The sequence below is a fragment of the Rhizobium sp. R635 genome (genome assembly GCF_002211285.1).
In the GTDB taxonomy this organism is placed as follows: Bacteria; Pseudomonadota; Alphaproteobacteria; order Rhizobiales; family Rhizobiaceae; genus Rhizobium.
Genome location: NZ_LOKX01000012.1, coordinates 401110 through 448861, shown reverse-complemented (window position 1 = coordinate 448861; position 47752 = coordinate 401110). Strand labels below are relative to the sequence as shown.

General features: G+C 61.6%; 43 protein-coding genes and 2 pseudogenes (1 of these 45 cut by a window edge). 22 read left to right on the top strand and 23 right to left on the bottom strand.

The features are described 5' to 3' along the window. Positions 1–90 precede the first annotated feature (90 nt). Positions 91–842 (top strand): annotated as a pseudogene (locus ATY78_RS12845) (IS5 family transposase). Between the two features lie 14 nt (positions 843–856). On the opposite strand, the pseudogene ATY78_RS12840 reads toward ATY78_RS12845, so the two are convergent. Then, positions 857–1054 (bottom strand): annotated as a pseudogene (locus tag ATY78_RS12840) (EamA/RhaT family transporter); the annotation flags it as partial. A 73-nt stretch (positions 1055–1127) separates the two neighbouring features. On the opposite strand from ATY78_RS12840, the gene ATY78_RS12835 reads away from it, so the two are divergent. Beyond that, positions 1128–2057 carry a LysR family transcriptional regulator gene (locus ATY78_RS12835; protein WP_088682689.1) on the top strand — a complete coding sequence of 310 codons (930 nt, stop codon included), beginning with the start codon at positions 1128–1130 and terminating at the stop codon, positions 2055–2057. Between the two features lie 139 nt (positions 2058–2196). Here the strand turns inward: ATY78_RS12835 and ATY78_RS12830 are convergent, their stop codons facing one another. Next, positions 2197–2718, bottom strand: a complete 522-nt coding sequence (locus ATY78_RS12830; protein WP_088682688.1) for a DUF992 domain-containing protein — start codon at positions 2716–2718, stop codon at positions 2197–2199. A gap of 570 nt (positions 2719–3288) precedes the next feature. Between ATY78_RS12830 and ATY78_RS12825 the strand changes: the two genes are divergently transcribed. Beyond that, on the top strand, positions 3289–3534 hold the full coding sequence (locus tag ATY78_RS12825; RefSeq protein ID WP_088682687.1) for a hypothetical protein: 246 nt from the start codon (positions 3289–3291) through the stop codon (positions 3532–3534). Between the two features lie 16 nt (positions 3535–3550). After that, on the top strand, positions 3551–3916 hold the full coding sequence (locus ATY78_RS12820; protein ID WP_088682686.1) for a hypothetical protein: 366 nt from the start codon (positions 3551–3553) through the stop codon (positions 3914–3916). 153 nt (positions 3917–4069) lie between these two features. On the opposite strand, the gene ATY78_RS12815 is transcribed toward ATY78_RS12820, so the two are convergent. From ATY78_RS12815 to abc-f, 3 genes are all read right to left on the bottom strand, one after another. Then, positions 4070–4234: a DUF1328 domain-containing protein gene (locus ATY78_RS12815; RefSeq protein ID WP_003571841.1), complete on the bottom strand. Its 165-nt coding sequence runs from the start codon at positions 4232–4234 to the stop codon at positions 4070–4072. Positions 4235–4334: 100 nt separating this feature from the next. After that, entirely contained in the window at positions 4335–4925 is a 591-nt protein-coding gene (locus tag ATY78_RS12810) for a hypothetical protein (RefSeq protein WP_088682730.1), read from the bottom strand. A 199-nt stretch (positions 4926–5124) separates the two neighbouring features. Continuing rightward, complete coding sequence (abc-f, locus tag ATY78_RS12805) at positions 5125–6747, bottom strand: ribosomal protection-like ABC-F family protein (protein WP_088682685.1); 1623 nt, start codon at positions 6745–6747, stop codon at positions 5125–5127. 141 nt (positions 6748–6888) lie between these two features. Between abc-f and ATY78_RS12800 the strand changes: the two genes are divergently transcribed. Beyond that, positions 6889–7218, top strand: coding sequence for a DUF6665 family protein (locus tag ATY78_RS12800; protein WP_088682729.1), 330 nt, complete (start codon positions 6889–6891; stop codon positions 7216–7218). Positions 7219–7304: 86 nt separating this feature from the next. Continuing rightward, on the top strand, positions 7305–8171 hold the full coding sequence (locus tag ATY78_RS12795) for an aldose 1-epimerase family protein (protein WP_088682684.1): 867 nt from the start codon (positions 7305–7307) through the stop codon (positions 8169–8171). 41 nt (positions 8172–8212) lie between these two features. Here the strand turns inward: ATY78_RS12795 and uxuA are convergent, their stop codons facing one another. Together uxuA and ATY78_RS12785 are read right to left on the bottom strand one after the other, a co-directional pair. Beyond that, positions 8213–9400: a mannonate dehydratase gene (gene uxuA, locus ATY78_RS12790; protein ID WP_088682683.1), complete on the bottom strand. Its 1188-nt coding sequence runs from the start codon at positions 9398–9400 to the stop codon at positions 8213–8215. A 44-nt stretch (positions 9401–9444) separates the two neighbouring features. Continuing rightward, the gene (locus ATY78_RS12785) at positions 9445–10164 is read right to left on the bottom strand and encodes a GntR family transcriptional regulator (RefSeq protein ID WP_088682682.1); all 720 of its coding nucleotides are present in this window, start codon (positions 10162–10164) and stop codon (positions 9445–9447) included. A 308-nt stretch (positions 10165–10472) separates the two neighbouring features. Between ATY78_RS12785 and ATY78_RS12780 the strand changes: the two genes are divergently transcribed. Next, positions 10473–11747: an O-antigen ligase family protein gene (locus ATY78_RS12780; protein ID WP_088682681.1), complete on the top strand. Its 1275-nt coding sequence runs from the start codon at positions 10473–10475 to the stop codon at positions 11745–11747. A gap of 30 nt (positions 11748–11777) precedes the next feature. Here ATY78_RS12780 and ATY78_RS12775 read toward each other — a convergent pair whose 3' ends face one another. The 6 genes from ATY78_RS12775 to ATY78_RS12745 all read right to left on the bottom strand — a co-directional run bounded on the left by ATY78_RS12775 (position 11778) and on the right by ATY78_RS12745 (position 19470). Further along, positions 11778–13772: a nucleoside-diphosphate sugar epimerase/dehydratase gene (locus ATY78_RS12775; protein ID WP_088682680.1), complete on the bottom strand. Its 1995-nt coding sequence runs from the start codon at positions 13770–13772 to the stop codon at positions 11778–11780. Between the two features lie 123 nt (positions 13773–13895). Then, positions 13896–14462 carry a sugar transferase gene (locus tag ATY78_RS12770; protein WP_088682679.1) on the bottom strand — a complete coding sequence of 189 codons (567 nt, stop codon included), beginning with the start codon at positions 14460–14462 and terminating at the stop codon, positions 13896–13898. 364 nt (positions 14463–14826) lie between these two features. After that, complete coding sequence (gene repC, locus ATY78_RS12760; protein ID WP_088682677.1) at positions 14827–16119, bottom strand: plasmid replication protein RepC; 1293 nt, start codon at positions 16117–16119, stop codon at positions 14827–14829. A 149-nt stretch (positions 16120–16268) separates the two neighbouring features. After that, the gene (repB, locus tag ATY78_RS12755; protein WP_088682676.1) at positions 16269–17321 is read right to left on the bottom strand and encodes a plasmid partitioning protein RepB; all 1053 of its coding nucleotides are present in this window, start codon (positions 17319–17321) and stop codon (positions 16269–16271) included. Positions 17322–17363: 42 nt separating this feature from the next. After that, positions 17364–18578, bottom strand: a complete 1215-nt coding sequence (repA, locus tag ATY78_RS12750; protein ID WP_088682675.1) for a plasmid partitioning protein RepA — start codon at positions 18576–18578, stop codon at positions 17364–17366. A gap of 439 nt (positions 18579–19017) precedes the next feature. Continuing rightward, positions 19018–19470: a helix-turn-helix transcriptional regulator gene (locus ATY78_RS12745; RefSeq protein ID WP_088682674.1), complete on the bottom strand. Its 453-nt coding sequence runs from the start codon at positions 19468–19470 to the stop codon at positions 19018–19020. A 349-nt stretch (positions 19471–19819) separates the two neighbouring features. On the opposite strand from ATY78_RS12745, the gene ATY78_RS12740 reads away from it, so the two are divergent. The 6 genes from ATY78_RS12740 to scpA all read left to right on the top strand — a co-directional run bounded on the left by ATY78_RS12740 (position 19820) and on the right by scpA (position 26880). Beyond that, complete coding sequence (locus ATY78_RS12740) at positions 19820–21022, top strand: MFS transporter (protein ID WP_088682673.1); 1203 nt, start codon at positions 19820–19822, stop codon at positions 21020–21022. Between the two features lie 142 nt (positions 21023–21164). Continuing rightward, entirely contained in the window at positions 21165–21725 is a 561-nt protein-coding gene (gene msuE / locus ATY78_RS12735; protein ID WP_088682672.1) for an FMN reductase, read from the top strand. Between the two features lie 245 nt (positions 21726–21970). After that, complete coding sequence (locus ATY78_RS12730; protein ID WP_088682671.1) at positions 21971–22810, top strand: MetQ/NlpA family lipoprotein; 840 nt, start codon at positions 21971–21973, stop codon at positions 22808–22810. Between the two features lie 89 nt (positions 22811–22899). After that, positions 22900–23988, top strand: a complete 1089-nt coding sequence (locus ATY78_RS12725; RefSeq protein ID WP_088682670.1) for a methionine ABC transporter ATP-binding protein — start codon at positions 22900–22902, stop codon at positions 23986–23988. Further along, positions 23969–24622 (top strand): methionine ABC transporter permease, encoded by a 654-nt coding sequence (locus ATY78_RS12720; RefSeq protein WP_088682669.1) that lies wholly within the window; start codon positions 23969–23971, stop codon positions 24620–24622. The genes ATY78_RS12725 and ATY78_RS12720 overlap by 20 nt, the downstream gene beginning before the upstream one ends. Before the next feature lie 119 nt (positions 24623–24741). Next, positions 24742–26880: a methylmalonyl-CoA mutase gene (gene scpA / locus ATY78_RS12715; protein WP_088682728.1), complete on the top strand. Its 2139-nt coding sequence runs from the start codon at positions 24742–24744 to the stop codon at positions 26878–26880. Here scpA and ATY78_RS12710 read toward each other — a convergent pair whose 3' ends face one another. Then, positions 26881–28041, bottom strand: a complete 1161-nt coding sequence (locus ATY78_RS12710) for a fumarylacetoacetate hydrolase family protein (RefSeq protein ID WP_088682668.1) — start codon at positions 28039–28041, stop codon at positions 26881–26883. It lies immediately after the preceding gene. A gap of 358 nt (positions 28042–28399) precedes the next feature. On the opposite strand from ATY78_RS12710, the gene ATY78_RS12705 reads away from it, so the two are divergent. The 3 genes from ATY78_RS12705 to ATY78_RS12695 are packed head-to-tail and all read left to right on the top strand — an operon-like array spanning position 28400 to position 30928. Then, the gene (locus ATY78_RS12705; RefSeq protein ID WP_088682667.1) at positions 28400–29410 is read left to right on the top strand and encodes a Gfo/Idh/MocA family oxidoreductase; all 1011 of its coding nucleotides are present in this window, start codon (positions 28400–28402) and stop codon (positions 29408–29410) included. A 10-nt stretch (positions 29411–29420) separates the two neighbouring features. Next, on the top strand, positions 29421–30515 hold the full coding sequence (locus tag ATY78_RS12700; protein WP_088682666.1) for a Gfo/Idh/MocA family oxidoreductase: 1095 nt from the start codon (positions 29421–29423) through the stop codon (positions 30513–30515). Positions 30516–30532: 17 nt separating this feature from the next. Continuing rightward, on the top strand, positions 30533–30928 hold the full coding sequence (locus ATY78_RS12695; protein WP_088682665.1) for a VOC family protein: 396 nt from the start codon (positions 30533–30535) through the stop codon (positions 30926–30928). Positions 30929–30948: 20 nt separating this feature from the next. Here ATY78_RS12695 and ATY78_RS12690 read toward each other — a convergent pair whose 3' ends face one another. Next, a complete protein-coding gene (locus ATY78_RS12690) occupies positions 30949–31869 on the bottom strand; it encodes a helix-turn-helix domain-containing protein (protein ID WP_088682664.1) in 921 nt (306 codons plus the stop codon). 86 nt (positions 31870–31955) lie between these two features. Between ATY78_RS12690 and ATY78_RS12685 the strand changes: the two genes are divergently transcribed. The 5 genes from ATY78_RS12685 (at position 31956) to ATY78_RS12665 (ending at position 38148) form a co-directional block, all read left to right on the top strand. Further along, positions 31956–33230 carry an extracellular solute-binding protein gene (locus tag ATY78_RS12685; RefSeq protein WP_088682663.1) on the top strand — a complete coding sequence of 425 codons (1275 nt, stop codon included), beginning with the start codon at positions 31956–31958 and terminating at the stop codon, positions 33228–33230. 87 nt (positions 33231–33317) lie between these two features. Beyond that, positions 33318–34178 (top strand): sugar ABC transporter permease, encoded by an 861-nt coding sequence (locus ATY78_RS12680; protein ID WP_088682662.1) that lies wholly within the window; start codon positions 33318–33320, stop codon positions 34176–34178. After that, positions 34175–35011 (top strand): carbohydrate ABC transporter permease, encoded by an 837-nt coding sequence (locus ATY78_RS12675; protein ID WP_088682661.1) that lies wholly within the window; start codon positions 34175–34177, stop codon positions 35009–35011. Before ATY78_RS12680 ends, ATY78_RS12675 begins: the two co-directional genes overlap by 4 nt. Positions 35012–35024: 13 nt before the next feature. Beyond that, on the top strand, positions 35025–36107 hold the full coding sequence (gene ugpC, locus ATY78_RS12670) for a sn-glycerol-3-phosphate ABC transporter ATP-binding protein UgpC (protein WP_088682660.1): 1083 nt from the start codon (positions 35025–35027) through the stop codon (positions 36105–36107). A 37-nt stretch (positions 36108–36144) separates the two neighbouring features. After that, a complete protein-coding gene (locus ATY78_RS12665) occupies positions 36145–38148 on the top strand; it encodes an aldo/keto reductase (RefSeq protein WP_088682659.1) in 2004 nt (667 codons plus the stop codon). Between the two features lie 212 nt (positions 38149–38360). Here ATY78_RS12665 and cydX read toward each other — a convergent pair whose 3' ends face one another. The 7 genes from cydX to ATY78_RS12630 all read right to left on the bottom strand — a co-directional run bounded on the left by cydX (position 38361) and on the right by ATY78_RS12630 (position 46188). After that, complete coding sequence (gene cydX, locus ATY78_RS12660) at positions 38361–38483, bottom strand: cytochrome bd-I oxidase subunit CydX (protein ID WP_088682658.1); 123 nt, start codon at positions 38481–38483, stop codon at positions 38361–38363. Between the two features lie 12 nt (positions 38484–38495). Beyond that, positions 38496–39650, bottom strand: a complete 1155-nt coding sequence (gene cydB, locus ATY78_RS12655) for a cytochrome d ubiquinol oxidase subunit II (RefSeq protein WP_088682657.1) — start codon at positions 39648–39650, stop codon at positions 38496–38498. Positions 39651–39656: 6 nt separating this feature from the next. Next, positions 39657–41237, bottom strand: a complete 1581-nt coding sequence (locus ATY78_RS12650; protein ID WP_088682656.1) for a cytochrome ubiquinol oxidase subunit I — start codon at positions 41235–41237, stop codon at positions 39657–39659. A gap of 76 nt (positions 41238–41313) precedes the next feature. After that, a complete protein-coding gene (locus tag ATY78_RS12645; RefSeq protein ID WP_088682655.1) occupies positions 41314–43005 on the bottom strand; it encodes an ATP-binding cassette domain-containing protein in 1692 nt (563 codons plus the stop codon). Then, positions 43002–44732: a thiol reductant ABC exporter subunit CydD gene (gene cydD, locus ATY78_RS12640; protein WP_088682654.1), complete on the bottom strand. Its 1731-nt coding sequence runs from the start codon at positions 44730–44732 to the stop codon at positions 43002–43004. Before cydD ends, ATY78_RS12645 begins: the two co-directional genes overlap by 4 nt. 4 nt (positions 44733–44736) lie before the next feature. Further along, positions 44737–45315 (bottom strand): GbsR/MarR family transcriptional regulator, encoded by a 579-nt coding sequence (locus tag ATY78_RS12635; RefSeq protein ID WP_064806603.1) that lies wholly within the window; start codon positions 45313–45315, stop codon positions 44737–44739. 273 nt (positions 45316–45588) lie between these two features. Next, positions 45589–46188 (bottom strand): HupE/UreJ family protein, encoded by a 600-nt coding sequence (locus ATY78_RS12630; protein ID WP_088682653.1) that lies wholly within the window; start codon positions 46186–46188, stop codon positions 45589–45591. A gap of 306 nt (positions 46189–46494) precedes the next feature. On the opposite strand from ATY78_RS12630, the gene ATY78_RS12625 reads away from it, so the two are divergent. Further along, entirely contained in the window at positions 46495–47526 is a 1032-nt protein-coding gene (locus ATY78_RS12625; RefSeq protein ID WP_088682727.1) for a hydroxyacid dehydrogenase, read from the top strand. Between the two features lie 53 nt (positions 47527–47579). Here ATY78_RS12625 and ATY78_RS12620 read toward each other — a convergent pair whose 3' ends face one another. Continuing rightward, a protein-coding gene (locus ATY78_RS12620) for a Tim44 domain-containing protein (RefSeq protein WP_088682652.1) crosses the window boundary here: on the bottom strand, positions 47580–47752 show its end. Its footprint extends 835 nt past the window's final position; the window shows 173 of its 1008 coding nt (coding positions 836–1008); its start codon lies beyond the right edge, outside the window; the stop codon is at positions 47580–47582.

Genomic DNA, 47752 nt, shown 5'->3' with positions numbered 1-47752 from the left:
GGGCTAGGACCAATCGACATTCAGGATTCCCAAATCAGTTGATCACTGATTCATAGAGTACCCGTGTGACGCACGGAGGCCTTGATGGCGGTGAAGCGATACGAGTTGAACGAGTCGCAATGGTCGAGAATTGCGCCTTTGCTGCCTGGCAAGGCGGGCGATCCAGGCAGGACGGGAGCAGACAACCGGTTGTTTGTGAACGGCTGTTTGTGGGTGTTGCGCTCGGGGGCACATTGGCGGGACCTGCCGGAACGCTACGGCAAGTGGAAGACGGTCCATCGCCGGTTCAGTCGCTGGTGCCATGCCGGAGTCTGGGAGCGGGTTTTCGATGCGCTGACAGCTGAGCGGGACAATCAGTACCTGATGATCGACAGCACCATCGTGCGTGCCCATCAGCAGGCGGCCTCCGGAAAAGGGGGGCCAAGGATCAGGCGCTGGGGCGTTCCAGAGGTGGATTGACCACCAAGATTCATATGCTGGCCGATGCGCTCGGCAGACCATTGCGTTTCATCGTCACCGCCGGTCAGGCCGGAGATATTACCCAAGCTCCGGCTCTTTTGGAGGGGCAGGTCGGCAAGGCCGTACTCGGCGATAAAGCCTATGACAGCAATGCCTTGCGGGAAACGATCGCCGGCATGGGAGCCGAGGCGGTGATCCCCTCAAACCGCTCGCGTAAAATCATCATACCGCACGATGAAACCATCTACATTCAGCGGAACCGCATCGAACGCTGCTTCAACCGAATGAAGCACTTCCGTCGTTTCGCCACACGTTATGACCGCAGAACCATTCACTTCAAAGGCTGCGTATATCTCGTCGCAGCGATGATCTGGCTCAGATGAATGTCGATTCGTCCTAGGACGCCGGCCGCCACGTAACGCGCCGTCGCCAGTTCGATCGGCGTCAGCGGCCCGAGGCAGATGCGGATCACCACGAAGGAAGAAGCCCAGAAGAGGATCGTGATCACGATCGCCGCAAAGGCGATCAGATCGAAGCCGCCTTGCTGTTTTACCGAAACCGGTGTGCTTGCCGCCATGCTCATTTTCGCCTCCATCTATCCTTGCGACGAGGGATTAGACCTTCGATGCATGCTTGAAAAGCACCGCAATCGATGATCAAATGTGCGCATGGTTCACAGCTCGCCAGTGCTCCCGCCGCTCGATACGCTCGAGACCTTTGCCCGCGCCGCCCGGCTCGGATCGTTTTCGGCCGCGGCCGAGGAAAGCGGCATCACCCATGGCGCCGTATCGCGGCAGGTCTCGCGGCTCGAGCGCTGGATGGGTGTCCGGCTGTTTGCGCGCGAGGCTCGCGGCGTGCGCCTGACGCCGGAGGGCATGCGGTTTTTCGCCCGCGCCGAGGAAGCGCTTTCCCTGCTCGGCAATACCGGCGAGCGCTGGCTGCCTCGGCCCAACAAGGCAGTCGTGCGCCTCTCCGTGACGCCTTCGGTGGCATCATTGTGGCTGTTTCAGCGCCTGCCGAAGCTCGAAGGAAACGAGCTGCATGTCGAACTGACGCTCGAACATCGCCTGGCCGATTTCGGCGAAGGCACGGATCTCGCCATCCGTTGCGGCAAAGGGCCCTGGGCCGGCGTGCGCGCCCTGGCGATCTGGCGGGAGAAATCCTTTCCGATCGCCGCCCCGACATTGGCGAAACAGCTAAAGCAGCGTTCCGATGCCCTTTCACTGCTCGATCTGCCGATCCTTCACGATTCGAATATCGAAGGCTGGCGCCGCTGGCTCTCCCGCGAAGGCGTCGACTATACGCCGCGCGGCCAGGATCGGCGCTTCGAGGATTACAATCTGGTGATCGACGCCTGTGCGCAAGGGCTCGGCATCGCGCTCGCCCGGCCGCCGCTGTCGGATGCGGCGCTCGCCGCCGGGCGCGTCGTGGCGGTGTCGGAGCGCACGCTCGATCATCACGTGGCCTTTCACCTGATCCGCCCGGATGATGCGCTTCGGAGCCCTGCCATCGAATTTGCCAGCCGCTTCCTGCGCGAGGCCGGCCATGACGAGGAAACGATTGCGGCCTTCATTGCGCCGGGCCGCGCGAAAGCATAGACGGATCGGTTAGAGCTTTTGCGGGTTAGATTGAATCATTCTGTTGGCTCAAACGGACTTGGATGGTCGATCGGCCGGCGCGCGTCGTGATGGCGTGACGCTCCCGCCGCGTCGCGGCAGGAGCGCGTCAAAAGACCTGTCAGTTCGAGGGGGTCAGCGTCATCGATGCGCTGCCGGCGGCGACGTTGAGGCCGAGCTGGCCGGTGAGGCTGACCGTCTGCAGATGGATCGAGCCGGAAGTGCCGCCGACCAGGAGATTGGCGCCGACACCGGCGCCGACCGTCGCTTCGGCGCTGGCGCCGACATAGAGACCGGCGAGCGATCCGCGATGGTAGCCGGCTGTCGGCGCAAACACGGCCCAGATCAGGCGGCTGCGCGTGGTGAAGCCGAGATCGATGCCGAGTTTTCTGATTTCGCCGGTATAGTGATCGATAAGCTCGTTGCCGACGATCGACTGGAAGACGCAATCGGCTTCCTTGGACGAACCAAGCACGTAACCAGTGCCGCCGCCGATATCGCAGGTGAGATAGCCGATCTTCACGCCGTTGCGCAGATCCGGCTCTTCATATGTCCTGGTGACGGGATCCGCGGCGCCAGCCACATCAGCACCGACAAACGTCAACGATATCGCGGCAAAGGCTGTCGCAAGAGTTTTATTCATAAGTCTCTCCTTCTCAAATCGCGACGGGAGCAAAACACCCGGCTGCGGGCGCCGGATAACGGATGGGACCGCAAAACGATCCCAAATCGGCGCCGTTTTCGCGTCGCATGTCAGAGCGCGTGGGAAGCGCAAGCGACAAACACGCTTACGGTTCAGCTTCCAATGGGACATTTCGAAGGCACCATGCCGACGCTTGCGCCATTTCACAATCTTGTCAGGAATGGTTGCAGAAATGGCACGATCCAATCCGCCCCCGTAACCGCAGGGATGCCGGCTCATCCATCCGACACCAGCCCCTGCAATCGCATGAGGTTGCCACGTCGCATGTATAGCTGTAGTATTCGAAAGCTTTCTTTCTGCCGATATGCAGGAAGGGAGAAGCAATGGGCATTTTCCGGCATTGCCGCAGAATTTCTGCATGCTCCTTTGGCATTCTGTTTTCACTTTGACAGAAATGCCGCCTGAAATTCGAGACCAATATCCAGAAGATTGTTTTTGCCGGGGCCGGACAACAGCACGCCCGCCGATCTCTATTGGAGATGGCGGCGTATAGTTCATCGGGAGGGAAAAATGCGCATAACCACAACCATCATGCTGGCGGGGCTCCTGGCCGTATCCGCCTGTCAGTCCGGCACGACGTCACAGGCCGTCGCCGACAAGAATTCCGAATTCGGCTGCATTGCCGGCACGGTCGGCGGCGCGATCGTCGGCGGTTTGATCGGCAGCACGATCGGCGCCGGCACCGGCCAAGTCCTCGCCATCGGCGGCGGAATTGCCGGCGGCGGCTTCGTGGGCAACCGCCTGGCTTGCCGATAATGGGGAGGATAGAACAATGAAAATCGTGGTTTTGGTGACGGCAATCTTAGTAAGCCACTCTGCCGGCGCGCTCGCCCAGCAGTCAGGCTCCCCACAATCTACCTCAATGTATCAAGGGCAGATGGACCGGCTTGACGCCAATTCCAGCAAGACCGTCGATCGTTCCGAGTACGAAGCCTTCATGGGCACGGCCTTCGGAAATCTCGACAAGAACAAGGACGGCAGCCTGCAGACCGGTGAGACGGCCCAGATCCTGACCGTCGAGCAATTCACCATGACGGACGCCAACGGCGACGGCCGCATCAACAGGAGCGAATTCCTACAACGAGTAATGGCGGATTTCGCAACGGCCGATCACGATCGGGACGGCAATCTGCAATGAAAAAACCCGGCGAATGATTTCGCCGGGTTTCTATACTAAAGCGCGTCGCGATCTTTCAGATTCGCTCCTCGCGCTTTAGGTCTTTGTTTTACATATGTCGTTGTCGCAAAACCGCTGCACACTTTTGCGCGACATGCTCTAGATCCGTCGGCGCTATACTCTTCGCATGAAGCGCATGACGAGCGACACGACGAACAGCACCAGGAAAATGAAGAACAAAACCTGGGCAATCGAAGCTGAAGCCCCGGCGATGCCGCCAAATCCAAGGACGCCGGCAATCAAGGCCACAACGAGAAATACCAGAGCGTAATAAAGCATCGCGATCTCCTCTTACGTTGCTGCTGGCATAACGGAGACTGCGCACTTTTGGTTCCCTGCCCGTCTCACGGACGGCAGGAGGAACGCCGCATCGGCTTTTTCAGCCGAAATGAAAAACGCCGTTATACATCCGGTCGCCCTCGTTCGGCTCCGGAGGTTCGGCCGCTTCAAGATAAGCCTTGAGCGGTCCTGTCAGCACGAACCAGACGCTTGCGCCGAGCATGAAGAAGGACCCCACCGGATCGTCGATGCGGGCGACGAAGGGAAGGCAGGCGGATGCAAACAGGACGATCAACCGCACCGACCACTCCGCCTCGCGCTTGGTGACGGCACGCGCTCTCAGCGACTTGTATTCCCGCGCGCCATAGGCGCTGTTTCCAGTCTTCACCGCCGAAAACAGCTTTCGCGCGGAAGGCAGAGCCAGCATGATCAGCGCGGCGGCGCTGAGCGCGAAAGGCTTGCCGGCCATGACCTGTGCGCTCGCGATCAGAAGGAAGGAGAGCACGGCAAGATTCCACATCGGCTCCAGCAGCTCCGGCGGCTGGCGCGTGCGGACGTGCCAATTCCGCAACAAGCCTGCGGCGCCGTTCAATAACGGCTGATCGATGTAACGATTGATCCAGTCCATTTCGATGCGCCCGCCCTTCTTGCCCCAAGAAGGCCCCGCAACACCATGGAATTGGGTCATCATCGTGGCGAACGGCTGCAATACCGGCCGAAGTTGCTTCTCCCCACAAGAACTGGCCTTGGCCAACTCAATTCCTGCGCGACGTCCCAGACATGGCCCGACGGGTCCGGTGCGGCGGCCCCGGCCGCTCGGCGGCTATCGCCGACCAGCCCTATTGGTCGCTTCGACCGCAGCGGTTTCGACATGCCACCGGAAAAAACCGTCAGCTCCGCAGACCCGGCGCTTCATGGCCGGTGCGCGCCACATATTCCGTGTAGCCGCCGCCATATTGATGGATGCCGTCCGGCGTCAGCTCCAGCACGCGGTTGGAGAGTGCGGCCAGGAAATGCCGGTCGTGCGAGACGAACAGCATGGTGCCCTCATATTGCGCGAGCGCCTTGATGAGCATCTCCTTGGTGTCGAGGTCGAGATGGTTCGTCGGCTCGTCCAGCACGAGCAGGTTCGGCGGGTCGAAGAGCATCATCGCCATGACCAGCCGGGCCTTCTCGCCGCCGGAGAGCACCCGGCACCGTTTCTCGACATCGTCGCCGGAAAAGCCGAAACATCCGGCAAGCGCGCGCAAAGGCCCCTGCCCCGCCTGGGGAAATCGGTCTTCCAGCGATTGGAAAATGGTGCGCTCGCCGTCGAGAATATCCATGGCGTGCTGGGCGAAATAGCCCATCTTGACGCTGGCGCCGAGGGAGACACTGCCCTCGTCGGGCGCTGTGGTGCCCGTCACCAGCTTCAGCAGCGTCGATTTGCCCGCACCGTTGATGCCCATGATGCACCAGCGTTCCCTGCGCCGCACCATGAAATCCAGCCCTTCATAGATGCTTCGGCTGCCGTATTTCTTATGGACGTTCTTCAGGCTGACCACGTCTTCGCCCGAGCGGGGCGCCGGCTGGAATTCGAAGGCGACCGACTGCCGGCGCTTGGGCGGCTCCACCCGGTCGATCTTCTCCAGCTTCTTCACGCGGCTCTGCACCTGCGAAGCATGCGAAGCGCGCGCCTTGAACCGCTCGATGAACTTGATTTCCTTGGCGAGCATCGCCTGCTGGCGTTCGAACTGGGCCTGCTGCTGCTTTTCGTTCTGCGCCCGCTGCTGCTCGTAGAATTCATAGTCGCCGGAATAGGAGGTCAGCGAGCCGGCGTCGATTTCGAGGATCTTGTTGACGATGCGGTTCATGAACTCGCGGTCGTGCGAGGTCATCAGCAACGCACCCTCATAACCCTTCAGGAACTCCTCCAGCCAGATCAGGCTTTCGAGATCGAGATGGTTGCTCGGCTCGTCGAGCAGCATGACGTCCGGGCGCATCAGCAGGATGCGGGCAAGCGCCACGCGCATCTTCCAGCCGCCCGACAGCGCACCGACGTCGCCGTCCATCATCTCCTGACTGAAACTCAGGCCCGCAAGCACTTCGCGGGCGCGCCCGTCGAGCGCATAACCATCCAACTCCTCGTAACGCGCCTGCACCTCGCCGTAGCGCTCGATGATCTCCTCCATGTCGTCGACCCTCTCGGGGTCGACCATGGCGGCCTCCAGCTCCCGCAGCTCGGCGGCAACGATGCTGACCGGCCCGGCGCCGTTCATCACTTCGGCGACGGCGCTGTGGCCGGCCATTTCGCCGACGTCCTGGTTGAAGTAGCCGATCGTGACGCCCTTCTCGCAAGAGACCTGGCCCTCGTCGGGCTGCTCCTCGCCGTTGATCATCCGGAAGATCGTCGTCTTGCCGGCGCCGTTCGGGCCGACGAGACCGATCTTCTCGCCTTTGTTGAGGGCTGCGGAAGCCTCGATGAAGAGAATCCGGTGGCTGAGCTGCTTGCTGATATTCTCGATACGAATCATGATGTGCGCGGGGCCTGAAAAAAAGTTACGGCGCCCTTATCACGCGGGGAAACGGCGGGATAGGTCCGTTCCCTACCCTCTCGATCTCAAAGACCGGATTGGATAAGGTTGTTGCCTGCGCTGATCAAGGAATCCGTACCCATGAGCGTTCGCCCGCCGCAGTCTTTCAGGCAATCCCAGCAGGATAGGAACGGCTTCAACGTCCTCGAATACGAGTTGATGGCGGAACGCGCCGATGCGCTCGGACGTCACGGGCTGAAGGTGGAGGCGGCGCTTGCCGCCTTGAAAGCCTGGACCGGCGAGCGCCAAAGCGCGGAGGAACGCGAGAGGCTTCTCAATGACGCCTCCGACGCCGTCTGGGCGTTCTTCATCCAGCGGGAGATTTGCGGCTTTCGCAACAACCGCGACGCCATCCAGCGTTACGGCATCCCGAACGAAGTGATCGCGAGACTGGGCGCAATACGAAAATAACGGCTGGCGTGCATCTTCCACCTACAGATAGAAATCGCGGTGCAGGCAGCTGTGCTCGTACCGAACCAGCGAGAAAGGGAATTGCCATGCCAAGCACAATCCGGATCGGCAATCAGGATCTCACCGTCGACGTCTCTTCCCTCGGCGCGGAAATGCAGGCACTGACCACCAGCGACGGACGCTCCTGGTTATGGACGGGTGACGCGGCGTTTTGGACAGGGCGCTCGCCGATCCTGTTTCCGATCGTCGGCAAGGCGCCGGACGACAAGATCGCGATCGACGGCACGGTCTATCCAATGGCCCAGCACGGTTTTGCCCGGCGCAGCGAATTTGCCCTCGCAGCCTCCACGGCAACGATGTGCCGGTACGAGCTTGCCGCCTCGGCCACCACCCGGGCGGTCTATCCGTTCGACTTTCTGCTGGCCGTGGAACATGCGGTCGAGGGCCGCGCTTTGACCGTCGCCGCCGAGGTCAGCAACCGCGATCAGAAGGCGATACCGTTCGGATTGGGCTTCCATCCCGCCTTCGCCTGGCCGCTGCCTGGTGCTTCCGGGCGGCCCCACACCGTCATGCTCGACAATCAAGGCGAGCCCGGGCTCGTACGGCTGGAGGGCGGCCTCATTAATCCGACGCCACAGCCCTCTCCTTTCGACAAAGGCCGGCTGGTGCTGGATCATGCGATGTTCGAGCAGGACGCGATGATCTTCCCCGAGGGTGCGGGAGAAGGGCTGCGTTACGGCGTCGAGGGTGGACCGGCCCTGCGGTTCCGTTTCGAAAACCTGCCCAATCTTGCTTTGTGGACCAAGCCCGGCGCCCCCTTCCTCTGCGTCGAACCATGGCATGGAACGGCGGCCGAAGCTGGAGCGCCGAGCGAGCTGTCGCGGCGGCCGTATACAAGCATATTAGCGCCCGGCGCGACCGCGCGCTTCACCTGTACGGTCGAGATTTCGTAGCAGCAACGGTCGGCCGACGGAAAGCGCTGCGCTCTGCGCCCTCAGTTCGGCGGGGCGTCCAGTGCATGCAGGATACCGCGAAGCTCGGCAAGGCCGCGCATGCGGCCGATGGCGGGGTAACCGGGCGTGACTGTTTTGTCGAGATCGTCGAGCATGCGATGGCCATGGTCCGAGCGGAAGACGATCGTGTCTTCAGCGCTGCGGCGGCGGTCTTCGGCAACCAGTTCGTGGAGAACCGCGACCATGTCGACATCACCTTCCAGATGGGCGCTTTCATGGAAGGTTCGGCCGTCGCCCTCGCGCGTCGTTGCGCGCAGATGAGCGAAGTGGATGCGCGAGGCGAAGCGCCGGGCGATTGCCGGCAGGTCATTATCGGCACGCACGCCGAGACTGCCCGTGCAGTAACACATGCCGTTCGCCGCCGACGGCACCGCGTCGAAGAGGGCCGCATAGTCCTCGGCGGTCGAAGCAATGCGCGGCAGCCCGAACAGCGAACGCGGCGGATCGTCGGGATGCAGCGTCAGCTTGACGCCGCGCGCTTCGGCGGCTGGCGTCACTGCTTCGAGGAACTCGATCAGATGCCGGCGCAGCCTTACGGCATCGATGCCGGCATAGGCGACCAGCTTTTCCCGGAAGGCCGGAATGGTCAGAGGCTCCGTGGTGGAACCAGGCAGAGCCGAGGTGATGATACGGGTGATCTCGGCGATCTCCTCCTCCGACATCGTGTCGAAGACGATACGCGCCCTTTCGCGATCTTCCTTGGAGTATTGCTGCGCCGCATCCGGCCGTTCCAGAACGAAGAGGTCGAAAGCCGCGAAACGCTCGTGATCGAAGCGCATGGCGGTGGCGCCTGTCGGCGTCACGAAATCGAGTTCGGTGCGGGTCCAGTCGACGACAGGCATGAAATTATAGCAGACGATCGGAATGCCGCAGGCGGCGACCGCCTCGAGGCTGGCGATCCACGCCTCGATTTCGGCCTTCGCCTCCCCGCCCTTGCGCTTGACCGCGTCCGGAATCGGGATGCTTTCCACCACCGACCAGACGAGCGGCGAACGGCCGGCAGGCGTCGTCTCGATCAGAGACTGGCGCTCGCGCACTTCCTTCTCCGTCCAGGCCCTGCCGATCGGGACCTGATGCAGCGACGACACGATGTTGGTCGCGCCCGTCTGGCGGACATCATCCAGCGTCACCGGCGCTTCCGGCCCGAACCATCTCCAACCTTGCCTCATCCTTCTTCCTTCCTCGCCTTTTCGTTTCGTGTCTGGCCCTGCCGTCAGCAGAAATAATCGGGATAGCGCGAGCGCAATTCGTCGACGTCGGGGATGACGGCGCTCAAGTGATGGATCATCGCGTCGCGTGCGCCAGCGGCATCATGGGCGGTGAGCGCATCGCGGATGATCGTGTGTTCGTGCACCACATTGCCTGCGCGCCCAAGCGCCGGCAGCGTCAGCCGGCGTGCCCTGTCGATCTGCACCTTGACCGTCTTCAGAATAGTCCAAATGCCGGGATAGCCTGATACCTGCGCGATCGCTTCGTGGAAGGCCTCGTCTTCCTCGTGGAAGCTCAAGACATCGCCGGCCGCAGCATATGCCCGCTGGCGGGCGATGATGACGTCGAGACGGGCGATATCGGCAGGGGTGGCGATTTGAGCCGCCATCTCGACGGTCGTGCCTTCGAGCGCCTTGCGCACGACCACCGCTTCGGGGATCGCCGAGACCGGCACGCGTGATACGACAGTGCCCGACTGCGGAAAAATATCGACCAGTCCGCCTTCGGAAAGCCTGAGCAACGCCTCGCGCACCGGCGTGCGGCTGACGCCGAAATCCTCGGCGATCCGCTTTTCCTGCAGCAACATGCCGGGCGGCATGCGGAGCGACACGATGTCAGCGTGCAGGCGCTCGTAAATGGCGCCGGCCGCGGTAACGCGGCGCAGCCTGCCGCCGTCCTGCGACGTCGGGATCATGGGAACTTCAATGTCTGAGGCCGGCCGCATGAGGATACCAGGAACGTCGACACATTCTGGCATACTAGTATATCAGTTACAGCGCGTTGCCAAGACATGCGTCGATGGAACCGGAATTCGAACGAATGCTCGCACCTCAGGCGTGTTTTCTGCGTGAGTGAGCTTGCCCCGTTCCATGGCGTTGCAGCCCGTCATTGGCTAAGACCGACCTCATTCAGCTGTGCTGTTGCCGGAATACGACAGTGAAAAAAGCACGGGTTCAGCCCGCATTCACGGCTTGACAGCGGTGGCAACGGTCCTTAGCGAGGCTGGATCAGCGACACCTCAGGACCAGCAAAGTGAATTATTTCAGGCAACTCGTGATTGCGGTGCTTCATCCCGGGAATGGGGCGGGAAGCGCGCTTGACCGAACCAACGGCATTGCGGTCTTTTTCTTTGCAATTCTTCCGGGGCTCTCGCCGAATTTCAACTCTTTCATTCTGCTGGCGTCGATGCTGTCGGGCATCTACTGTCTGGCGACGGCTCGCTTTTCTTTGAACCTGTCGAAATCCGACCGCCTGGTCGCCATGTGCATGACGATCTACCCGGTGGTGATGATCGCCAGCATCTTCATCAATCCGCCTTACTCCGAAGTGCCCGACTGGATATTCAGGCTCCTGCCGTTCTTCTCGATCTGGTTGATTTTGCCGCGTATGCGCCAATCTCCGGATGGCCGCCTCGTGCCGCTCTTCATCCTCGGCGCGGGCATCGGCATGATCGTTACCTTTCTCTTCAGTCTGCTGCAGATCATATTTCTGCTGGACAGGGCGGAGGCTGGGACGTCAAATGCCGCACTCCTCGGAATCATAGGTCTTCTTTTCGGTGGCATCGCCCTTCTTAACGTTCAATCGCCGAAAAGCGTGGAGCAAAGAATTGCGATCCTCGGATATGCCGCCGGTCTAGGCTGCGTGCTGCTTTCCGGAACGCGCTCGGCCTGGCTGGCCATCCCCGTCCATCTCGTCATCCTTCTCTGGTATTTTCGCAAACACAGCTTCCATCTGAGTTTGCGCAGCCTCGCCATTACCGGCTCTTTGCTATTTGCCGGACTTATCGCGCTCGGCAGCGGCCAAATCCTCCACCGCATTCAGGCGCTGCAGGAAAATATGGCCTCGCTCGAAAGCAGCGAAGGCGAAGTCACGTCGCTCAGCGCACGGCTCGCTTTGTACGAAGGCGCCTTGTCGGCAATCGCTAAGGACCCGTTGACCGGTTATGGCCCACAAAACCGGATGGCTTCGGTTTTGGCGGAGCTGCCCGAGAGCATAAGGCCGCAGCTGCCCTTCTCGCATGTCCACAATGGGTTTCTGACCGCGGGAATCGACGCCGGCGTTGTCGGCATCGCGGCGCTTTCGCTGCTGCTGCTGGCGCCCGTGATCGGCGCGTGGAAAAAGGAACCTGGCCCAGGCCGGGATCTAGCGCTGGCGATCGCTCTCCTGCTCTTCAGCAGCTACGTCATAACAGGCAGCTTTGGCATCATGTTCAACCAAAAGGCATTGGATCCGATCTTCGCCTATATGGTCGCCCTCATTTGTGCGGATCGCGGCAGCACACGCTTTGAGCCCGTCGTTCGAAACTGATTTCCGCCACCCTGAGGATCTGGCAGAACCTCAGGCCGCCGTGTTGGTTTCTGCCCCAGTGAAAGCCAGGTCCGACACCTCACCCGTCGACGAATAGCCGGAGACGAGTTCCGCCAAGGCGGCGCGCGCCGCAATCATATCGTTTCGATCCAATGACGCATTGAGTGAGCTGAGCCTCTTCGAGAGCTCAGGCCAGGACAGAAAATCCTCGCGCGCCTTCATGATCCGAGGGTGTTCGGTTGTCTCGGGGTTATCCCCGATCAGCAGTTCTTCATAGAGCTTCTCGCCGGGCCTGAGGCCGGTGACGGAAAGCTCGATATCCCCTTCGGGATTATCCTCGTGACGCACGGTCAGGCCGGAAAGCTCCACCATCTTGCGGGCAAGATCCGCAATGCGGACGGGCTCTCCCATATCGAGCAGGAAAACATCCCCGCCCTCGGCCATGGCGCCTGCCTGTATGACAAGCTGCGAGGCCTCCGAAATGGTCATGAAGTAGCGGGTTATGTCAGGATGCGTCAGCGTCACCGGGCCGCCGTCCTTGATCTGCTGGCGGAAAAGCGGCACGACGGATCCGGAAGAGCCGAGGACGTTTCCGAAGCGGACCATGGAGAAATTCGTCCGCGTTCCTTCGGCGGCCGGCTCTGCCGCAAGCGCCTGCAGAACCATCTCCGCGAGCCTCTTGCTGGCGCCCATCACATTTGTCGGACGCACGGCCTTGTCGGTGCTGATCAGCACAAAATTCGACACGCCGCATTTGTCAGCCGCGCGTGCGGTGATCAGCGTACCCATGACATTGTTCTTGATGCCTTCCACGGCATTGTGTTCGACAAGAGGCACATGCTTATAAGCGGCGGCATGATAGAGCGTCTGAGGCCGCCAGTTCTGAATGATATGTTCCATGCGATCCTGGTCGCGGACGGAACAGAGAATCGGAACGATCTGCAGGCTTGCATATTTGTACAGCTCGGCCAGCTTCAGCAATTCGGCATGAATGTTGTAAAGGGCAAACTCGTTCTGATCGATGAGGATGAGGCTCGAAGGCGCGTTGCGCAGAATCTGCCGGCATAACTCGCCGCCGATGGAGCCGCCGGCGCCGGTGACCATCACCACCTTGTTGCGCATCGCCTTGTCGAGCAGCGCCTGCCGCGGGGCAACCGCTTCCCTCCCGAGCAGATCCTCGATCTCCAGCTCACGGATGTCGGAGACGGCGATTCGCCCCTGAGCGAGCGCCGTGAGATCCGGCAATGTCCGAACATTCACCCTGGCTTTGCGGATATGTTCGAGGATTTCATTCCGTCGCTGCCGCGAGGCGGATGGAAGGGCAAGAAGTACATTGTGCACGCCAAGAGCTTCCGCAAGCACCGGAAGATCCGACGGGTCGTAGATCGGCAAGCCGCCCATGATGCCGCCCTTGAGACGCGGGTCATCATCCAGGTAGCCGACGACATTGAGCTCGGCGCTGTTCGTCAAGGCGCCTGCGAGCTGCCGCCCGGCATTGCCTGCTCCATAGATCAGCACCTTGGCGAGCGTATTCTGGTGGAGGATACGCTGATAGGTATCCCCCAGCCAATACCGGATACTCAACCGCGACAGGCCGATCGCAATCAACAGCAGGAAGGGCTGGAGAATGCCGACGGTTCTCGGGACACCGGGGACGCTGAGCGCGGTAAATATCGTCATGAAGGCGACGCCGTAAATTGCGATAGCCTTCAGAACGGCAATGAAAGCAGCCATGTTGGCATAACGGAAGATCGCCCGATACATGCCCATGACGATGAAGATGGGAAGCGCCATGCACAGCGACACGAGGACCGGCAGCCACTGCACACCGGTCAACACAGTCCACTCATTGAGACGGAAGCAATAGGCCAGCCAGATCGTCAGAACACAAAAGCTGGAATCCACCAGCAACGCCAGAGCACGTTTGGCAGAACGCGGCATCGCCAGCAGAGGGGAGACGAGCGCCTGCATCGGCACCAAGAACCATCCCGAGCGTGGCGTCTCAGTGGGGGTATTTTCAGGCATTGCTTACCAGCGTCTCGCGGATCAATTAGACAACCACCTTCTTGTCATTTTCTGCAACGAGCGCAACTGAAATAATCGGAAAGCGCGGTCTTTCGAACCGCTTATCTATCGGAAGTAGTCAACTCAATGCGTGACGCCCTTCCGGCGGATGACCTTTTCCGCGGTCAGAAACAGGATGCGCATATCGAAGCCGAATGAGCGCCGCTCGAGATATTCGACATCGAATTTCACCTTCTCGGGAATCGGCAACTCATCCCGCCCGTTGATCTGCGCCCATCCCGTCAATCCCGGCAGGAGCTTGTCGACGCCGTGGGCCGTTCGCAATTCGATCAGATCATATTGATTGTACAGCGCCGGTCTCGGTCCAACGAAACTCATTTTCCCCGCAAGAATGCACCAGAGTTGCGGCAGTTCGTCGAGGCTGGATTTGCGCAGAAACGAACCAATGGGCGTCAGGAACCGATCCGGATCTTCGAGCAGATGCGTGGCAACCGTCGGTGTATCGATGCGCATGCTGCGAAATTTCGGCATCAGGAAGATCTGATTGAAGCGGCCGACACGCTTCGACCAATAGAGGATGGGTCCCGGCGAGGTAAATCGAACGCAAAGGGCGACGACAAGGCTCGGAACGAGCAGGATCAGCGAAGCAATCACCACCAGGAAAAAATCCACCGCCCGTTTCAAACTCATGTTCTCCATTCTTTCATCGACCAGCCAGCCGCCTTCCCGCCGTATCGTCAAAAAGCGTTTTCGCGTCAACAGCGGGATAGCACCGAGCTTGCCCGATGATCGCTTGTGCTCTCCCGAGGCCTTGTTTAGGCTGGCGGTCCAAACGAGGGTCGCGAAAGACATGGTCCTACTTTTGGAAGGGACACCTGTCGACAGGATCAAAAAGCGTTTGAGGCTCGGCGTCACGCCCCATACGGCCTTTTGACAATCTGCTAACCCGCTGATCCGGAAGCGGTAACCTGCCAATCAGAAGTTATCTCTGCCTTCATTTCCGTCACACTTCGTTAACCATAACAGTTCACGCCCGAGGCCGCGACGCGAATTCTCATCCGGTCTTGCCTCTCACAGGCGAATTGCTGCGAGCAAGAGCCATCAACATCGGTCCGATGGCGAATTCCCCCCTTTCCGCGCGGCGCGTCAGGTCGCGGAGATAACCGCCCGCCGAGTTGATGTGCCCTGCCCTTTCAAGGACGCAGGCCATAACGGTCGCGGCGTTTTCAGGCCCCATGATCTCGCAGGCCTGCTCATAAGCCGACGGGCTGACGCCAAGCATCGAGCGGACGACCACAGCCGCCGCCATCAGATCGCGCCAGGTGTCAACCGAACCTTGCGGGCCATAGGCTGCAATCTCAGGGCAAGCCTGCAGCACCAGCCCCAGTGGGAAGGATTTCAGCGTGCCGCTGACAGCGGAGGCGGGATTTACGACCGGCACATAACCGTCCTTCCCCTCATCCTTCCGTATCCGGGCTATCGGTTCGGCCCGGCCTGCCGATTGATCATCCGCCGTTGCGCCCTGCTTCGTTTCGAAGCTTGGTTCAAGTTCAGTAATGGGTTGTGGGTTTGAATTCTGTATGTGCCGCTCATAATGTTGGGCATTGCCGCTTTGAATTTGAGTTTTAACCTGCATTTCCAATTGATTGACGATTTCTTCGCGCAGCAGCTCCAATTCATCAAGTGCGGCGGCGACCTGCTCGGCGGAAGGTGAGCGCGGCAAGCGCTCGACGATGGCGCGAAAAAGCAGATGGATACCGCTCCAGTCGCCGGCAGCCCCCTCCTCCAAAGCCATCTCGATGAGCTTGGCGACGTCGCGGCGGCAAAGTGTGAGACGTTCCCGAAGCCGCTGGAGATGCAGTCGCTCGGCAACCACCTCCGCCGCCAGCCGTTCAATCTCCTCGGCGCGCACAAGCAGCGGCGCCAACGAAAAACCGAATGCTTCGCGGATCTCTCCGCCCTGCTCCTTGCGGGCGTAACGCTTGCCGTTCGGGCTATCCTTGCGGATGAGCAATCCCGCCTCGATCAAGATCGCCAGATGGCGCCGGATCGTCTGCTCCGCCATGCCATGCGCGCGCAGAGAGAGCTGTGCATTGGACGGGAACACGACAAGCCCGTTTTCCTCAGAGAGCTCTCCCTTGGGATAGAAGCTCAACAAGGCGTTCAGGACGGCAAGCGCCCGGTCGGTGATACCGAGCAAGGGCTTCGCCTCGCACAGAGCACGATAGAGTTTCCACTTCTCGATTGATTGGCCGGGCTCTATCTTTCGAGCAGACGCTTGGCTTGCCAACATGCCAAGCGTCATCGGCCGCCGCCCAAAGGGCGTCGTCACACTTCCGCTTTCCATTTTCTTCGCCTTCTTCAAGGCAAAAGATCACAGCTCACCAAATTCGGTGCCAAAGACTCTTGACTATGATTCGCGGAAATGTGATTCTCTGGGTGTCTAGATCAGAGAGGGCTTCCGCGACGGCAACGTTCGGGGGCCTTTTCTTTTGCTTATTGATCTCCGTTCTTCGTCAAATCCTGTGTCCTCTCGAACGCCTCGTAGAGACGGTCCAGATTGCTGGCGATATAGGCTCCGAAGGCCGATGCCTTCTCCGCCTTCAGCGCGATGGTGAACTGTTTTCCGTCATCCTTAATTTTCGCCTTGACCGCACCGTCCTGGCGCTGCCAGGCGCGAGCTAAGGGCTGAGGCGCCGGTGCGGGCGAAGCCGCTTGCTGCTTCCTGCTGATGAATGCAACCAGCATATCGAAGCGGGCGTCCGGCTCCGCAGCCTCGAATTCCGCCGACTTGGTGAATTCGATCGTCCGGGCGCCGATGTTTTCTGTTTCGAATTTCACCGACAGATCGTGCCAACGGTCCCGCCCTGTGGTCTTGGCCGCGCCGATGGCGGTCAGCACCTCGGCCGGAATCCGCTTTGTGACCGACAGCATCTTGGACACCGTCGTCTTGTCGGCGCTGAGCGCGGACATGATCGTTTCCCGATCAAAGCCCAGCGTATCGAGCTTGTCGGCGAACATCGTTCTTTCGATGAAGGAAAGATCGGCGCGGGCCGAATTCTCCTGCCCCTGGGCAATGACATGGTCGCGATCGTCGAGTTTCTTGACGACGGCGCGAACGGGTCGGCCGAGTTCCTTGGCGGCTCTAGCACGCCGATGGCCGAAAGCGATCTGATACCGGCCGTCCTTTTCGGGATGCGGACGAACGAGGATCGGCGAATCCTGGCCGCGCAGCCGGATCGCCTCGACCAGTTCACGGAACTGTTCGTCGGTATGGGCCAGCCGGTCGGTCACGAAGGAATCTTCGATCAAAGCGGGATCGAGATCGATCACCGTCTCACCCGTCGCCAGCTTCTCCTCGATCGCCTTGGCTGCATCAGCCTTGGCAGCCAGCGCGTCGATACTGCGCGTGACGGCACCGAGAGCACCGATCCCCTTATAGGTGATCTGCTGTTTCTCGTCCTTATGAAGTGGCTCGTCCTCATTGTTTACCGCAGTAAACTTCTTGGAATCGTCCATCAGGCCCGAGAGGAGATTCTTACGCGCCATTGGCCCGCTCCTTGTCCCAGTTTACCGCAGTAAACTTGCCAGTCATTTCCGCCCCCAGGCCTTGTGGATGAGATCGGTGATCTCGCCGTTGACGGCATCCATCGCCTCCATCGCCCGGTCATAAGTCGCGCGGGTAAACTGGCTCCGCTCGACCTCGTAGAGCGTCTGGTTGGTCATCGCGGCGTCGGAAATGGCGACGCTGCGCAACATCGGATTGGTCAGCACATGGTTCTTGAACATCGACCGCATGAAGGCGACCATCTGCGTCTGCGGTCCGTCCTGCGGATCGTAGCGGGTCACGAGATAACGCAGCCAGTCGAGGTTCATGTTGCCGCCGGCGCCCTTCAGCGTGTTCAGCACTTCGCCGAGCATCTGCAGGAACTGGCACATCGACATGACGTCGAGCATCTGCGGATGGACAGTGATCAGAACCGCCGTCGCGCCGCAGATGGCGCTCATCGTGAGAAAGCCGAGCTGGGGAGGGCAGTCGATGATGACGATATCGTAATCGTCTGCGACCGAGGACAGCGCCTCATCCAGCCGCGCGAAGAAGACGCGTCCATAATCGCCCGCCTTGCCCTGAGCAAGCACGCGCGGCGTATCATGCTCGAATTCCATCAGTTCGAGATTGCCCGGCACGAGATGCAGGTTCGGGAAATTCGTCGGCCGGATGATCTCTCTGAGCGGGCGCCGCTGGTCGTCGTAGCGAATGGCGGCGTAGAGCGTCTCATTCTCGTTGACGTCGAATTCAGGCTGGAAGCCATGGATGGCGGAGAGAGAGGCCTGAGGGTCGAGATCGACGGCGAGGACGCGGTGACCTGTCAGGGCAAGGTGCTGGGCAAGATGCGCGGCAGTCGTCGTCTTGCCGCTGCCGCCCTTGAAGTTGACGACGGCCACGACCTGCAGATGTTCGTTGCCGCGGCGATGGCGCATATAATGTGTACCCGCACGGGCATGGTGCTCCAGGAAAGCACGCATCTCTTCCATCTGCTCCGCCGTATAGGATCGGCGGCCCGAGGGCGTGACCTGGGGCAGGGCGCCCTTGCCTTCCAGCGATAAATTGCGAAGATAGCCGCTGGTGACGCCAAGGAAGCGCGCGACTTCGGCCAGCTGAAATTCCCGCAGGTCCTTCAGCGCGCGCGGCGGAAACATTTCAAGCCGATGCTGCTTCAGCTTGTCGGACAGTTCCTGCGCCTGACCAATGATCAGCTGGTCGACATCGGAAATTGCTTTTTCTATCTGCGGTGCCATATTCATGGAAATCTCGAAAATGCGATTTTAAAGCCCTGCGCACTATGAAACCGCATTTAGCGCCGATTCTGACCGAGTCGCAAGGCAAATAGGGTTAACAAGACCCTATCGGCGGGTTGTCCAATCTTTTTCAAAAGCTTGAACATACCGCGCGTGCCGCGGCCCGGCAGGCGAGATCGCAATCGTCAGAGCCGCATGCCGGCAGGATCATCGATCACAAACCGCCAGAATCGAAATATCGAGTATGAACGGCGTCTGGTGAAGCCATTTGATGGAGACGCATCTGGAACGGCCGGCGGCCGTTCAATTGTCTGCGCCGGTTTTGTGATAGGCAAGGACCGCTGGATCTATCCAGCGCATAGGCAAGTGCCATGCAAGGGGAGGGGCATCCGGCATCGCCGCAATGCAGCCGGCACGATGCATGCCGGCGCCTTCTCGGCTGTTTTCAGAGCGGATGGGCGATATCCGCCGAGGAAACTCCAAAGCTGACACCGTTGTTTTCCGCCTGCGCCATTGCGTTCACCAGCGCGATGATCGTCTCGCGAATATTCTGGTCGGCGATCTTCAGAAAGGCGCGATTGAGTACCAAGCCCTCTTTCGTCCGCAGGAACTCCGTGACCGGATCTCCATTCGCCGGCAAGTCCAGCCCCTGCAGCGTCAATGGCTCGGAATCCTCCTGTTCGAAGAAGAAGCTCGGGGAGGTGTGAAGCACTTCTGCGATCCGCTGCAGACGGCTTGCGCCGATGCGGTTGATGCCCTTCTCGTATTTTTGAACCTGCTGAAAGGTCACGCCGATCTGATCGGCAAGCCGCTCCTGGCTCATTCCGAGCAATTGCCGGCGCATTCTGATACGCGCTCCGACATAACTGTCTATTGCATTCGGTGTCTTGACATTCATCGCGTGTTTTCAGCCTCGATCGCATTCTCAATCGGCGCAGCTGTAGTATCCCCCGCGCCGGTTTTCCATGGCTGTTTTCACATAGCGTCTTCGATATGCGATGATCGTAACCGAGTGTGATATGAAAGCCCCCATCCGAGACGAGAAGTCAGGCTCATTCGATCGGTGGAAGAATAAATCGAACAAAATCCGTACCGATCCTGATAAAACTGGGCTGTGATTGCCGCTCGGCTTGCGTTAAATCCACTTAAGCGACCGCCGCTCGAGTGTCTCCCAGCTCCGATCGCCCGAAATCCATAAAAAACCGACGCAGCACGGCGCCGAACATGCCTGTGCAGGAGGAATATTCATGGCAACCGTTGCCGAGAGCGCGCCTCGTTTTGAAAAGACAACCATGTCTATTCTGATGGCGGTCAGCTTCTGCCACATGCTGAACGACATCATGCAATCACTGCTCGCCTCGCTCTATCCGTTGTTCAAGGCGAACTACGATCTCGATTTCGTTCAGATCGGCCTCCTCACCATGACATTCCAGGTCACGGCCTCGCTGCTGCAGCCGCTGGTCGGCATCGTCACCGATCGCTGGCCAATGCCCTATTCACTGCCGGTCGGCATGGCGAGCACGTTCTGCGGGCTCATTCTTCTCGGCAATGCCGGCAACTTCGCGCTGCTGCTGGTCGCCGCAAGCCTGATCGGCTTCGGCTCTGCGGTCTTTCATCCGGAATCCTCGCGCGTCGCCCGTCTTGCCTCCGGCGGCCGTCACGGTTTCGCGCAGTCGTTTTTCCAGGTCGGCGGCAATGCCGGCCAGGCGATCGGTCCGCTGCTTGCCGCCTTCATCGTGCTGCCGCTCGGCCAGCACAGCGTCTCCTGGTTTTCCGCCATCGCCATGGTCGGCATGGTCGTGCTGAGCTGGGTCGGAAACTGGTACATGAGCCATAGGCGCCAGAATGCCAGCAAGCCGGCGGTGAGCCGCGCCTTGCCGCTGCCGCAGAACAGGGTCGTCTGGGCGCTGCTGATCCTCGTGCTGCTGACGGCAACGAAGAACGTTTACATGGCGAGCGTGTCGAGCTACTTCACCTTCTATGTCATCGACAAGTTCGAACTCAGCGTGCAGCAGGCGCAGCTGATGCTTTTTCTCTTCCTCGGCTCGGTCGCCGTCGGCACTTTCCTCGGCGGGCCGATCGGCGATCGCTTCGGCGCCCGTTTCGTCATCTGGTTCTCGATCCTCGGCGTCATTCCCTTCGCCCTGCTCCTGCCCTATGCGAACCTTTTCTGGACGGGCGTGCTCAGCATCGTGATCGGCTTGGTCTTCGCCTCGGCCTTCTCGGCGATCGTCGTCTTCGCCCAGGAACTGGTGCCTGGGCGCGTCGGGCTGATTGCCGGCGTCTTCTTCGGCTTCGCATTCGGGGCAGGGGGGCTCGGTGCCGCTTTGCTCGGCGATTTCGCCGACACCCACGGCATCGAATTCGTCTACCGTATCTGCTCTTACCTGCCGCTGCTCGGTCTCCTCACGATCTTTCTGCCGCACATCCCCAGGAAGACACCGGCCTGAGACGAGATTATCGGCAAGGACGAACGTATTTTTCCTCTCCCGCGGAGAAGAGGGATCGCCATTCCTTTAATCCACTATTTTTATAGATAATATTCGTACCAACAATGACGTCGGTCCCGGTACGATATTGGAAGGAAATGGCATGTCTGCTCTGAAACTGGTCGGCCTCGCGGGTAGCTTCAACCGCCCCTCGAAGACTTTCGCACTTGTCGAAAACGTCGCCGGCCTCGCCGCTGAAAAATACGGCTTCGAGAATACCGTCTACGACCTGACCGATGTCGGCCCCTCGCTTGGCCAGGCACAGCGCCGTGACGATCTCGATAGCCGCGCCAGGGCCGTCATCGACGATCTCGTCAATGCCGACGTGGTCGTCATCGGAGCGCCGACCTACAAGGGCAGCTATCCCGGCCTCTTCAAGCATCTGATCGATCTGATCGATCCGCATGAGCTGCGCGCCAAGCCGATCGTCATCACCGCGACCGGCGGCGGCGACCGGCATGCGCTGATGGTCGAGCATCAGCTGCGCCCGCTCTTCGGTTTCTTCATGTCTCACACGCTGCCGACAGCCGTCTATGCCTCCGACCGCGACTTTACCGATTACCGCGTCTCATCCGAGCCGCTTTCCAAGCGCATCGGAGAAGTCATCGGCGAGCTTTCGGCCTTCTTTCCTGCCCGCAATCAAGCACTCATCGCTGCCGAGTAAAGGTTGCTGGGATAAGGTTGAAGCGGCGCCCCAGAGGCGCCGTTTTCATTTTTTAGAATATGCTTACGAGCCGCAATTAATCCATAAATTTGATGGAAATTTATCCTGCCGATATCGATGGCAGGGCAAGAGTTTTTCCGACCTTTCCTCTTCATCAGTCTTTCGTGCTTCGCTCGCGATCCGCGCATTTGCCATGATCAGCCTGCTCGGGGCGTTCGGCCTCATTCAGTCAGACGGGATATACGATGATCAAGAACAAAAATCTTCACGGCTTCCACCTTTCGCGCCGCGCGGCTCTCGCAGCCGTCGCCGTTTCCGCTGCCGCACTTTTTACCCTTGCAGCACCCGCCCCTTCCTTTGCCGACGACAAGTCGATCAAGGTCGGCATCATGGCCGGCGAAGATGAGGATGTATGGCGCGTGGTCACGAGCGAGGCGGCCAAGAAGGGCCTCAAAATCGAGACCGTCATCTTCAACGATTATACGCAGCCGAACGAAGCCCTGGAGCGCGGCGAAATCGATGCCAACGCTTTCCAGCACCAGCCCTATCTCGATAACCAGATCAAGCAGCACGGCTATCATATCGTTCCGGTCGGTTATACCGGGGTCTGGCCGATCGGCCTCTACACCAAGAAGTACAAGTCCGTCGCCGAGATCCCGGAAGGCGCCGTCATCGGTGTTCCGAACGATCCCTCGAATGAAGGCCGGGCGCTGCGTGTGCTCCAGAATGAAGGCCTCATCAAGCTGAAGGACGGCACAGGCATTCTCGCGACCGTCGCCGACGTGACGGACAATCCGAAGAAGATCGAGATCAAGGAACTTGACGCCGGCATCGTCGGCCGCTCGATCGACGATCTGGACGCCGGCGTCGTCAACACCGACTGGGCGCTGAAGAGCGGTCTTTCGCCTGCCGAACGCGTTGCCCAGGAACCGATCGCCGACAATCCGTACCGCAACTTCATCGCCGTCAAGGACGAGAACAAGGGTGCGGACTGGGTCAAGACGCTGGTGTCGTCCTACCAGAACGAGACCGTCAAGGCCGAGTTCGACAAGGTCTACAAGGGAACGGGTCTCAGCGCCTATTGATCCGAGAATAGGCCGGGGTTAAGGCCTGCCGAAAGGCGGCCCGGGCATTCCCAGCCCGGGCCGCCTTCGGTGTTTGTAAGGAAAAGCACATGAATTCGTTTGTTTCCACCACGGCGGTCGAGACAGATCCACAGGCGGTCATGGCCGAAGAGGTGGTGCGGCTCGTCGACGTGAAGCGTCGATTCGGAACGACACCCGCGCTCGACGGTATTTCCCTGCAGGTGAAGAGGGGCGAGATTCTCGGCATCATCGGCCGCAGCGGCGCCGGCAAGTCGACCTTGATCCGCTGCCTGAACGGTCTGGAGCGGGCCGACAGCGGCGAGATCCGCATCGAAGGCCGCGATATCACCCGGCTTCAGGAACAAGAACTGCAGCCGCTGCGCCGCCGTATCGGCATGATCTTCCAGCATTTCAACCTGCTGTCCGCCAAAACAGTCGAAGAAAACGTCGCGCTGCCGCTCAAGATCGAGGGCGTTGCCAAGGCCGAGCGCCTGAAGCGGGCGCATGAGTTGCTCGATCTCGTCAGCCTTGCCGACAAGGCGAAGGCCTATCCCGCATCGCTCTCCGGCGGCCAGAAACAACGTGTCGGGATCGCCCGCGCGCTTGCGGCACGCCCGGCGCTGCTGTTGTCCGACGAGGCGACATCGGCACTCGACCCCGAGACGACCCGGTCGATCTTGGCACTGCTCAAAGACATCAACCGTAAGCTTGGACTGACGATCCTGCTGATCACGCACGAAATGGAAGTGGTGCGCGGCATTGCCGATCGCGTCGCCGTCATCGATGCCGGGCGGATCGTCGAGGAAGGGCAGGTCTGGTCGGTCTTCGCCAATCCACAGCAAGCGATCACCAGGAGCCTGCTCGGCGGCATCCGCCCGCAGCTTCCCGGGCACATTGCCAGCCGGCTTTCGGCAACCGGAGGAAGCGAGGCCCTCCTCAGTGTCGATCTTGCCGGACCTGAAGCGCAAGGGGCTCTCTTTGCCGAACTCTCGGCGGCGCTGCCACATTCCTTCCGCCTCGTCCATGGCGGCATCGATCATATTCAGAGCCAGCCGGTGGCGCGGTTCTTCATCGCCGTTCCCACGCGCGATCCCGCGCTCGCCGGAAAGGTCGAACAATTCCTGACGTCCCGGTCCGCCCGGGTAGAGGTGCTTGGTTATGACACCGATCATGTTTGAACTGCTTCTTCGCTCCCTTTGGGAGACAGTCCTGATGACCGTCGCCTCGGGGGTGATCTCGCTCGTCGCCGGCCTGCCGCTTGGTCTGGCCCTCGTGATAACGGCGCGCGGCGGCATTGCCGAAAACCTCTGGATCAACCGCATGCTCGGCGCCGTCATCAACGGCTTCCGCTCGGTGCCCTTCATCATCCTGCTGGTGGCGCTGATCCCGCTGACGCGGCTGATCGTCGGCACGGCGCTCGGCACGTGGGCGGCCATCGTGCCGCTCGCCATTGCCGCGACGCCCTACTATGCCCGTATCGCCGAAGTATCGCTGCGCGAGGTCGACCGCGGGCTGATCGACGCCGTGCGCGCCATGGGCGGCAACCGCTGGACGATCATCCGCGAAGTGCTCGTGCCGGAAGCGCTGCCGGGCATCGTCGCCGGTTTCACCGTCACGCTGGTGACGCTGATCGGCGCTTCGGCCATGGCGGGCGCGATCGGCGCCGGCGGGCTCGGCGATCTCGCCATCCGCTATGGCTATCAGCGCTTCGAAACCAATGTGATGATCGCGGTCGTGGCCGTCCTCATCGTCCTCGTCTGCGGCATTCAGTGGCTCGGCGACCGCTTGGTCGCTAGGTTGGACCACAAATAGGTCAAAGCCGGAAGCGTACGGCAGGCAGTGAATGGCTTGCTACGTGAATTGTCCTAGGGCTGTATCGCATCAGCCGCCTGTGAAGTGATAAGGTGGCGATGAAGCAGCCGGAGGAAAGCATGACGAAGAAGACGCTGTCGGATTGGGCGGAGCTTGCGCAGAAGGAGTTGCGTGCCTCGCCCGAGACACTGACCTGGCACACGCCGGAAGGTATTGCCGTCAAGCCGCTCTATACGGCCGAGGATCTCGACGGCGCCGGCCATCTCGGCTCGCTGCCCGGTTTTGCGCCCTTCACTCGCGGGCCGCGCGCCACGATGTATGCCGGGCGCCCCTGGACAATCCGCCAATATGCCGGCTTCTCCACGGCGGAAGCGTCGAATGCCTTCTACCGCAAGGCGCTTGCCGCCGGTCAGCAGGGCGTCTCGGTCGCCTTCGACCTCGCCACCCACCGCGGCTATGACAGCGACCACCCCCGCGTCGAAGGCGATGTCGGCAAGGCCGGTGTGGCGATCGACAGCGTCGAGGACATGAAGATCCTGTTCGACGGCATTCCCCTGGAAAAGATTTCCGTCTCCATGACCATGAACGGCGCCGTCATCCCGATACTCGCCTCCTTCATCGTGGCCGGCGAGGAACAGGGTGTTTCGAGATCCGAGCTTTCCGGGACGATCCAGAACGACATTCTCAAGGAGTTCATGGTCCGCAACACCTATATCTATCCGCCCGAACCCTCGATGCGGATCGTTGCAGACATCATCGAATATACGGCAAGGGAGATGCCGAAATTCAACTCGATCTCGATCTCCGGCTATCACATGCAGGAGGCGGGCGCGACGCTCGTGCAGGAGCTCGCCTTCACCCTGGCCGATGGCCGCGAATATGTCCGGGCGGCCATCGCCAAGGGTCTCAACGTCGACGACTTCGCCGGAAGGCTTTCCTTCTTTTTCGCGATCGGCATGAACTTCTTCATGGAGGCGGCGAAGCTGCGTGCCGCCCGGCTGCTGTGGACCCGCATCATGGAGGAGTTCCAGCCGAAGAAGGCGTCCTCGCTGATGCTGCGCACCCATTGCCAGACATCGGGTGTCTCATTGCAGGAGCAGGACCCTTACAACAACATCATCCGCACCGCCTTCGAGGCCATGTCGGCCGTGCTCGGCGGCACGCAGTCGCTGCACACCAACTCCTTCGATGAGGCGATTGCGCTGCCGACGGAATTTTCCGCCCGCATCGCCCGCAACACGCAATTGATTCTCCAGCATGAAACCGGCGTGACCAAAGTGGTCGATCCGCTGGCCGGCTCCTACTATGTCGAAAGCCTGACGAAGGAGCTCGCCGACAAGGCCTGGACGCTGATCGAGGAGGTCGAGGCGCTCGGCGGCATGACGAAGGCCGTCAACGAGGGACTGCCGAAGCGGCTGATCGAAGAGGCGGCGACCCGGCGCCAGGCGGCGGTCGACAAGGGCGAGGAGGTCATCGTCGGCGTCAACAAGTACCGCCTGGAAACCGAGGAAGAGATCGACATCCTGGCGATCGACAATGCGGCCGTGCGCAACGCCCAGATCAGGCGGATCGAGGAAACGAAGCGCCGCCGCGATGGCGCGAAGACCGCCGAAGCGCTCGCCGCCCTTTCCGAAGCTGCCCGCAGCGGACAGGGCAATCTGCTTGCCGCTGCCGTCGAGGCGGCGCGCGCGCGCGCCACCGTCGGCGAGATATCGGATGCGATGCGGCAGGCTTTCGGCGATCATGCGGCAACGCCTGAGGTCATCAAGGACGTCTATGGCGATGCCTATCGAAGCGAGCCTGAGCTTGCCGTGCTGAAGACACGCATGGCGGAAGTGGCGGAAGCAATGGGGCACAGGCCGAAGATCATGGTCGCCAAGCTCGGCCAGGACGGGCACGATCGCGGCGCCAAGGTGATCGCCTCGGCTTTCGGCGATATCGGCTTCGATGTGCTTGCCGGACCACTGTTCCAGACACCGGATGAAGCGGCCGAGATGGCGCTTGGCGAAAGGGTCAATGTCGTCGGCGTTTCATCGCTCGCGGCCGGCCACAAGACGCTGCTGCCGCAGCTCATCGGCAGGCTGAAGGAGCAGGGCGGCGGCGATGTCATCGTCGTCTGCGGCGGCGTCATCCCCCGGCAGGACTACGAATTCCTGCATGAACACGGCGTTGCCGCCGTGTTCGGTCCGGGGACGAATGTCCTCGAGGCGGCAAACTCCGTGCTCGACCTGCTGCAGGGCAAGCGGCGAAACCAATAGTTAGAGCAGCCCGCGTTTGGCGAGGTTGCTCATCAGTGCCGAAATACCGAAGGTCCAGGGCGGGCATTCGGTGGAGAGGCGCACCGTGTTGACGAGCGTGCCGAGTCCCGCCGAGGAAATCTCGACGACATCGCCGATCTTATGGGTGAAGCCCTGTTTCGGCGCGTCGCGATCCTGCGTCGGCGCAAACAGCGTGCCGAGAAACAGCATGAAACCATCCGGATATTGATGATGGGGTCCGAGCGTCTGTTTGACGAGATCGGTGGGGTCACGGCTGATCTGAGACATCGAACTCTTGCCGTGCAGCACGAAGCCGTCCTCTCCTGACACCTTCAGGTCGAGTTCGGCCTTGCGCACGTCATCCAGGCCATACCCGGCATCGAACAGGCGGATGAAGGGTCCGATCGAGCAGGAGGCGTTGTTGTCCTTCGCCTTGCCGAGCAGGAGCGCCGAGCGGCCTTCGACGTCGCGCAGGTTGACGTCGTTGCCGAGCGTTACGCCTTTGATCTCGCCGCGGCTGTTGACCGCAAGCACGATTTCCGGCTCCGGATTGTTCCAGGTCGAAATCGGATGCAGGCCGACGTCGGCCCCCCAGCCGACGGAGGAGAGCACCGGCGCCTTGGTGAAAACCTCGGCATCGGGACCGATGCCGACTTCGAGATATTGCGACCACATGCCCTCGTCGATCAGCGCCTGCTTGACCTTGGCGGCTTCAGGCGAACCGGCCTTGAGGTTGGTGAGGCTGCCGCCGATCAGCGCGCTGACGCGCTCGCGGATCGAGGCGGCGCGGTCAGGATTGCCGGCCGCCTTCTCCTCGATGACGCGCTCGATCATCGACTGGGCGAAGGTGACGCCGCAAGCCTTGACCGCCTGCAGGTCGACGGGCGCAAGGAGGTGGGGCCGTCCAGCGTCCGGCGCTCCGGCGCTGTTGGCGGCAATCTCCTCCAGCGAGCCGATAGCCTTGCCATTTGCGGCTCGGACGAAGCCCGCAGCATCCTCTCTCTCGAGCAAGGCGCTCAGCGTCGGCGCCTCGCGCGACGTGATGTCGATGAGCATCCCGTCGCGAAGGGTCACGATGCCGGGGCCGGCGATTTCCGGAATCCAGACGCGGCCGACGAAAAGTCCGCCCGAAGCGGCAGCATCGAGAAGGGGATGAGACATGGTGATCCTCCGTTACAGGCAAGCGGGGAGCGCTCTATAAAGAATTTCGAGATTGTTGCCGCCCTCCAGCCCGGCGGCGGCCGAAATCGATCACATTCATCGAAATGGAGCAAGATACGCAGGGGAAAAAGACTTTCGCCCGATTGGATCGAACGGGCGCCTTTCCAATCGCGAAAGCTGCAAAATAACTATTTAGATACAAAATAATCGTTATTTTTCATATGTTTAATATTCCACCTCCACGATTTCACCACCGATCTCGCCTTGACAGGAGCCCGCTTTCGTTATCTGTTTTGACCGACATGGAGGATGCCGGCATCGGCCGGCTGCACGAAAATCCCGGGAGGATATTGCAGCGATGTTGAGATTTGCCGTCGTCGGAATCGACCATGGGCATACGTTCGATCACGTGAAGGGATTGCTTGCCTCGGGCGGCGAATTTGTCGGCTATTGCCCGCAGACCTCTGTGCCGGCATTGCGGGAAGCCTTCGAGAAGACCTATCCCGATGCCCCGCAGATCGATCGGGAGAAATTGTTTGCCGATCCGTCGATCGACGTCATCTGCATTTCCGCAATCCCGCGTGACCGCGCCGGCCTTGCCATCCGCGCGATGAAAGCGGGCAAGGACGTGATGACCGACAAGCCTGGCGTGACGACCTTTGCCCAGCTCGAAGAGGTCAAGCGCACCGTTGCCGAAACCGGCAAGATCTTCTCCATCTGCTTTTCCGAGCGCCATTGCGTGCGCTCCGCCGTCAAAGCCGGCAAGCTGGTCAAGGAAGGCGCGATCGGCAAGGTGATCCAGACACTCGGCGTCGGTCCGCACCGGCTGCAGCTGCCGACCCGCCCGGATTGGTTCTTCGATCCCGAAGCCTTCGGCGGCATCATCGTCGACATCGCCTCGCATCAGGTCGATCAGTTCCTGTTCTATACCGGCTCGACCTCAGGCGAGGTCATTGCCAGCTCAATCGGCAATTTCGGCATGCCCGACAAGCCCGCCTTCCAGGATTTCGGCGAGGTGCTGCTGCGCTCGGACAAGGCGGCGGGTTATATCAGAGTCGACTGGTTCACGCCGGAGGCGCTGCCGACCTGGGGTGACGGACGCCTCACCATCCTCGGCACCGAGGGTTATATCGAGCTGCGCAAATATATCGATATCGCTGGCCGGCCGGGCAAGGATCACCTCTTCCTCGTCAACGGCAAGGAGATGACCCATATCGATTGCAGCGGTGAAAAACTCGATTATTTCGATGCTTTCACCGCCGATGTCGGCAATCGTACACAGACGGCGATGACGCAGGATCACGTTTTCGAAGTCTGCCGCCTTTCGCTCGAAGCCCAGACGAAAGCCGCGCGCATCGGCGCTCGCTGAGGAGGATATCATGACGAGAAAATTGCGCGTCGGCGTCATCGGCGCAGGGATTGCCGCGCGGCATCTGGCCGGCTTCGGCTGGAACAAGGACCTCTTCGACGTTCCCGTGCTCTGCTCGCTCGACGAGGAGCGCGGCCGGGCGTTGTGCGAGGAATACGGCATCGCCGAATATACGCAGGACACGGACTCGCTGTTTGCCCGCGACGATCTCGACATCATCGACATTTCGACGCCGCCAAGCTCGCATTTCGAACTTTGCCGCAAGGGCATCGAATCCGGCAAACATGTGATCTGCGAAAAGCCGCTCTTCGGCTCGATCGCCGAAGTCGACGAGATGGGCCGCATCCTCGCCCGCTTCCCCGGCAGGAAGCTGATGCCGATCTTCCAGTACCGTTACGGCTCCGGGCTGCAGAAGCTGAAGCTGCTGATCGAGCAGGGCCTCGCCGGCAAGCCCTTCCTGACGACGATCGAGACTCACTGGTGGCGCGGCCCGGATTACTACGCCGTGCCGTGGCGCGGCAAATGGGCGACCGAACTCGGCGGCGGCCTTCTCGGCCATGCGATCCATGCCCATGACATGCTGAACTATGTGCATGGCCCCTGCGCCGAGGTGTTTTCCTATGGCGCCACACTGGTCAATCCGATCCAGGTGGAGGATACGGCGGCGCTTTCGGTGAAGATGCAGAACGGCTCACTGGCGACGCTGTCGATGACGCTCGGCTCGCGCAAGGAGATTTCGCGGCTGCGCTTCTGCTTCAGCGATCTCGTCGCCGAAAGCATCCTCGAACCCTATACGATGGGCCGCGATCCCTGGGTCTTCACCGCGGGAACGGAGGAGCATCAGGCGAAAATCGACGTAGCGCTTGCCGCCTATGTGCCCGGCGAAGACGGTTATACCCGCCAGTTCGAACTCTTCCACAAGGCGATCGTCGAAGATGCGGAGCCGCCGGTGACGCTGCAGGATGCCCGCAATTCGCTGGAGTTGGTGACGGCCGCTTATTTCTCCCAGCGCACCGGCCGGCCGACGCCGATGCCGATCGCCGCCGACCATCCGCTCTATCACTCCTGGCTTCCGGAAGAGGAACGGCACACGGCCCGCGCCTGAGCAGGGGAGGGCACTCCATGCTGAAATCCTTCGAGCATGTCGGCATGACGGTGAGCGACATGGACCGCGCCGTCGATTTCTATTGCGGCCTGCTCGGGCTGCGGCTGCATCTGCGCAAGCGGATGGCCGATGGTTCCGATGTCGCCTTTCTCGACGCCGGCGGCGGCATGCTGGAAATCTTCGCGCCGGCGGATGGCGCGGCGAGGGCGGTCGATGTGCCGGAGGGCACGGCCGGCCTGCGCCATCTGACCTTCCTGTTCGAAGACGTCGATGAGACCTTCGCCCGGCTTGAAAAGGCCGGCGTAGAGATCAAGGAGCGGCCGCGCCTGGCGGTTAACGCCGAGGTGCTGCACAAGGTCGCCTTCCTGCGCGATCCCGATGGCATCCAGATCGAGCTCGCAGAGAAACGGTAAGCCAACCTGTTGCGCCTGGGCTAGTTCCGGAAGGCGTCGGCGGGGATCGTCGTCACCAGCCTTATGTCGCGGCGGAAGTCCGATGGCGACATGCCGGCGATGTGGCGGAAGGATTTGTTGAAGGCGCTGATCGAGCCGAAGCCGCTGTCCATCGCCACCTGCAGCACATTGGCGCCTTCGCTCATCAGCATCGCCTGGGCGCGCGACAACCTGAGCAGCGTCACATATTTGCTGAGCGTCATGCCGGTCGATCGCTTGAAGAGGTTCATCGCATATTTCGGATGCAGGTCGGCGGCGCGGGCGATATCGACCGAATCGATGTCCTGCAGGAAATTGGCGGCGATGAAATCACACATGCGCGCGACACTGCGCGAGGAATTCGGATGTGGCTGATCGCCTTCCAGGCTGACGGCCGTCTTCGACGTCGTCATCGAATAGGGTTCGAGCGCGATGCGCTCGATGCGCAGCAGCAGCTCGTCGACCGCGTGCTGGGCCTTGGCGGCATCGCCAGACTTGGAATAGCGAGACCAGCGGGCGAAGTTCTCGTCGTCGGCGGCATCGGTTGACGACGTCAGCAGCGTCTCGCCCTTCATCAGCCGGCTGGAAACGCTGATCGGCAGACGCAGCCGGAAGAAATAAATGAGCGGCAGATGGGCGCCGGCATAGAGCGAATCATCCGAGGATTCATCCATCTGATGCGGCTGCCCACCCCAGAAAAGGCACATTTCGCCGGCGTTCAGCCGGAATTCGTGGCCGCTCATCCGATAATGGACAGTGCCACGCATGACGTAGTTGACCTCGACCTGCGCATGCCAGTGCGGCATGGCCATGACGAGCGGATGGGCATGAAACATCTGCAGCGCCGTCGGCGAACCCTCGATGCTGCTTGCGCCGGGCTGATAGATTGCACTCGTGCCGACCTTACTTTCCGCCAAATCCATGTTCCCTTTTTAGGAGACAGCCGCTCCCTTACGGATAGTCTAACCGCGTTCGTGAAAGATCGGCAATTGAAAAGGGAGGATTTTCAATGCGCTTCAAACTTCTCGCTGCGACCGCAGCTGTCGCACTGCTTGCTTCCGGCTCCGCCTTCGCGCAGTCGGCCAATCTGACCATCTGGAGCTGGAATGTCGCCGCATCGGCGCTGAAGTCCACGCTTCCAGGCTTCAACAAACAATTCCCCGATATCAAGGTGACCGTCGAGGACCTTGGAAACAGCCAGGTCTTCGACAAGACGCTTGCCGCCTGTGCTGCCGGCGGCGACGGCCTGCCCGATATCGTCAGCATCGAGAATTTCGAGGCTGAAATCTTCTGGAGCCGTTTCCCGGATTGCTTCGCCAATCTGAAGGAGCTCGGCTACACCGCAGATATCCAGGCGAAATTCCCCGACTTCAAGCGCACCGAGCTTGAGGTCGGCGATGTCGCTTACGCCATGCCGTGGGATTCCGGCCCTGTCGCCGTCTTCTATCGCCGCGACCTCTATGAAAAGGCCGGCGTCGATCCGAGCACGATCAGCACCTGGGACGATTTCATTGCCGCCGGCAAGAAGATTTCCGCCGCCAATCCCGGCACCGTCATGGCCCAGGCGGATTTCAACGGCGACAGCGAATGGTTTCGCATGATCGCCAACGAACAGGGCTGCGGCTATTTCTCGACCGACGGCCAGAACATCACCATCAACCAGCCGGCCTGCGTCGCTTCGCTGCAAAAAGTGAAGGAAATGAAGGACGCCGGCACGCTGACGGCGGCCAACTGGGACGAAAAGATCCAGGCCAACACCGCCGGCAAGGCAGCGAGCCAGCTCTATGGCGGCTGGTATGAAGGCACCGTGCGTTCGACCTCTCCCGATCTCAAGGGCAAGTGGGGCGTCTACAGGATGCCGAGCCTGACGGCCGACGGTCCGCATGCGGCCAACCTCGGCGGTTCGTCGCTCGCGATTTCGGCGACCTCGGCAAACAAGGAAGCCGCCTGGAAATTCGTCAACTACGCCCTCGGCACGACCGAGGGGCAGGTCACCATGCTGAAGGAATTCGGCCTGGTCCCGTCGCTGCTCGAGGCCGAGAAAGATCCCTTCGTCAATGAGCCGCAGCCCTATTGGGGCGGCCAGAAGGTCTGGGCCGATATCCTGGCGACGCTGCCGAAGATCGTGCCGAGCCGCGGCACCGCCTTCCAGAGCGATGCTGAAGCCATCTTCAAGGCGACGCAGGCGAAGTTCTTCGCCGGCGGCTATCCCGATGCGAAGGCGGCTCTCGACGATGCCGCCAACCAGATCGCTTCGGCGACCGGCCTTCCGATCGCGCAATGAATGACGATGCCGGGCGCCTCATGCGCCCGGCATTCTGCCCGCCCTAGGGCGGGCGGGTTATTCGTCCGTTCGTGAGGAGGAGGCTCGATGCCGTTCAGAACCCGGAGCGCCTATGCGTTCCTCGCACCCTATCTGCTGGTCTTTGCCACCTTCTGGGTCTGGCCGATCATCAATTCGTTCCTGATTTCCTTTCAGAACACGCGCATCAACCCGTGGAAATTCAGTTTCCAGGCCAATTGGGGGCGGCTCTTCTACGACCCGGCCTTCTACAATGCCCTGTACAACACGCTGATCATCCTGGTGATCCAGGTGCCCGTGATGATCGCGCTGGCGACGGTCATGGCCGTCATGCTCAATTCGCCGCTCTTGAAAGCGCGCCCACTCTTCCGCTTCGCCTTTTTCGCCCCTGTCGTCGTCGGCGAGGTCGCCTATGCCGCGGTCTTCCGGCTGATGTTCAGCCTCGATTTCGGCATCATCAACAAGCTGATTTCGGCCATCGGCTTGAGCCCCGTCTCCTGGTTCGACAATGCGAATGCCGCCATGGCGGTGATCATCCTGGCCGTCACGTGGCGCTGGGCAGGCTACAACGCCATCATCATCCTTGCCGGCCTGCAGTCGATTCCCGAAGACGTCTACGAAGCGGCGACACTCGACCGGGTGAGCAAGGTGCAGCAATTCTTCCACATCACCCTGCCGCTTCTGAAACCGATCATCCTCTTCTGCGTGGTCCTGTCGGTGATCGGCACGATGCAGCTCTTCACCGAGCCCTTCCTCATCACCAATCGCGGCGGTCCCGGCGGCGGCACGGAGACGCTCGGCCTCTTCCTCTACCGCCAGGGCTTCACCTCGCTGAACTTCGGCTATGCCTCGGCGATCGCCTATACGATGGCGGCCCTTGCCGTGGCCATCTCGCTTCTCAATCTCTGGGTCGGGAGGGATCCGAAATGAAATCCAAGTCGCAATCCCTCCTCATGCGCCGGGTCGCGCTGCACGCCGTTCTGGCGCCGCTTGCGCTGATCTGGCTGTTCCCCCTCTGGATGATGTTCGTCTTCTCGACGATGCCCGACAACGGCATCTTCAGCCCCGACATCGTACTCTGGCCGTCGACCAACTTCGTCGCGAATTTCAAGAACCTGCAGGCCGACACCGATTTCATCGGCGCAATGACGATCTCCGTCGGCGTCGCGATCATCTATACGATCTTGTCGGTGCTGCTGACCTCGATGGCAGGCTGGGCGCTGGCGCGCTACCGCTTCGTCGGCCGCTCCATCGTCATCGCCATCATCCTCGGCACGATCACGCTGCCGTTTTCGGTGGTCGTCATCCCGCAATTCATCATGGTGGCGCGCGAATTCAAGCTGGCGAACACCTGGGTGGCGCTGATCGTGCCGCCGCTCTTCAACTCGCTCGGCGTGCTGTTCATGCGGCAATCCTTCTCGATGATGCCGGGCGAGCTTTTCGATGCGGCGCGTGTCGAAGGCGTCAAGGAATGGCAGATCTTCCTGCGCATCGCACTGCCGCTGGCGAGCCCGACCATGGCGGCACTCGCGATCATCCTCTTCCTCGCCTCATGGAACAACTATCTCTGGCCGCTGCTCATCAATTCCAAACCGGGAATGATGACGGCGCCGGTGGCGCTGGGAACGCTGATCGGCCTGACCAAGGTCTCCTGGGGCGGCATCATGGCGGGGGCAGTGCTGCTGACAGCGCCGATCCTCGTCGTGTTCGTGGCTCTCCAGCGCTATTTCATCGCCGGCATCGCGGCCGGCGCAATCAAATAAATCGGGGACCGGCATGGCAGAGCTTTCACTCAGCAACATCGTCAAGCGCTTCGGCGGCTTCGAGATTATCCACGGCGCCAATCTGGAGGTGAAGGACGGCGAATTCGTCGTCTTCGTCGGCCCCTCCGGCTGCGGCAAGTCCACGCTTCTGAGGATGATCGCCGGGCTCGAAGACATCACCTCGGGCGAGCTTCGGATCGGCGGCAGGGTTGTCAACGACGTCGAGCCGGCCGACCGCGGCATCGCCATGGTCTTCCAGTCCTATGCGCTCTATCCGCACCTCACCGTCGAAGAGAATTTGAGCTTCGGCCTGCGCATGAACGGCAACCCGAAGGCCGATACCGAACGGCGGGTGCGTCACGTCGCCGATATCCTGCAGATCACCGAGCTGATGAAGCGGCGGCCGAAGCAGCTTTCCGGCGGCCAGCGCCAGCGCGTCGCGATCGGCCGGGCCATCGTCCGCGAACCTCAGGTCTTCCTGTTCGACGAACCTTTGTCGAACCTCGATGCGGAACTGCGCGTGCAGATGCGTGTCGAAATCTCGCGGCTGCACAAGCAGCTCGGAACGACGATGATCTACGTCACCCACGACCAGACCGAAGCGATGACGCTCGCCGACAGGATCGTCGTGCTGCGCGCCGGCAATATCGAGCAGATCGGCGCGCCGCTCGACCTTTACGACGATCCCGCCAACCAGTTCGTCGCCGGCTTCGTCGGCTCGCCGAAGATGAACTTCCTCAAGGCCGTGGTGGTCGAGGCGCAGCCGGGCAGGGCGGTGGTCGCCTTGGAAAGCGAGACCAATACGCGCCTGCCTATGGCCATCAGCGATCCCGTCGAAGCCGGCGCAAAGGTGACGCTCGGCATTCGTCCGGAGCACTTCGTCGATGCAGGTGCCGGCGATGCCGATCTCGTCGTCGGCGTCGACGTCGCCGAACATCTCGGCAATACCAGCTACATCTATGCCGCCATCGGCGACGAGCAATTGATCATCGAAAGGCCGGAGTCGCGTACAGCAGGCAATCGCGAGACTCTGACGGTCGGCCTTCCCGCAAGCCGCACATTCCTTTTCGACGGCGCCGGCAAACGGCTCCGCTAAACCGCAATCCCAAGGCAGAAAGACGAAAGAGGCTTCCATGACTTCCGATCAACCGATCCGCTGGGGCATCATCGGCCCCGGCACCATCGCCCGCACCTTTGCGGATGGCGTTGCCCATTCGCGCACCGGTAAACTGGTGGCGATCGCCACCCGCAATCCTTCCAAGCCGGGCCTTGCCGAAAACTTCCCCGGCGCCCGCATCGTCGATGGTTACGAGGCGCTGCTTTCCGACCCCGAGGTCGATGCGGTTTATATTTCCGTGCCCCATACCGGCCATGCCGAATGGGCGATCAAGGCCGCGCGCGCCGGCAAGCATATCCTCGTCGAAAAACCGATCGCGCTTTCGGCCTATGATGCCGAAGCCGTTTACTACGAAGCCAAAAAGGCCGGCGTCTTTGCCGGCGAGGCCTTCATGTACCGCGTGCATCCGCAGACGGAGAAACTGGTCGAGCTCATCAAGAGCGGCGTCATCGGCACCGTCCGCATCATCCGCTCGAGCTTCGGCTTCAACATGGGCAGCTACAAGCCGGAACACCGGCTTTTCGCCAACGATACCGCCGGCGGCGGCATTCTCGATGTCGGCGGCTATCCGGTCTCCATGGCGAGGCTGATATCAGGCGCGGCGGAAGGCAAAGCCTTCCTCGAACCGGAGAAGGTGTCGGGTGTCGCTCATCTCGGCCAGAGCGGCGTCGACGAATGGGCATCCGCCGTGCTGAAATTCCCGAACGAGATCATCGCCGAAGTCTCCTGCTCGATCATGGCCCAGCAGGACAACGTGCTGCGCATCATCGGCTCCGAAGGCCGGATCGAAGTGGCAGACTTCTGGTTCGCCTCCGGTCACAAGGGCGGCGTCGGCAAGATCGAGATCTTCAAGGGCGGCAAGCAGGAAACCATCGAGGTTAGGGAAGAGCGCTGGCTCTATTCCTTCGAGGCGGACGCGGCGGGCGATGCCATCCGCGCCGGCAAGACCGAGTTCAGCACTCCCGGCATGAGCTGGGCGGATTCGATCGGAAACCTGCGCGTGCTCGACCAGTGGCGCGCCTCTGTCGGTCTCGAATATGGCGTCGAGAAAGCCGTCAAGCGCACGGCTAACATATCGGGCGGCGCGGTCAAGCGGGGCAACAGCATTCCGCAGCGTCAGATCCCCGGCATTTCCAAGCCCGCTTCGGTCGTGACCCTCGGCTTCGAGTTCTTCCCGAACTTCGCCGCCGCCTCGCTGACGCTCGACGCTTTCTACGAAGCCGGCGGCAATGCCTTCGATACGGCATTCGTCTACGGCGCCGGCAAGACGGAGGCGATCTTCGGCGACTGGCACACCAGCCGCAAGGTGCCGCGCGAAGAGATCGTGCTGATTGGCAAGGGCGCGCATTCGCCGCTCTGCTATCCCGATATGATCGCCAAGCAGCTCGACCAGTCGCTCGCCCGGCTGAAGACCGACTATGTCGACGTCTATTTCATGCATCGGGACAATACCGACGTGCCCGTCGGCGAATTCGTCGATGCCATGGATGCCGAGGTCAAACGCGGCCGCATCCGCGGCATCTTCGGCGGTTCGAACTGGACAAGGGCGCGTTTCGACGAAGCGATCGCCTATGCCGAAAAGACCGGCAAGGCGGCGCCGGCGGCGCTCTCCAACAACTTCTCGCTCGCCGAGATGCTCGATCCGATCTGGGCCGGCTGCGTCGCTGCCTCCGATGACGACTGGAAGACGTGGCTGAATGAGAAGCAGATCCCGAATTTCGCCTGGTCCAGCCAGGGCCGCGGCTTCTTCACCGACCGCGCCGGCCGCGACAAGCGCGACGACGAGGAGATCGTACGCGTCTGGTATTCCGAGCGCAACTTCGGACGCCGCGACCGCGCCATCGAGCTCGCCAACAAGCTCGGCCGCAACCCGATTCACATCGCGCTCGCCTATGTGATCGCCCAGCCCTTCCCGGTCATTCCGCTGATCGGGCCGCGCACCGTCGCCGAGTTGGAAGACAGCCTCTCGGCGCTCGACATCAAGCTGACGCCCGATCAGGTGAAGTGGCTGGAAGGCTGATAAAACAGAGAAAGGGCGCGGGTTCGAAGCCGCGCTCCAGACTGCCGATAGAGACGGCTTAACTCCTCTTTCGTCATGCTCGGGCTTGTCCCGAGCATCTGCCCACGTCGATGCGCAGCAGATCCTCGGCACAAGGCCGAGGATGACGCCGAGTAAGGGAATAAAGTCTGTCACCAAACCGAGGGCGCGGCTAAGCTGCGCCCTTCTTATATCTACTTCTGCGCTTCGGGCGCCTTTTTTCTGGCTGCGTCGTCCATCAGCTCGTACCACATAGCGTTGAGGACGGCGAAGGCGGCTGCCAGCGGCAGGCCGAGAATCCATGCGAAATACCACATCGTTTCGTCTCCTCAATAGGCGTGGCTGTTCTTGTCGGTGACCGATTTCTCGTCGACCTTGCCCCACAGGACCTTGTAGACCCAGGCCGTATAGGCGGCGATGATCGGCAGGAAGATCGCCGTCACCACCAGCATGATGAACAGCGTCGTATGGCTGGACGATGCATCCCAGACCGTCAGGCTCGATCGCGGATCGAGCGAGGAGGGCAGGATGAACGGGAACATCGAAAGCCCGACCGTCGAGATGATGCCGAAGATTGCGAGTTTGCTGAAGAGCAGCGTCATCACCTCACGTCTTGCCCGCATGGCGATGAAGGCCAATACCGCACCGGCGAAGCCGAGGACGGGCGCGACGATCATCCATGAATGGGCGGTGTAGTTGGCAAGCCATGCGCCGTTCTCAAGCACCACCGTCTTCAATAGCGGATTGGAAGGCCCGATCGGGCTGATATCACTGGTGATGCGATAGCCGCTGACGCCGATCCAGAGGAAGAGGCCGCCGAGGGCAAAGAGCGCGATGGCGGCAAGGGTGGCGATGCTGCCGTAGCTTCTGGCCCGTTCCGCGACCGGGCCACTCGCCTTCAAAATTAGCCAGGCCGCGCCATGCATCGTCAACATGGCGACGGAGAGCAGGCCGCAGAGCAGCGCATAGGGGTTGAGCAGGGCGAAGAACGAGCCTTCATAGAAGATCCGCATGTCGTCGGCGAAGCGGAAAGGCACGCCCTGCAGCACGTTGCCGACGGCGACGCCGAAGATCAGCGCCGGCACGAAGCCGCCGATGAAGAGCGCCCAATCCCAGCCGTTGCGCCAGCGGGCACTTTCCCGTTTCGACCGATATTTGAAACCGACCGGGCGCAGGATGAGCGCGAACATGATCGCGAACATCGCGAGATAGAAGCCCGAGAAGGAAACCGCGTAAAGCGGTGGCCAGGCGGCGAAGATGGCGCCGGCGCCGAGGATCAGCCAGACCTGGTTGCCTTCCCAGGTGGCGCCGACGGTGTTGATCGCCACGCGCCGTTCCGTATCAGTCCTGGCGACGAAAGGCAGAAGCGTGCCGACGCCGAGGTCGAAGCCGCCCGTCGTCGCAAAGGCGATCAGCAGAACGCCGAGCAGCAGCCACCAGATGATACGCAGGGTTTCATAGTCGATGAGTTCGTGAAGGATCATGACAGGTCACTCCGCGGCCGGGACGAGGGTTTCGGAAATCAGGGCGGCTTCCGGCTCGTCGTCCGGCTCCGGTCCCTGGCGGATCGCCTTGAGCATCAGGCTCATCTCGATGACGATCAGCACCGTGTAGAGCACGGCAAAGCCGATGATCGTCAAAAGCACGGTGCTGGCGCCGAGGCTGGAGACGGCGGCCGCCGTCGGCAGCACGCCTTCGATCACCCAGGGCTGGCGGCCGAATTCGGCGACGACCCAGCCGAGTTCGATGGCGACCCAGGGGAGCGGGATCGCCAGCACGGCAATCCGCAGAAGCAGCGGATATTTGTCGAGATGGCGCCGCGCCGACAGCCAGAAGAAAGTGGCGGTCAAGAGGATGAAGAAGATGCCGAGCCCAACCATGATGCGGAAGGACCAGAAGAGTGTCGGCACATGCGGGATCGTATCGCGGGCCGCCTGAGCGATCTCAGCGTCTGTCGCCTGGCGGGGATCGTCGACATAGCGTTTCAGAAGAAGGGCGTAGCCGAGATGATGACCGAGATCTTCGAAGGAGGTGCGCACTTCCTGCGCCACCTGATCCTGTGCGGGTGCTGCACGGATCTGCATCAGCGCGTCGTAAGCCTTGATGCCGTCGCGGATGCGGGTTTCGGCCTGCTGTTCGAGTTTGTCGATGCCCGGGATTTCCGTGGTCAGCGACCGTGTGCCGATCAGGCCCATCACCCACGGGATATGCACGGCGAAATGCGTTTCACGCGCTTCCTGGTCGGGGAATCCAAAGGCGGTGAAAGCCGCCGGAGCCGGCTCCGTCTTCCACATGCCTTCGATCGCGGCGAGCTTCATCTTCTGGTTCTCGGTCGCGAGATAGCCGCTCTCGTCTCCGAGCACGACGACTGACAGAGCCGAGGCCAGCCCGAAGGACGCCGCCACCGTCATCGAGCGCTTGGCAAGCTCGATATGCCGGCCCTTGAGGACATACCAGGCCGAAACGCCGAGCACGAAGATCGAAGCGCAGACATAGCCCGCCGAAACCGTATGGACGAATTTCGCCTGGGCGACCGGATTGAAGACGACGTCGAAGAAGCTCGTGATCTCCATGCGCATCGTCTGCGGATTGAGCGCCGATCCCACCGGGTTCTGCATCCAGCCGTTGGCGATCAGGATCCAGAGCGCGGAGAAATTCGAGCCGAGCGCTACGGCCCAGGTGGCGACAAGATGGCCGATCTTCGACAGCTTGTCCCAGCCGAAAAAGAACAGGCCGACGAAGGTCGCCTCGAGGAAGAAGGCCATCAGCCCCTCGATCGCCAGCGGCGCGCCGAAGATGTCGCCGACATAATAGCTGTAATAGCTCCAGTTCATGCCGAACTGGAATTCCATGACGATGCCGGTGGAGACGCCGATCACGAAATTGATGCCGAACAGCGTGCCCCAGAATTTCGTCATTTGCCGCCAGATCTGGCGGCCGGTCATGACATAGACGGTTTCCATGATCGCCAGCAGCACGGAAAGGCCGAGCGTCAGCGGTACGAACAGGAAGTGGTAAAGTGCCGTCAGCGCGAACTGGAAGCGCGAAAGTGCTACGATATCTAGTTCCATTGTCTTTCTCCCACGGTCCCACGGGGTACGGAGCGTTCCTCAGCGCCGGCCAGCGCGTGAGGGCATGCGGTCGCGCTCAGTCCGGCCGAAGCCGGTCGAGCGCCTTTTCGAACGCCGTCTCTCCACGGCGCGAAATTTCTGCAATACGGCCGCCTTCGATGACGGCGATACGGTCCGCGATCGCCGCTTCGCGGCGGATATGCGTGGCGATCACCAGCGAGCGACCCGTCGCCATCTTGGAAATGCGCTGGAGCACGTCGCGGGCAGTGGCGCCGTCGAGGCCCTCTGTGGGTTCATCGAGCAGCCAGAGCGGCGTGTCGCGCAGGAAGAGCCGGGCAAGCGCCAGCCGCCGTGATTGGCCGCCGGAAAGGCCAAGGCCGCCTTCGCCGAGCGGCGTATCCATCCCGCGCGGCATGGCCTCGACATCGGCAAGCAGGCCGGCAGCCGCAAGCGCTTCGCGAAGGCGGGCCTCGCTCGCATCCGGGTTAGCGAGAGCGAGGTTGCCGCGCAGGCTATCCTCGAAGAGTTCCGTTCGCTGCGTCAGCAGGGTCGCCCCCATCGCGGCGACACTTCCGGTTCTGGCCGACAATTCGTGGGAAAGCAAAGCAAGCAGGCTCGACTTGCCGGCGCCACTGCTGCCGATCACGGCCAGGCGCTCACCCTGCTGGAGTGTGAGGTCGATGTCCTCAAGCGCCGGAACGGCGGAATTCTCATGGAAGGCGGTCACAGCAGCCAGCGAAAAGGCGTATCCCGGCTGCGGCGACGCCAAAGGTTGGGTCGCATCAGCGGCGGCAAGCCGCGGCGCGATGCGCTTTGCGGCCAGCAGCGTCCGCCCGAGTTCCAGCGCGCCGCGGCGTAGCGCCGCGAAGGGCTCGACCGCCGCGAAAGCGACGAGCAGGCCGAGGGCGGCGACAGGCGCAGTGATCGTCGTGGTTTCCGCAAGGGCCGCGACGGCAAGCAAGGATGCTGTCAGCAGAAAGGTGGAGACGAGGCCGAAGCCGAATGTCAGGCCGGTTTCGACGCGGTTCAGCCGATCGTCGGCATTGGCTGCATAGCTGTCGGCCTCCGCGATGGCGCTCCTCTGCGCGGCAAGCCGGCCGGCCATCAGGAGGTCGGTCTGGCCGGCAACGAAATCGATCGTCCGTGAGCGCAGCGCCTCGATACCATGGGCGCGCCTGCGGGCATGGCTGCGCGCCGCCCGGCCGGCGATCCAGGGCAGGCCGATGCCGGCGCCCACGAGAAAGAGGCCGAAACACAGGCCGAACAGGGGATGCATGAGCCCCAGCACCACACTTGCAGCCAATGCCGCGCCGATCGCGACCGCGGCAGGCACGAGAATTCGGAGATAAAGGGAGTCGAGCGCATCGATATCGGCGGTCAGCCGGAAGAGCAGCCTTGCCGGGCGATGCGAGAGGGCGCGCGCAACGCCCGGTTCGGCAAAGCCGCGAAACAATCTCTCGCGAAGAGCGGCCAGCACGCCGAGCGTCGCGTCATGGGTCGCAAGCCTCTCACCGTAACGCGCCACCGTCCTGACGATGGCGAGCAGCCGGATGCCGGCCGATGGCGCAAAGACGTCAAAGGTAACGGCGGCCGCGGCCGAAAGCCCGGCAAGCGAGGTCGCGGTGATGAACCAGCCGGAAAAGCCGAGCAGCGCGATGCCCGCCGTCACCGTCGCCGCAGAAAGCGCTGCGCCGAAGAGCAGCGCGCGCCGGCGCTCGGCAAGGAACAGCCGCAGGATCGGCTTGATATCCGCAACAAAGCCGCTCATTCGGCCGCCTCCCTCATCATGCTGTCGGCATCGACACGCAGGCTGCGATGCATGCGGGCTGCAAGCAGCGGGTCATGGGTAGCGACGATCAAGGTGCGGCCGCTCGCGAGCGAAAGCAGGCTCTCGGTCACTTCGGCCGCTGTGGCGGCGTCGAGATGGGCGGTCGGCTCGTCGGCCAGGATGATCTGGAGATCGGGATTGCAGGCCGCACGCGCGATCGCAAGCCGCAACGCCTCGCCGTCGGAAAGCCCGATCCCGCCTTCGCCGAGCGGCCGGCTGCCATAGGCGTCGGCCACCCTTCCGAGGCTGGCGGCATCGAGCGCACCGGCCAAGTCGCCGCGTGAGATGCCGGGCCTTCCGAGCGCGATATTGCCCGCGATGGTACCGGCAAAGATATGCGGGTTCTGGCCGATCCACGCCATGCCGCCGCGCACGGCAGCGGCCGTATCATCCGCAAGCTCGGTGCCGCCGATGACGATGCGGCCTTCGCTGCAGGGCGCCAGTCCCGCAACGAGCGAAAGAAGCGTCGACTTGCCGGAACCGCTGGCGCCGAGCAGCGCCACATGTTCGCCGGCGGCGATATCGAGGTTGAAACCGTCGAGAACAAGCGGTTCGTCGGCGCCATAACGAAAGGCGAGATTTTCAAGGCGGATATCCGGAGCCGTGCCGCCGGCGGGAGCCATGGGTTCGGCCGATCCCCGGATGGGCAAGCCACCGGCCGCAAGCGCGTCCAGCGCCTTCAGCGCCGCTTCGCCGGCCGCCCGGTCGTGCCAGACGGCGGAGAGTTCGCGCAGCGGCTCGAAGAAGGCGGGCGCGAGCAGCAGGATGAACAATCCCTCGGTCAAATCGAGCCCGCCCGACCAGGTGCCGAAACGGATTTCGCCGAGCAGGCTGAAGCCGACATAGACGGCGATCATCGCCACGCCGAGCGCGGCGAAAAGCTCAAGCACGGCCGAGGAAAGAAAGGCGATCTTCAGCACGGACATGGTGCGTGCACGCAGCGATTCCGCCTCGCGACGCAGCCGAGAAGCCGTCGCATCGACCGCGTCGAGCGCACGGATCGTCGTCAGCCCGCGCAGGCGGTCGAGCAGGAAGCCGTTGAGGCCACCGGTCGCGACAAGCTGCTTTTCGCTGGCAGCCTGGGCGCGCCAGCCGATCAGCGCCATGAAGATGGGGATCAGCGGCGCGGCAAACAGCAGGACCAGCGCGGCAATCCAGGAGACGGGGAGGATGAAGGCAAGGATGATGAGCGGCACGAGGCTCGACTTCATCCGTGCCGGCTGGAAACGGGCGAGATAGGGCACGATGAGTTCAGCCTGCTCGCCAATGACGCTGGCGGCTTTGCCGGAGGCCGGCCGGCCGCGGTCGACAGGCGAAGACAGGGAAAGAGCAGCGGCGGCGGCCTGCCGCTTGCGACTAAGCTCTATGCGGGCGGCGCGAAAGGCGAGGCGGCCGCCAGCCGCGTCGAGACAGCTTCTTGCCAATCCGAGGACGAGGATGCCGAGGGCCGGCCAGAAAACGTCGTGCAATCCGCCGCCATCGGCGATGCGGCCGATCGAGAGGGCGAGCAACCCGGCCTGCGGGATCCAGATGGCGGCCGCGAGCGCCTGCAGCATCGCCGCATTGCGCAGCCGCCCTTTCGCCGCGCCGGCACGTGGCAACGGCGCCTCTCCATCCCGCGGCCGGGCCTCCGCTTCATTTGTCGCGTCGAAGAAAGCAGTGCCCATGGCGCTAACTCTTGTTCGCAGGATTCGGCCGGCGGCTGCGGCCGAGCGAGATGACCCGGTCCTTGGCCTCCAGAAGCTTTGTCACTTTCGCGCCAAGCGAGAGTAGCGTCGCGAGCCTTTCCGTTTCAAGTTGTTTTACGTCTTCATACCAATGCGTCAGCTGTTCGATCAGCGTATGCATCTCGCCCATGCGCTCTTGCGCATAGCGCTCGGTTTCGCTCGCGGGGCGCTGCATCAGGATTTCACGCAGGACCGACAGCGTCGGGTCGACCTCCCGCTTCTTCCGCTCCTCGGCGAGCGTCCGCAATATCTGCCAGACATCATCGGGCGTGGTGAAGAAATCGCGGCGATCGTCCGGCTTGTGCTTGAGAAGGACGAGGTTCCAGGCCTGCAATTCACGCAGGCTCATCGACACATTGGAACGTGAGATGCTGAGGGAGTCGGCGATCTCCTCCGCGCAAAGCGGGGCGGGAGAGACGAAGAGCAGCGCATAGATCTGGCCGACCGTGCGGTTGATCCCCCAGCGGGAGCCCATTTCGCCGAAGTGGAGAACGAAGGACTGGACGAGAGGCGGAAGATTCATGGTCGTTTCCGTTGTGTCTGTGATTTCAGAAATTTCTGAAATCACCATACTAACTTTCGTATCCAGCCGACAGTCGGCAAAGCGGCCCTGCGTCAATTTGGATGTCCGTTCGTTGATTGTGCATCGGATATAGCCCGACGCGACGCGGCCGAATTTGATTTTGATCAAATCCGCGCGCCTGCGCAGCACGCGGAAACGCCCGGCAGCGTATGGCGCGTACCGGGCGTTCTAACTGGACTTTGATGTATGGAGGCGGCTGGACTGCCGCCAGATTCAGATCAAGCCGGCGAGGATGCCGACGCCTGAGATAGCCGCAATGCTGCCGGCTGCCCGTGTCACGAAAACGCCCTGACGTTCACCGGCGCGGCCGACGATATATCCAAGGGCAAGGCCGGCGACGTGCAGCAACGTGGTTGCGATCATGAAACCGGCGGCGTAGGCCGCACCGGTCACATTTTCCGGCATTTCGGCGCCGTGCGCATGACCATGAAAAAGGGCGAAGAGGCCGACGGTGCCGAGCGCTGCAGCAAGCGGCGCCTTGACGTTGAGGGCAATGGCCGCCCCGAGCACGACGACGGAAAGCGCGATCCCGGTTTCAACGAAGGGAACATTGATGCCGGCAACGCCGAGGACACCGCCGAGCGCCATCACCAGAACGAAGGTCGCCGGCACGAGCCATGTCGCGCGGCCACCGAGCTGAAACGCGAAAACACCGACCATCACCATGGCGAGGATATGATCGAGGCCTGATATCGGATGGGCAAAGCCATGGCTGAAGCCGGCGGCTTCGCCGATGGCGGGATGGGCAGTGGCGACGGCCGGGAGCGCCGCGGCAGCCAAGGCAAGCAGGCCGCTCTTGAGTGCTGATTTCATTGCTCGATCCCCTCGTGAGTTTTCCGATATCTTGTGACGGCCGAACACCGGGCATGGTTACAGGCCGTTCGCATCAAGCTAGTTCAACGAACTTGCGGCGTCAACGAGAACCAAAACAAATACTAAGCTAATTCAATTGCTTACTTGATAGGCAAATGCCGTTTTTGGCAGCGTCACCTCGATATCGACACATCGAAGGCCTTCAGTTTTCACATTCCCTCCGCCGAAACCTGGAAAGCACCCTGCGCAGGCGCTATCAATCGCTGAGCCGAGGCAGCGCAAAACGCTGCGATGGAGGAGACATCGATGACCAATACCGAACGTCCGCTGGCGATCAGCGCGCCCGAACCGCGCACGCTCGACCTGATCTTCACCGACGAGGCGCGCGCCGAACTACATGCGAAATACGAAATCGTCGAGGCCGATCCGGACAATATCGCCGGCCTCGGCGATGGCATCCTCGGCAGGGCGCGCTATATCATCGGCCAGCCGCCGCTTTCGGCGGAAACGCTTGCCAGAATGCAGGCCTTGCGCTCGATCCTCAACGTCGAGAGCAATCTCCTCAACAACATGCCCTATGATGTGCTCTTTGAGCGCGGCATTCATGTCGTAACGACGGGCCAGGTCTTTGCCGAGCCGGTAGCCGAAATCGGTCTCGGCTTTGCGCTGGCCCTGTCGCGCGGAATCGTCGATGCGGATGTCGCCTTCCGCGAAGGCAGCGAGCTCTGGGGCGGGGAGGGCAATGCAAGCGCGCGGCTGATTGCCGGCTCGGAGATCGGCATCGTCGGCTTCGGCGATCTCGGCAAGGCGCTGCGCCGGGTTCTGTCCGGCTTCCGGGCGCGCATCAGGGTCTTCGATCCCTGGTTACCGCGCTCGATCCTCGAAGAAAACGGCGTCGAACCCGCAAGCCTGGAGGATGTGCTGACGAAAAGCGATTTCGTCTTCGTCGTCGCAGCCGTCACCAGCGAAAACAAGGGTTTTCTCGGCGCTGAGGCCTTTGCCAGCATGCGCAGGGGCGCGGCCTTCATTCTCCTCAGCCGCGCCGATGTCGTCGATTTCGACGCGCTGACGGCGGCGGTCTCATCAGGCCACATCGTCGCGGCAAGCGACGTCTACCCGCAAGAGCCTCTGCCGGCCGACCATCCCGTGCGGAGCCTGAAAGGCTTCATCCGCTCGGCGCACCGGGCCGGCGCGCTCGACAGCGCCTTCAAGAAGATGGGCGACATGGTGCTTGAAGACATGGACCTGATGGATCGGGGCCTGCCGCCGATGCGCTGCAAACGCGCCGAGCGCGAGACCGTTTCCCGCATGCGCTCCAAGCCGGTCGCGGTGAATTAAAAAAGCCGCCCCGAACTGACTGACAGCTTGGGCGGCATGAATAAGAGCGTTCTTTAAGCGGCGCGCTGCTCGGTGCCCTGGATCGCGGCGAGTTTCCAGTCCGCGCCGGGCCTGCGCACGAAGGTCCAGATCTCGGTGCTTTCGCTCGGCCGGCGGTCGTCGCCGGAGACGACACGGCCGCTGTCGCGTTCGACCATGGCATCGATCGAGGAGTAGCGCATGGCGA

Bases quoted from the DNA above. Each gene is read 5' to 3' on its own strand.
- ATY78_RS12835 (WP_088682689.1), top strand. From the start codon at position 1,128: ATGGTTCACAGCTCGCCAGTGCTCCCGCCGCTCGATACGCTCGAGACC.
- ATY78_RS12830 (WP_088682688.1), bottom strand. From the start codon at position 2,718: ATGAATAAAACTCTTGCGACAGCCTTTGCCGCGATATCGTTGACGTTT.
- ATY78_RS12825 (WP_088682687.1), top strand. From the start codon at position 3,289: ATGCGCATAACCACAACCATCATGCTGGCGGGGCTCCTGGCCGTATCC.
- ATY78_RS12820 (WP_088682686.1), top strand. From the start codon at position 3,551: ATGAAAATCGTGGTTTTGGTGACGGCAATCTTAGTAAGCCACTCTGCC.
- ATY78_RS12815 (WP_003571841.1), bottom strand. From the start codon at position 4,234: ATGCTTTATTACGCTCTGGTATTTCTCGTTGTGGCCTTGATTGCCGGC.
- ATY78_RS12810 (WP_088682730.1), bottom strand. From the start codon at position 4,925: ATGATGACCCAATTCCATGGTGTTGCGGGGCCTTCTTGGGGCAAGAAG.
- abc-f (WP_088682685.1), bottom strand. From the start codon at position 6,747: ATGATTCGTATCGAGAATATCAGCAAGCAGCTCAGCCACCGGATTCTC.
- ATY78_RS12800 (WP_088682729.1), top strand. From the start codon at position 6,889: ATGAGCGTTCGCCCGCCGCAGTCTTTCAGGCAATCCCAGCAGGATAGG.
- ATY78_RS12795 (WP_088682684.1), top strand. From the start codon at position 7,305: ATGCCAAGCACAATCCGGATCGGCAATCAGGATCTCACCGTCGACGTC.
- uxuA (WP_088682683.1), bottom strand. From the start codon at position 9,400: ATGAGGCAAGGTTGGAGATGGTTCGGGCCGGAAGCGCCGGTGACGCTG.
- ATY78_RS12785 (WP_088682682.1), bottom strand. From the start codon at position 10,164: ATGCGGCCGGCCTCAGACATTGAAGTTCCCATGATCCCGACGTCGCAG.
- ATY78_RS12775 (WP_088682680.1), bottom strand. From the start codon at position 13,772: ATGCCTGAAAATACCCCCACTGAGACGCCACGCTCGGGATGGTTCTTG.
- ATY78_RS12770 (WP_088682679.1), bottom strand. From the start codon at position 14,462: ATGAGTTTGAAACGGGCGGTGGATTTTTTCCTGGTGGTGATTGCTTCG.
- repC (WP_088682677.1), bottom strand. From the start codon at position 16,119: ATGGAAAGCGGAAGTGTGACGACGCCCTTTGGGCGGCGGCCGATGACG.
- repB (WP_088682676.1), bottom strand. From the start codon at position 17,321: ATGGCGCGTAAGAATCTCCTCTCGGGCCTGATGGACGATTCCAAGAAG.
- repA (WP_088682675.1), bottom strand. From the start codon at position 18,578: ATGAATATGGCACCGCAGATAGAAAAAGCAATTTCCGATGTCGACCAG.
- ATY78_RS12745 (WP_088682674.1), bottom strand. From the start codon at position 19,470: ATGAATGTCAAGACACCGAATGCAATAGACAGTTATGTCGGAGCGCGT.
- ATY78_RS12740 (WP_088682673.1), top strand. From the start codon at position 19,820: ATGGCAACCGTTGCCGAGAGCGCGCCTCGTTTTGAAAAGACAACCATG.
- msuE (WP_088682672.1), top strand. From the start codon at position 21,165: ATGTCTGCTCTGAAACTGGTCGGCCTCGCGGGTAGCTTCAACCGCCCC.
- ATY78_RS12730 (WP_088682671.1), top strand. From the start codon at position 21,971: ATGATCAAGAACAAAAATCTTCACGGCTTCCACCTTTCGCGCCGCGCG.
- ATY78_RS12725 (WP_088682670.1), top strand. From the start codon at position 22,900: ATGAATTCGTTTGTTTCCACCACGGCGGTCGAGACAGATCCACAGGCG.
- ATY78_RS12720 (WP_088682669.1), top strand. From the start codon at position 23,969: ATGACACCGATCATGTTTGAACTGCTTCTTCGCTCCCTTTGGGAGACA.
- scpA (WP_088682728.1), top strand. From the start codon at position 24,742: ATGACGAAGAAGACGCTGTCGGATTGGGCGGAGCTTGCGCAGAAGGAG.
- ATY78_RS12710 (WP_088682668.1), bottom strand. From the start codon at position 28,041: ATGTCTCATCCCCTTCTCGATGCTGCCGCTTCGGGCGGACTTTTCGTC.
- ATY78_RS12705 (WP_088682667.1), top strand. From the start codon at position 28,400: ATGTTGAGATTTGCCGTCGTCGGAATCGACCATGGGCATACGTTCGAT.
- ATY78_RS12700 (WP_088682666.1), top strand. From the start codon at position 29,421: ATGACGAGAAAATTGCGCGTCGGCGTCATCGGCGCAGGGATTGCCGCG.
- ATY78_RS12695 (WP_088682665.1), top strand. From the start codon at position 30,533: ATGCTGAAATCCTTCGAGCATGTCGGCATGACGGTGAGCGACATGGAC.
- ATY78_RS12690 (WP_088682664.1), bottom strand. From the start codon at position 31,869: ATGGATTTGGCGGAAAGTAAGGTCGGCACGAGTGCAATCTATCAGCCC.
- ATY78_RS12685 (WP_088682663.1), top strand. From the start codon at position 31,956: ATGCGCTTCAAACTTCTCGCTGCGACCGCAGCTGTCGCACTGCTTGCT.
- ATY78_RS12680 (WP_088682662.1), top strand. From the start codon at position 33,318: ATGCCGTTCAGAACCCGGAGCGCCTATGCGTTCCTCGCACCCTATCTG.
- ATY78_RS12675 (WP_088682661.1), top strand. From the start codon at position 34,175: ATGAAATCCAAGTCGCAATCCCTCCTCATGCGCCGGGTCGCGCTGCAC.
- ugpC (WP_088682660.1), top strand. From the start codon at position 35,025: ATGGCAGAGCTTTCACTCAGCAACATCGTCAAGCGCTTCGGCGGCTTC.
- ATY78_RS12665 (WP_088682659.1), top strand. From the start codon at position 36,145: ATGACTTCCGATCAACCGATCCGCTGGGGCATCATCGGCCCCGGCACC.
- cydX (WP_088682658.1), bottom strand. From the start codon at position 38,483: ATGTGGTATTTCGCATGGATTCTCGGCCTGCCGCTGGCAGCCGCCTTC.
- cydB (WP_088682657.1), bottom strand. From the start codon at position 39,650: ATGATCCTTCACGAACTCATCGACTATGAAACCCTGCGTATCATCTGG.
- ATY78_RS12650 (WP_088682656.1), bottom strand. From the start codon at position 41,237: ATGGAACTAGATATCGTAGCACTTTCGCGCTTCCAGTTCGCGCTGACG.
- ATY78_RS12645 (WP_088682655.1), bottom strand. From the start codon at position 43,005: ATGAGCGGCTTTGTTGCGGATATCAAGCCGATCCTGCGGCTGTTCCTT.
- cydD (WP_088682654.1), bottom strand. From the start codon at position 44,732: ATGGGCACTGCTTTCTTCGACGCGACAAATGAAGCGGAGGCCCGGCCG.
- ATY78_RS12635 (WP_064806603.1), bottom strand. From the start codon at position 45,315: ATGAATCTTCCGCCTCTCGTCCAGTCCTTCGTTCTCCACTTCGGCGAA.
- ATY78_RS12630 (WP_088682653.1), bottom strand. From the start codon at position 46,188: ATGAAATCAGCACTCAAGAGCGGCCTGCTTGCCTTGGCTGCCGCGGCG.
- ATY78_RS12625 (WP_088682727.1), top strand. From the start codon at position 46,495: ATGACCAATACCGAACGTCCGCTGGCGATCAGCGCGCCCGAACCGCGC.